Annotated in this window: 51 protein-coding genes (1 of these 51 cut by a window edge); 18 read left to right on the top strand and 33 right to left on the bottom strand. The window is 68.5% G+C overall.

Going from position 1 to position 56,743, the window contains the following annotated elements:
- From secB to BKK80_RS03415, 3 genes are all read right to left on the bottom strand, one after another.
- Positions 1–424, bottom strand: the 5' portion of a protein-coding gene (gene secB, locus BKK80_RS03425; RefSeq protein WP_071010882.1) for a protein-export chaperone SecB. Its footprint begins 95 nt before the window's first position; the window shows 424 of its 519 coding nt (coding positions 1–424); its start codon is at positions 422–424; its stop codon lies beyond the left edge, outside the window.
- Positions 425–565: 141 nt separating this feature from the next.
- Complete coding sequence (gene grxC / locus BKK80_RS03420; protein ID WP_071010881.1) at positions 566–823, bottom strand: glutaredoxin 3; 258 nt, start codon at positions 821–823, stop codon at positions 566–568.
- A gap of 129 nt (positions 824–952) precedes the next feature.
- On the bottom strand, positions 953–1,366 hold the full coding sequence (locus BKK80_RS03415; RefSeq protein WP_071010880.1) for a rhodanese-like domain-containing protein: 414 nt from the start codon (positions 1,364–1,366) through the stop codon (positions 953–955).
- Between the two features lie 153 nt (positions 1,367–1,519).
- Between BKK80_RS03415 and gpmA the strand changes: the two genes are divergently transcribed.
- The 3 genes from gpmA (at position 1,520) to BKK80_RS03400 (ending at position 4,866) form a co-directional block, all read left to right on the top strand.
- Positions 1,520–2,266, top strand: coding sequence for a 2,3-diphosphoglycerate-dependent phosphoglycerate mutase (gene gpmA / locus BKK80_RS03410; protein ID WP_071010879.1), 747 nt, complete (start codon positions 1,520–1,522; stop codon positions 2,264–2,266).
- A 157-nt stretch (positions 2,267–2,423) separates the two neighbouring features.
- The gene (locus tag BKK80_RS03405) at positions 2,424–4,019 is read left to right on the top strand and encodes a S41 family peptidase (RefSeq protein WP_071010878.1); all 1,596 of its coding nucleotides are present in this window, start codon (positions 2,424–2,426) and stop codon (positions 4,017–4,019) included.
- A gap of 97 nt (positions 4,020–4,116) precedes the next feature.
- Positions 4,117–4,866, top strand: a complete 750-nt coding sequence (locus tag BKK80_RS03400; protein ID WP_071070648.1) for a HesA/MoeB/ThiF family protein — start codon at positions 4,117–4,119, stop codon at positions 4,864–4,866.
- A gap of 44 nt (positions 4,867–4,910) precedes the next feature.
- On the opposite strand, the gene mnmH is transcribed toward BKK80_RS03400, so the two are convergent.
- The 12 genes from mnmH to BKK80_RS03340 all read right to left on the bottom strand — a co-directional run bounded on the left by mnmH (position 4,911) and on the right by BKK80_RS03340 (position 16,623).
- On the bottom strand, positions 4,911–6,014 hold the full coding sequence (mnmH, locus tag BKK80_RS03395) for a tRNA 2-selenouridine(34) synthase MnmH (protein ID WP_071010877.1): 1,104 nt from the start codon (positions 6,012–6,014) through the stop codon (positions 4,911–4,913).
- Positions 6,014–7,057, bottom strand: a complete 1,044-nt coding sequence (selD, locus tag BKK80_RS03390) for a selenide, water dikinase SelD (RefSeq protein ID WP_071068592.1) — start codon at positions 7,055–7,057, stop codon at positions 6,014–6,016. Before selD ends, mnmH begins: the two co-directional genes overlap by 1 nt.
- 186 nt (positions 7,058–7,243) lie before the next feature.
- On the bottom strand, positions 7,244–7,723 hold the full coding sequence (bfr, locus tag BKK80_RS03385) for a bacterioferritin (RefSeq protein WP_071010875.1): 480 nt from the start codon (positions 7,721–7,723) through the stop codon (positions 7,244–7,246).
- A gap of 149 nt (positions 7,724–7,872) precedes the next feature.
- Positions 7,873–8,178, bottom strand: coding sequence for a (2Fe-2S)-binding protein (locus BKK80_RS03380; RefSeq protein ID WP_071010874.1), 306 nt, complete (start codon positions 8,176–8,178; stop codon positions 7,873–7,875).
- A gap of 237 nt (positions 8,179–8,415) precedes the next feature.
- On the bottom strand, positions 8,416–10,179 hold the full coding sequence (gene ptsP / locus BKK80_RS03375; RefSeq protein ID WP_071010873.1) for a phosphoenolpyruvate--protein phosphotransferase: 1,764 nt from the start codon (positions 10,177–10,179) through the stop codon (positions 8,416–8,418).
- 67 nt (positions 10,180–10,246) lie between these two features.
- Positions 10,247–10,516, bottom strand: coding sequence for an HPr family phosphocarrier protein (locus tag BKK80_RS03370; protein ID WP_071010872.1), 270 nt, complete (start codon positions 10,514–10,516; stop codon positions 10,247–10,249).
- A complete protein-coding gene (locus BKK80_RS03365; protein ID WP_071010871.1) occupies positions 10,485–10,940 on the bottom strand; it encodes a PTS sugar transporter subunit IIA in 456 nt (151 codons plus the stop codon). Before BKK80_RS03365 ends, BKK80_RS03370 begins: the two co-directional genes overlap by 32 nt.
- A 58-nt stretch (positions 10,941–10,998) precedes the next feature.
- Positions 10,999–11,952, bottom strand: coding sequence for a glutathione synthase (gshB, locus tag BKK80_RS03360; RefSeq protein WP_071010870.1), 954 nt, complete (start codon positions 11,950–11,952; stop codon positions 10,999–11,001).
- Between the two features lie 69 nt (positions 11,953–12,021).
- The gene (gene gshA / locus BKK80_RS03355) at positions 12,022–13,317 is read right to left on the bottom strand and encodes a glutamate--cysteine ligase (protein ID WP_071016019.1); all 1,296 of its coding nucleotides are present in this window, start codon (positions 13,315–13,317) and stop codon (positions 12,022–12,024) included.
- 516 nt (positions 13,318–13,833) lie between these two features.
- Entirely contained in the window at positions 13,834–15,378 is a 1,545-nt protein-coding gene (locus tag BKK80_RS03350) for an ammonium transporter (RefSeq protein ID WP_071010869.1), read from the bottom strand.
- Positions 15,379–15,412: 34 nt separating this feature from the next.
- Entirely contained in the window at positions 15,413–15,751 is a 339-nt protein-coding gene (locus tag BKK80_RS03345) for a P-II family nitrogen regulator (protein WP_071010868.1), read from the bottom strand.
- Between the two features lie 53 nt (positions 15,752–15,804).
- Positions 15,805–16,623, bottom strand: a complete 819-nt coding sequence (locus tag BKK80_RS03340) for a TorF family putative porin (RefSeq protein ID WP_071010867.1) — start codon at positions 16,621–16,623, stop codon at positions 15,805–15,807.
- Between the two features lie 402 nt (positions 16,624–17,025).
- Between BKK80_RS03340 and BKK80_RS03335 the strand changes: the two genes are divergently transcribed.
- Together BKK80_RS03335 and BKK80_RS03330 are read left to right on the top strand one after the other, a co-directional pair.
- Positions 17,026–17,277, top strand: a complete 252-nt coding sequence (locus tag BKK80_RS03335; protein WP_071010866.1) for an accessory factor UbiK family protein — start codon at positions 17,026–17,028, stop codon at positions 17,275–17,277.
- Positions 17,278–17,376: 99 nt separating this feature from the next.
- Complete coding sequence (locus tag BKK80_RS03330; protein ID WP_071010865.1) at positions 17,377–18,915, top strand: YifB family Mg chelatase-like AAA ATPase; 1,539 nt, start codon at positions 17,377–17,379, stop codon at positions 18,913–18,915.
- A 307-nt stretch (positions 18,916–19,222) separates the two neighbouring features.
- Here BKK80_RS03330 and BKK80_RS03325 read toward each other — a convergent pair whose 3' ends face one another.
- Positions 19,223–19,867, bottom strand: a complete 645-nt coding sequence (locus BKK80_RS03325) for a LysE family transporter (RefSeq protein ID WP_071010864.1) — start codon at positions 19,865–19,867, stop codon at positions 19,223–19,225.
- Positions 19,868–19,958: 91 nt separating this feature from the next.
- Positions 19,959–20,531 carry a hypothetical protein gene (locus BKK80_RS03320; RefSeq protein ID WP_071010863.1) on the bottom strand — a complete coding sequence of 191 codons (573 nt, stop codon included), beginning with the start codon at positions 20,529–20,531 and terminating at the stop codon, positions 19,959–19,961.
- A 102-nt stretch (positions 20,532–20,633) separates the two neighbouring features.
- Between BKK80_RS03320 and BKK80_RS03315 the strand changes: the two genes are divergently transcribed.
- The 3 genes from BKK80_RS03315 to BKK80_RS03305 all read left to right on the top strand — a co-directional run bounded on the left by BKK80_RS03315 (position 20,634) and on the right by BKK80_RS03305 (position 24,230).
- A complete protein-coding gene (locus tag BKK80_RS03315; RefSeq protein WP_231907971.1) occupies positions 20,634–21,176 on the top strand; it encodes a thioredoxin domain-containing protein in 543 nt (180 codons plus the stop codon).
- A 192-nt stretch (positions 21,177–21,368) separates the two neighbouring features.
- Positions 21,369–21,899 carry a TlpA disulfide reductase family protein gene (locus tag BKK80_RS03310; RefSeq protein WP_071010862.1) on the top strand — a complete coding sequence of 177 codons (531 nt, stop codon included), beginning with the start codon at positions 21,369–21,371 and terminating at the stop codon, positions 21,897–21,899.
- 198 nt (positions 21,900–22,097) lie between these two features.
- Positions 22,098–24,230, top strand: coding sequence for an ATP-dependent helicase (locus BKK80_RS03305; protein ID WP_071010861.1), 2,133 nt, complete (start codon positions 22,098–22,100; stop codon positions 24,228–24,230).
- Positions 24,231–24,397: 167 nt separating this feature from the next.
- On the opposite strand, the gene BKK80_RS03300 is transcribed toward BKK80_RS03305, so the two are convergent.
- The 3 genes from BKK80_RS03300 to BKK80_RS03290 all read right to left on the bottom strand — a co-directional run bounded on the left by BKK80_RS03300 (position 24,398) and on the right by BKK80_RS03290 (position 29,116).
- Positions 24,398–25,714: a sigma-54-dependent transcriptional regulator gene (locus tag BKK80_RS03300; RefSeq protein WP_071010860.1), complete on the bottom strand. Its 1,317-nt coding sequence runs from the start codon at positions 25,712–25,714 to the stop codon at positions 24,398–24,400.
- A gap of 8 nt (positions 25,715–25,722) precedes the next feature.
- The gene (locus BKK80_RS03295; RefSeq protein WP_071068591.1) at positions 25,723–27,744 is read right to left on the bottom strand and encodes a sensor histidine kinase; all 2,022 of its coding nucleotides are present in this window, start codon (positions 27,742–27,744) and stop codon (positions 25,723–25,725) included.
- A gap of 73 nt (positions 27,745–27,817) precedes the next feature.
- Positions 27,818–29,116: a dicarboxylate/amino acid:cation symporter gene (locus tag BKK80_RS03290; protein WP_071010858.1), complete on the bottom strand. Its 1,299-nt coding sequence runs from the start codon at positions 29,114–29,116 to the stop codon at positions 27,818–27,820.
- 452 nt (positions 29,117–29,568) lie between these two features.
- On the opposite strand from BKK80_RS03290, the gene BKK80_RS03285 reads away from it, so the two are divergent.
- The 7 genes from BKK80_RS03285 (at position 29,569) to BKK80_RS03255 (ending at position 35,506) form a co-directional block, all read left to right on the top strand.
- Positions 29,569–29,889 (top strand): (2Fe-2S) ferredoxin domain-containing protein, encoded by a 321-nt coding sequence (locus BKK80_RS03285; protein WP_071010857.1) that lies wholly within the window; start codon positions 29,569–29,571, stop codon positions 29,887–29,889.
- 104 nt (positions 29,890–29,993) lie between these two features.
- Complete coding sequence (locus BKK80_RS03280) at positions 29,994–30,638, top strand: alpha/beta hydrolase (RefSeq protein ID WP_071068590.1); 645 nt, start codon at positions 29,994–29,996, stop codon at positions 30,636–30,638.
- 67 nt (positions 30,639–30,705) lie between these two features.
- Positions 30,706–31,905 carry a D-alanyl-D-alanine carboxypeptidase family protein gene (locus BKK80_RS03275; RefSeq protein WP_071010855.1) on the top strand — a complete coding sequence of 400 codons (1,200 nt, stop codon included), beginning with the start codon at positions 30,706–30,708 and terminating at the stop codon, positions 31,903–31,905.
- Positions 31,906–31,942: 37 nt separating this feature from the next.
- The gene (locus BKK80_RS03270; protein ID WP_071010854.1) at positions 31,943–32,248 is read left to right on the top strand and encodes an HP0495 family protein; all 306 of its coding nucleotides are present in this window, start codon (positions 31,943–31,945) and stop codon (positions 32,246–32,248) included.
- A gap of 138 nt (positions 32,249–32,386) precedes the next feature.
- A complete protein-coding gene (locus BKK80_RS03265) occupies positions 32,387–33,580 on the top strand; it encodes a class I SAM-dependent rRNA methyltransferase (protein WP_071010853.1) in 1,194 nt (397 codons plus the stop codon).
- 426 nt (positions 33,581–34,006) lie between these two features.
- On the top strand, positions 34,007–34,984 hold the full coding sequence (locus BKK80_RS03260; RefSeq protein WP_071010852.1) for an NAD(P)H-dependent flavin oxidoreductase: 978 nt from the start codon (positions 34,007–34,009) through the stop codon (positions 34,982–34,984).
- 54 nt (positions 34,985–35,038) lie between these two features.
- Positions 35,039–35,506, top strand: coding sequence for a YbaN family protein (locus BKK80_RS03255; protein ID WP_084545465.1), 468 nt, complete (start codon positions 35,039–35,041; stop codon positions 35,504–35,506).
- Here BKK80_RS03255 and BKK80_RS03250 read toward each other — a convergent pair.
- From BKK80_RS03250 to BKK80_RS03220, 7 genes are all read right to left on the bottom strand, one after another.
- Positions 35,497–36,744, bottom strand: a complete 1,248-nt coding sequence (locus BKK80_RS03250; protein WP_071010851.1) for a phenylacetate--CoA ligase family protein — start codon at positions 36,742–36,744, stop codon at positions 35,497–35,499. The two genes, BKK80_RS03255 and BKK80_RS03250, sit on opposite strands and share 10 nt — an antisense overlap.
- Positions 36,745–36,943: 199 nt before the next feature.
- A complete protein-coding gene (locus tag BKK80_RS03245; protein WP_071010850.1) occupies positions 36,944–37,759 on the bottom strand; it encodes an ABC transporter ATP-binding protein in 816 nt (271 codons plus the stop codon).
- Positions 37,760–37,860: 101 nt separating this feature from the next.
- Positions 37,861–39,210, bottom strand: a complete 1,350-nt coding sequence (locus tag BKK80_RS03240) for an ABC transporter substrate-binding protein (RefSeq protein WP_071010849.1) — start codon at positions 39,208–39,210, stop codon at positions 37,861–37,863.
- A gap of 83 nt (positions 39,211–39,293) precedes the next feature.
- The gene (locus BKK80_RS03235; RefSeq protein ID WP_071010848.1) at positions 39,294–40,370 is read right to left on the bottom strand and encodes a branched-chain amino acid ABC transporter permease; all 1,077 of its coding nucleotides are present in this window, start codon (positions 40,368–40,370) and stop codon (positions 39,294–39,296) included.
- Between the two features lie 57 nt (positions 40,371–40,427).
- Positions 40,428–41,342, bottom strand: coding sequence for a branched-chain amino acid ABC transporter permease (locus BKK80_RS03230; RefSeq protein WP_071010847.1), 915 nt, complete (start codon positions 41,340–41,342; stop codon positions 40,428–40,430).
- 89 nt (positions 41,343–41,431) lie between these two features.
- Positions 41,432–42,406, bottom strand: coding sequence for an ABC transporter ATP-binding protein (locus BKK80_RS03225; protein ID WP_071070644.1), 975 nt, complete (start codon positions 42,404–42,406; stop codon positions 41,432–41,434).
- A gap of 59 nt (positions 42,407–42,465) precedes the next feature.
- Complete coding sequence (locus BKK80_RS03220) at positions 42,466–44,439, bottom strand: AMP-dependent synthetase/ligase (protein ID WP_071037553.1); 1,974 nt, start codon at positions 44,437–44,439, stop codon at positions 42,466–42,468.
- 250 nt (positions 44,440–44,689) lie between these two features.
- Here BKK80_RS03220 and BKK80_RS03215 point away from each other — a divergent pair, with 250 nt between their 5' ends.
- Positions 44,690–45,358 (top strand): Crp/Fnr family transcriptional regulator, encoded by a 669-nt coding sequence (locus BKK80_RS03215; RefSeq protein ID WP_071010845.1) that lies wholly within the window; start codon positions 44,690–44,692, stop codon positions 45,356–45,358.
- Positions 45,359–45,489: 131 nt separating this feature from the next.
- Positions 45,490–46,041: a serine protease inhibitor ecotin gene (gene eco, locus BKK80_RS03210; RefSeq protein ID WP_071068589.1), complete on the top strand. Its 552-nt coding sequence runs from the start codon at positions 45,490–45,492 to the stop codon at positions 46,039–46,041.
- Between the two features lie 120 nt (positions 46,042–46,161).
- Here the strand turns inward: eco and BKK80_RS03205 are convergent, their stop codons facing one another.
- The 4 genes from BKK80_RS03205 to BKK80_RS03190 all read right to left on the bottom strand — a co-directional run bounded on the left by BKK80_RS03205 (position 46,162) and on the right by BKK80_RS03190 (position 51,491).
- Positions 46,162–47,052 (bottom strand): 3-hydroxybutyryl-CoA dehydrogenase, encoded by an 891-nt coding sequence (locus BKK80_RS03205; protein WP_335582957.1) that lies wholly within the window; start codon positions 47,050–47,052, stop codon positions 46,162–46,164.
- A gap of 60 nt (positions 47,053–47,112) precedes the next feature.
- Entirely contained in the window at positions 47,113–47,538 is a 426-nt protein-coding gene (locus BKK80_RS03200) for an HIT family protein (RefSeq protein ID WP_071010842.1), read from the bottom strand.
- 144 nt (positions 47,539–47,682) lie between these two features.
- Entirely contained in the window at positions 47,683–50,946 is a 3,264-nt protein-coding gene (icmF, locus tag BKK80_RS03195; RefSeq protein WP_071068588.1) for a fused isobutyryl-CoA mutase/GTPase IcmF, read from the bottom strand.
- Between the two features lie 206 nt (positions 50,947–51,152).
- Positions 51,153–51,491, bottom strand: coding sequence for a DUF2917 domain-containing protein (locus tag BKK80_RS03190; protein WP_071010840.1), 339 nt, complete (start codon positions 51,489–51,491; stop codon positions 51,153–51,155).
- A 173-nt stretch (positions 51,492–51,664) separates the two neighbouring features.
- On the opposite strand from BKK80_RS03190, the gene BKK80_RS03185 reads away from it, so the two are divergent.
- The gene (locus BKK80_RS03185; protein WP_071016015.1) at positions 51,665–53,068 is read left to right on the top strand and encodes an aminotransferase-like domain-containing protein; all 1,404 of its coding nucleotides are present in this window, start codon (positions 51,665–51,667) and stop codon (positions 53,066–53,068) included.
- An 18-nt stretch (positions 53,069–53,086) separates the two neighbouring features.
- Here the strand turns inward: BKK80_RS03185 and BKK80_RS03180 are convergent, their stop codons facing one another.
- Both BKK80_RS03180 and aptA read right to left on the bottom strand, forming a co-directional pair.
- Positions 53,087–54,499: an amino acid permease gene (locus BKK80_RS03180; protein WP_071010839.1), complete on the bottom strand. Its 1,413-nt coding sequence runs from the start codon at positions 54,497–54,499 to the stop codon at positions 53,087–53,089.
- Between the two features lie 591 nt (positions 54,500–55,090).
- Positions 55,091–56,422 carry an omega-aminotransferase AptA gene (gene aptA / locus BKK80_RS03175; protein WP_071010838.1) on the bottom strand — a complete coding sequence of 444 codons (1,332 nt, stop codon included), beginning with the start codon at positions 56,420–56,422 and terminating at the stop codon, positions 55,091–55,093.
- Positions 56,423–56,743: the final 321 nt, after the last annotated feature.

The raw sequence follows: 56,743 nt of genomic DNA, 5'->3' as shown, positions 1-56,743 counted from the left end.
CGTAGAGCGCCTGGAAGTTGATTTCCGACAGGTGGATGGCCTGGAAGCCGGCGCGCGTGATCACGTCAGCGATATTGCCGCGCAGGTACGGATAGAGGATGGTCGGGCAGGCGATGCCCAGCAGCGGGTCGAGCTGCTCCATCGGCACGTTGCGGATGTCGAAGATGCCGGCCTGGTGAGCTTCCACCAGGAATGCCACCTTGTCCTGCACCTTGGTCGTCACGGTGCCGGTCACGACCACTTCGAAGATGCCTTCCTGCAGTTGCGCGGCGCCGACGTTCACCTGGACTTCGACCGAAGGCGCCTCGGTTTCCAGGAAGATGGCGGGCGAGTTCGGCTGCTCGAGCGACATGTCCTTCAGGTACACGCGCTGGATGTTGAAGAACGGCTGGTCGTCTTGCTGCTGGTTTTGCTGATCGCTCATGAAAGGCTTCCGGGATTGGCGTGGAGCGCCAGGGCCGGCCGCCGGCACGCCTTCGGGCGGCCGGCCGGGCCGGGCCTGCGCCCGGTTGGAAAAGGCATATGGTACATGACGCGGGTGGCGATTTCACCCGCTCGGCGGCGCTCAGGCAGCCAGCAGCGGTACCAGGCCGCCCTGGCGGTCGAGCGCGGACAGGTCGTCGAAGCCGCCGACGTGGGTGTCGTCGATGTAGATCTGCGGCACGGTACGACGGCCGGTGCGCGCCATCATTTCCTCGCGTTTGCCCGGTTCGCGGTCGATCAGGATCTTTTCGATCGACTCGACACCCTTGGACTTGAGCAGGCGCTCAGCCATCTGGCAATAGGGACACACCACGGTGCTGTACATGACGACTCGTGCCATGCGGCATTCTCCTATACGACTTTACGAGTTTTCAGCTTGCGATTTGTGACTCGGGATCCTCGATCCACAACAAATCCTGACCCGGACGCGGACGCCTGAGCGGCTGGGGGCATCCGCGCCCCGGGGTGATTACTTCACCACCGGAAGACCGGCCTGCTGCCAGGCGGCCAGGCCGCCGTCCAGCGAATAGACCTCACTGTAACCGGCTTCCTTCAGGGCTGCATGCGCCTTGCCCGAGCTCTGCCCGGTCTGGCACACCACGATGATGGGTACGGACTTGTCCTTTGCAAGGCCGGCGGCACGAGCCGCCAGGTCGCTCAGCGGCGCGCTCTTGGCCTGCGGCAGGTGACCCTTGGCGAACTCCGCGGCTTCGCGGATGTCCACCACCACCGCATTGCGCTTGTTGATCATCTGCGTGGCAATGGTCGTGTTGACGCGCTTGCCACCCGCGCCCCGGGAGATCGTCGGCCAGGCCAGCAGGCCGCCCGACACCACGGCGACGGCGATCAGGGCGAGGTTGTTGTAGTCGGCAAAGAAATTCACGTTGGCATTCCGGTGGGTTGGGTCGGCGGCATTATAAAATACGCAGTTTCGCGCCCGCGGCGAACGGGCCTGCCGCCATTGTCTCTTATTTGACACATGGGGCCCTGCCGCCGCGGCCGCCGCGCCAGATCACCCACTCTCTCGGAAAGCAGCATGTACAAGCTCGTCCTCATCCGCCACGGCGAATCGACGTGGAACCTCGAAAACCGCTTCACCGGCTGGGTCGACGTCGACCTGACCGAAACCGGCGCCGCCCAGGCCCGCCAGGCCGGCAAGCTGCTGAAGGAAGCCGGTTTTGCCTTCGACATCGCCTACACCTCGGTGCTCAAGCGGGCCATCCGCACCCTGTGGCACGTGCAGGACGAGATGGACGAGATGTGGATCCCGGTGCGCAACGAATGGCGCCTGAACGAGCGCCACTATGGCGCCCTGGCCGGCCTGAACAAGTCCGAGACCGCCGCCAAGTTCGGCGACGAACAGGTGCTGGTCTGGCGCCGCAGCTACGACACCCCGCCGCCCGCGCTGGAGCCGGCAGACCCGCGCGCCTCGTACGCCGACCCGCGCTACGCCGGCGTGCCGCGCGAACAGATTCCGCTGACCGAATGCCTGAAGGACACCGTGGCGCGCGTGCTGCCTCTGTGGAACGAATCCATCGCTCCGGATATCAAAGCGGGCAAGCGCGTGGTGATCGCCGCCCATGGCAACAGCATCCGCGCCCTGGTGAAATACCTCGACCAGATCTCGGATGACGACATCGTTGGCCTCAACATCCCCAATGGCACGCCCCTGGTGTATGAGCTCGACGCCGACCTGCGGCCGCTGCGCCACTACTATCTCGGCGACCAGGAAGCGATCGCCGCTTCGCTGGCCGCCGTCGCCAGCCAGGGCAAGTCGCGCTGAACCCCTGACGGCGTGCGTGCGCCGGCCCACCGGCCGGCGGGCGCGCGCCGACCGTTTCCCCGCCACCCTCTTATACTGTCGGACATTGCGGCGCCCGGCCAGCCACTGAGGCCGGCCCGATCCGCAACCCCACTCCTTACTCGTTCAGGCAGCCCTCATGCGTAAGACGCTAAAGAACATCAGTCTGGTTTCTGTCGGCCTCGTCGCCGGCGTACTGGCGACGCTGCAGATCTCCGCCACCGCGCAGAACGCGTCCGGGCCGCTGCCGCTCGACCAGCTGCGGCTGATGGCCGACATCTTCGGCCAGATCAAGCGCGAGTACGTGGAACCGGTCGATGACAAGCAGTTGCTGACTGCCGCCATCAAGGGCATGGTATCCAGCCTCGACCCGCACTCCGCCTACCTGGACGAAAAGGACTTCAAGGAACTCCAGGAGGGCACGCGCGGCCGCTTTGCCGGGCTCGGCATCGAGATCTCGCAGGAAGACGGCCTGGTCAAGGTGATCAATCCGATCGAGGACACGCCCGCCTTCCGCGCCGGCATCCAGCCGGGCGACCTGATCACCCGCATCGACGACAAGCCGGTGCGTGGCCTGCCGCTCGAGCAGGCCGTCAAGCGCATGCGCGGCGAGCCGGGCACCAAGGTCACGCTGACGATCTACCGCAAGAGCGACGAGCGCACCTTCCCGGTGACGATCACCCGCGCGGAAATCCAGGTGCAATCGGTCAAGACCAAGCTGCTCGACCATGACATCGCCTGGGTGCGCCTGACCAGCTTCCAGGAACGCACCGTGGCCGACCTGGGCCGCAAGCTGAGCGAGCTGGCGCAGAAGGACCCGAACCTCAAGGGCGTGATCCTCGATCTGCGCAACAACGGCGGCGGCGTGCTGCAGGGTGCGGTCGGCGTGGCCGCGGCCTTCCTGGGCAACGATGCGGTGGTGGTCTCGACCAACGGCCAGGTACCGGATGCCAAGCGCGTCTACAAGGCCTCCTTCAGCAACTACCGCCTGTCCTCGCTGGACGACGATCCGCTCAAGGACCTGCCGGCCCTGTACAAGACGGTGCCGATGGTGGTGCTGACCAACGCCTATTCGGCCTCCGCATCGGAAATCGTCGCCGGTGCGCTCAAGGACCATCACCGCGCCCTGATCATGGGCAAGACCACGTTCGGCAAGGGCTCGGTGCAGACCGTGCGCCCGCTGCCCAACGATACCGGCATCAAGCTGACCATCGCGTACTACTACACGCCGAGCGGCAAGTCGATCCAGGCCTGGGGCATCCGTCCGGACATCCCGGTCGACCAGAACCCGGATGGCGACCCGGACGACGCGCTGGTCACGCGCGAGATCGACACCGAGCACCACCTGCACAACAAGCAGGAGTCCGAGCTGCCGGAAATGCAGGGACGCGAGCAGCGCCGTGTCGAGGAACTGCGCCGCCTGGAAGAAGAGAACGCGAAGAAGACGCCGGAAGAACGCGAGAAGGAACGCAAGAAGAAGCCGATCGAGTTCGGTTCGGCCGACGACTTCATGCTGCAGCAGGCCATCAACCAGCTCACCGGCAAGCCGGTCCTGCGCTCCAAGTCGCGCCTGGAACTGGCTGACGAGAAGGCGGCCAAGCCGGTGGACAAGAAGCCCGGGAAATCTCCCGCGGCCAAGCCGGCCCCGGCGCCGGCCGCCCCCGCCAACGGCGCGCCGCCGGCCAGCTCCCCGCTCGGCGAGCCGCTGGGCACGCCGACCGGCAAGGCGCCCTGAGGTGCACCGAGCGAGCGGCCCTGCGGGGCCGCTTTTTCTTTGGCTCCCGGCCCGGCCGGGAGCCTCAGCGAACCTTGGGGAAATCATGTCCGCCGCCATGAACGACGACCAACTGCTGCGCTACTCGCGCCATATCCTGCTGGACGAACTCGGCATCGAGGGCCAGGAGCGCCTGCTGGGCGGGCATGCACTGGTGATCGGCGCCGGCGGCCTTGGTACGGCCGCCCTGCCCTACCTGGCCTCGGCCGGCGTCGGCACCATCACGGTGGTGGACGACGACGCGGTCGACCTGACCAACCTGCAGCGGCAGATCCTGCATACGACGGCCAGCATCGGCCGCGCCAAGGTGGAATCGGCGCGCGAGGGCATGCTGCGCATCAACCCCGGCATCGCGGTCCGCACCGTCGCGGCACGCGTGGGAGAGGCCGAACTGGCGGCGCTGGCCGCCGAGGCCGACGTGGTGCTCGACTGTTGCGACAACTTCACCACGCGGCAGGCGGTCAACCGCGCCTGCGTGCGCCACCGCGTCCCGCTGGTGTCCGGTGCCGCCCTGCGCTTCGATGGCCAGATCAGTGTGTTCGACCGCCGCCTCGACGATGCGCCCTGCTACGCCTGCCTGTTCCCGCCGTCGGAACCTGCACCGGAGGTGGCATGCGCCACCATGGGCGTGTTCGCGCCGCTGGTCGGCATGGTGGGAACGGTACAGGCGGCTGAAGCGCTGAAGCTGCTGGCCGGTATCGGCGACAGCCTGGCCGGCCGCCTGCTGATGGTCGATGCGTTGCGCATGGAATGGACCACGATGAAACTGATGCGCGTGCCGGGCTGCGAGGTATGCGGCGGCGCCTGAGGCCCGGCTGAGGCCCGACTGAGGCCCGACTGAGGCCCGACTGCTCAGGCTGCCGGCGCGCTGCGCGCCCGCAGGTAGTCGGTCACCGCGGCGCGATCGCCGCGGAAGATGATACGGGCCTCGCGCGACTCGCGCTGGTAGGCATACATGGGATCGTAGTAGTGCTGCAGCAGCACCATGATCCAGCCATGGTGCAGCTCCACGTCCCCCGTGCTGGCCTGGTGCGCCAGCGCCTGTTCGAGCAGCGCCGACAGCCGCCCGTAGCGCGCCCCGCCCAGCCTGCGCGCGATGCCGGCCATGGCCTCGCGCAAGCGCTCCGCGTATGCCGCAAAGCCGGCCTCCGGCCCGCGCGCGGCGATGAAATCAGCGCACAGGCCCTGCACATAGTCGCGCAGCACGCGCTGCACGCGCTCCTCGAAAGAAACTTCCACCCAGACCAGCGGGCTCTGCTGCATGCGATCGTAGAGCCCGAGCGGCAACACCCGGCTGCCGACGAAGCGCCCCTCATCCTCCAGCACGATGGCCCGCCAGCCGTCCTCGCGGCGCCGGAGCAGGTCGATGGCCAGGGCATTCTCGAAATCGATCTGGCTGGGCTGCGCCTGCGCGCGCCGCCCGAAGCTCGACCCACGGTGCCGGGCCAGCCCTTCCAGGTCGACCGCGGCACCGAGGTCGCTCAGGATCTCGGTCTTGCCGCTGCCGGTCAGCCCGCCCAGCACCAGCAGGTTCCCACGCGCGGCCTGGTCGGTCACACCGATCAGGTAGCCGCGCATGGCCTTGTAGCCGCCGGTGATGCGCGGGTAGTCGATGCCGGCTTCCGCGCGCAGCCACTGCTGCACGATCTGCGACCGCATGCCGCCGCGGAAGCAGTAGAGGAAACCGTCCGGATGGGCATTGGCGAAGCCGGCCCACGCGGCCATGCGCGCGGCCTTGCGCTCGCCCGATACCAGGTGATGGCCCAGCGCCACGGCCGCCGCCGGCCCGTGCAGGTGGTAGGACAAGCCGACCTGGTGGCGCTCCTCGTCGTCCATCAGCGGCAGGTTCACCGTGCCGGGAAACGCGCCACGCGCGAATTCGGCCGGGGCACGGACGTCGAGCAGCGGCACGCCGGCCAGCAAGACCCCGCGATAATCGGTGCTATCCGCCCGCATCAAACCACCTCGACCGCATGCTCGCCGCGTGCCACCAGCTCGCCGATCGGTGCCAGCGACAGGCCGAACTCCGCGCACGCCGCCAGGAAGGCCGGCTCGCCCTCCGGCTCCACCGCCACCAGCAGGCCGCCGCTGGTCTGCGGATCGCACAGCACGGCGCGGCGCGCGGCATCGAGCGCGCCGATGCGATGACCGTAGCTGTCGAAATTGCGCTGGGTGCCGCCGGGCACGCAGCCTGCCGCGACATAGCGCGCCACCTCGGGCAGCACCGGCACGGCAGCGTAGTCCAGGCGTGCGCTCAGCCCGCTGCCATCGGCCATCTCGACCAGGTGCCCGAGCAGGCCGAAGCCGGTCACGTCGGTCATCGCACGCACGCCGGACAGCCGGCCGAAGCGGCTGCCGGCGCGGTTGAGCACGCACATCCAGTCACGCGCGAGGTGGATATCCTCGGGCCGCAGCGTGCCCTTCTTCTCGGCGGTGGTCAGCACGCCGATGCCCAGCGGCTTGGTCAGGTACAGCCGACAGCCGGCCACCGCAGTGTCGTTGCGCTTCAGGTGGGCGCGCTCGACCACGCCGGTCACGGCGAGGCCGAAGATCGGCTCCGGTGCGTCGATCGAGTGTCCGCCCGCGAGCGGTATGCCGGCCTCGTCGCAGGCCTTGCGTCCACCGGCGACCACTTCGCGCGCCACCTCCGGCGGCAGCACGTTGACCGGCCAGCCGAGGATGGCGATGGCCATCAGCGGATCCGCGCCCATCGCGTAGATATCGCTGATCGCGTTGGTGGCGGCGATACGGCCGAAGTCGAACGGGTCGTCGACGATGGGCATGAAGAAGTCGGTGGTCGAAACCACGCCGCGTTCGCTGTCGGGGGCGCCCAGGGCGTAGACCGCGGCATCATCGCGCGAGGCATTGCCCACCCACAGGCGCGGATCGGCATGCTGCGCCCCGCTGCCCGAGAGAATGACATCGAGCACTTTCGGGGAAATCTTGCAGCCACAGCCGGCGCCGTGGCTGTACTGCGTCAGACGGATGGCATCGGCCATGGACGGACTCCTGTCGGCGATACGGAATTCTGGCGTGGGAATTCGGCTGTGGATGGGAATCGAAGCGGGAACGAGAACCCTTACGGCGGGAGGCCGAGCGCCCGTTCGACGGCGCGGATGCGCCGCGGCGGGCGCTGCCGCTGGCGGGCGGCGTAGCAGCGGGCCGGGCGGCCCGCCTGGGGCGGATCAGTGCTCGCCCGGCTCCATCTGCGACTGCAGATAGTTCTGCAGGCCGACCTTGTCGATCAGGTCGAGCTGCGTCTCCAGGTAATCGATATGCTCTTCGGTATCGGTCTGGATATCGACGAGGATCTCGCGGCTCACATAGTCCCCCACCGACTCGCAATAGGCGATGGCTTCCTTGACGGTGGCGTGCGCGCCTTGCTCCAGCTTCAGGTCGCACTTGAGCATCTCGGGCGTGTTCTCGCCCAGCAGCAGCTTGTGCAGGTCCTGCAGGTTGGGCAGCCCATCCAGCATCAGGATGCGGTCGATCAGCCGATCGGCGTGCTTCATCTCACCAATCGATTCCTTGTATTCCACGTCGCCGAGCTTCTTCAGGCCCCAGTGGCGATACATGCGCGCGTGGAGGAAATACTGGTTGATCGCGGTCAGCTCGTTCTTCAGCTGAGCGTTGAGATACTGGATGACCTTCTTGTCACCTTTCATTAGCGGCTCCTGTTGCATCGGGGCCCGCTGAAACGCGATGCGGCGCCGACGCGCCGCATGCAGTCATCCAAGGTGAACGTGCCGAACCGGAGGAACGTACGCCAGGGGACGTACGGACGCGCGCGATGAAGCGATGATCGCGCGCGAGTTCAGGCAACCAGCGCGGTGCGCTGGTCGTTCGCGACTGCCGGGTCCCGAGTGTCCATTATGGCACGCGACCCTGGCTGCGAACAGGAAGAAATTTCCGTAATCTGGATCACGGCGGTGGTGGTGGCCTTCATGGCGCTGGCTGCCGCCACGCCTTCGCACAGGACCTGCTGCGCGCATTCGCGGCAGCGGCCGCAGCAGGTGCCGACACCCAGCGTTTCCGCCAGTTCGTCGAGCGTGGATACGCCCAGATGGACAGCACCGTGGATCTCGCGATCCGTGACCTGGTTGCAGATGCAGACGTACACAAATCCCTCCTTGGGTCGGCGGTCACACCGGCATGTCACCGCCAATGAACGTCAGCTTAACAGAGATCGAAAATGATAACAATTCCCATTAAGCCTCATGTGACGACCCCTGCCCGACGTCTTTGAATGTCGATGACAGCCCACAAAACCACGGGCTCCCGCACGCACATCCCGAACAAAAAGCGAAGAAAAGGCCGCACACGGCGGCCTCGATTCAGCGCAATACCCGCAGAGCGATCAGGGTTGATTGAGCTGGCACAGCACGGCCGCCTGCTCCTCCGGGTCATAGGCTTCCAGCAGCTGGTCGACCTGGCCCGTCAGCCTGCCGCAGTCGGCGTGCAGCACTTCCTGCTTGACGCGCAGCAGCTGGGTGGGATGCATGGAGAACTCGCGCAGTCCCATGCCCAGCAGCAAGCGGGTCATGGCCGGGTCGCCGGCCATCTCGCCGCACACGGCCACCGGCACGCCAGCCTCGTTGGCCTCGCAGATGGTACGGGCGATCAGCTGCAGCACCGCCGGATGCAGCGGATCGTAGAGATGGGCCACGGCGTTGTCGGCACGGTCGATGGCCAGGGTGTACTGGATCAGGTCGTTGGTGCCGATCGACAGGAAGTCCATGCGCTTGAGGAACAGCGGCAGCATCAGCACCGCCGCCGGGATCTCGATCATCGCCCCGACCTTGAGGTTGGCATCGAAGGGCTGGCCGCGCTCGTCCAGCTGGCGCTTGGCCTGCGCCAGCAGCTCCAGGGTCTGGTCGATCTCGCGCGCGTGCGACAGCATCGGGATCAGGATCCGCACCGGGCCGAAGGCGGAGGCGCGCAGCAGGGCGCGCAACTGTGTCAGGAACATGGCCGGCTCGGACAGCGACCAGCGGATGGCGCGCAGGCCAAGCGCAGGATTGAGCGCGGTCTCGAACTCCTCGCGCCCTTCCAGCGGCTTGTCGGCGCCGATATCGATGGTGCGGATGGTGACAGGCAGGCCGTGCATGGCCTCCACTGCGGCACGGTAGGCCTCGAACTGCTCATCCTCGCCGGGCAGTTCGCCACGCCGGTTCATGAACAGGAACTCGGATCGGAACAAGCCGACGCCGACCGCGCCGGCGGACAGCGCAGCGCCCGCGTCCTCGGCCATCTCGATATTGGCCAGCAGGTCGACTTCCTGCCCGTCCAGGGTCACCGCCGGCGTGTGGCGCAGGCGCTGCAGGCGCTTCTTCTCGAGCATGCGCTCGCTCTGCCGATGCCGGTACTCCTCCAGGATGATGGCGGACGGATCGACGATCACCAGCCCCGCATCGCCGTCGATGATGATCCAGTCTTCCTGCCGGATCAGCTCGCTGGCGCTGGCCACGCCGACAGCTGCGGGGATGTCCAGGCTGCGTGCCACGATGGCGGTATGCGAGGTGCGCCCGCCCAGGTCGGTGACGAAGCCATGGAAAGCCGTATTGCGGAACTGCAGCATGTCGGCCGGCGAGATATCGTGCGCCACCACGATGACACCGGGTGTCGCCACGCCGTCCGCGCCGAGCGCCGGGGCCGGAGCCGGGGCCGGCGTCAGAATCGGCGCACCCGCCAGCACCTTGAGGATGCGCTCGACCACCTGCTGCAGGTCGGCCTTGCGCTCACGCAGGTATTCGTCCTCGATCTCGTCGAACTGGCGCAGCAGTTCCTCGAGCCGTGTGGTCAGCGCCCACTCCGCGTTGTAGCGGCGCGTGCGGATCAGGGTCTCGGGCTCCTGCGCCAGCATCGCGTCGTCGAGGATCATCGCGTGCACATCGAGGAAGGCGCCCATCTCCTCGGGCGCGTCGCGCGGCAGGTCGCGCTTGAGCGCCGCCAGTTCGTTGCGCACCGCGGCGCGTGCCGCGCGCAGGCGCTCGACCTCGGCCTCGAGCTTGTCTTCGTCGATCAGGTAGTGCGACACGTCGAGCGCCGCCGGCGCAAGCAGGTGCGCGCGGCCGATGGCGATTCCGCGCGATACCGGGATGCCGTGCAGGGCAAAGGACATGTGCCGCTCCGTCGTGGAACGTTGAAGTGGATACCGTGGAACCGGGGTCCCGGCTGCCTGGCCTGCCTTATTCGCCTTCGCCGAAGCGGTTGCCGATCAGGGCCACCAGCGCTTCCATGGCGTCCTGCTCGTCGGGTCCCTCGATCTCGATGGTGACCGTGGAGCCGATGCCGGCGGCCAGCATCATCACGCCCATGATGCTCTTGGCGTCGACCTGGCGGCCATTTCGCGACATCTTGATCTGGCTGACGTAGCTGCCGGCCAGTTGCGTCAGCTTGGCGGAGGCGCGGGCATGCAGCCCGAGCTTATTGATGATGGTGACGTCCCTCTGCAGCATATTTGTCGGGATGATTGGCGGTTTGGTTCTGGACGGAGGTGCTGCCGACCTGCAGCACGCCTTGCGAGCCGCCGGCCAGCGCCTTGGCGGCGAGCTGGTCCAGCTTTTCGCTGCGGTAGCAGATGGCGCGCACCAGCATGGGAAGATTGACGCCGGCCAGCACCTTGACGCGGCCCGGGTCGGCCAGGCGGGCGGCGATATTGGCAGGGGTGGCGCCGAAGATATCGGTCAGCACCAGTGCGCCGTTGTCTTCGCAGATCGCCGCCAGGCGCCGCCGTGCGTCGGCCAGCACCGTGGCAGGGTCGGCGTCCGGCAGGACGTCGATCGCCTCGAGCCGTTGCGGCGTGCCGCAATAGACGTGGGCCGCGCAATCGCGCAGCGCGGATGCGAGCGGCGCGTGCGCGATGATCAGAATGCCTGCCATGATGGTGGATCCGTTGGACTGCCTAAGATTGTATCAGGCACCCCGGGACCGCCAGTGCTCAGCGCGGCATCGACGCCACGGCACGCTCGAGCGCGTCGACGAACATGGACGCCACGTGGAAGCCGGTCTGCTGGGTGATTTCCTGGAAGCAGGTCGGACTCGTCACATTGATCTCGGTAAGGTAATCACCGATCACATCCAGACCGACCAGCAACAATCCACGCTCCCACAGCCGCGGCGCCAGTGCCTCGGCGATGGCGCGGTCGCGCGCCGACAGGGGTTGGGCACGGCCCATGCCGCCGACCGCCAGGTTGCCGCGCACTTCGCCGGCCATCGGCACGCGCGCCAGCGCGTAGGGGACCGGTTCGCCGCCGATCAGCAGGATGCGCTTGTCGCCGTCCTTGATCTCGGGGATGTAGCGTTGCGCCATCAGCGTGCGCGCGCCGTTGTCGCCCAAGGTCTCGACGATGGCACCCAGGTTCATGCCGTCGGCGCCGACGCGGAACACGCCCATGCCGCCCATGCCGTCCAGCGGCTTGATGACGATGTCACGGTGCTCTGCGTGGAAGGCGCGGATGCGGCCCATGTCGCGCGACACCAGTGTGGGCGCGGTGAACTGCGGGAATTCGCCGATCGACACCTTCTCGGAGTGGTCGCGGATCGCGCGCGGCTTGTTGAACACCCGCGCGCCCTGCGCCTCGGCCAGCTCCAGCAGCCAGGTGCTGGTCACGTACTCCATGTCGAAGGGCGGATCCTTGCGCATCAGCACGGCGTCGAAGGCGGCCAGCGCCTGCGCCGCCGGCTCGCCCACCTCGTACCAGTCGTGGCCGTCGCCGCGCAGCGACAGCGGGCGCACCAGCGCCTCGACCCGCTGGTTCACCAGCGACAACTGCGACTGCAGGCAGAAGAACAGTTCGTGCCCGCGCGCCGCCGCCTCGGTCATCATGGCGTAGGTGGAGTCCTTGTACGTCTTGAACGTCTCGAGCGGATCGGTGATGAAGAGAATACGCATGGTGCTGCCCGGTTGCTGGGTTGAGGTGCCGTCCGCCGCGCCGGGTCGGCGCTGCGGAAGCGGCGGATGTCAGAGGATCGGGTTCGGATCGGTCTTTTCCAGTTCCACCGACGCAGCCAGCAGGGCCAGCCGGGCCACCACGCCATACATATAGAAGCGGTTCGGCACGGCGGCGCCCGGCTTGGCGTGCGTGTCCGGGATACCGTTGGCGGCAAAGGCGAGCGGCACGAAATGCATGCCGGGCGCGTTCAGGTTCTCGTCATTGCCGCGGCCCGTGTGCACGCGGTAGAAGCCGCCCACCACATAGCGGTCGATCATGTAGACGACCGGCTCCGCCACCGCCTCGTTGATCTTCTCGAAGGTGTGCACCCCCTCCTGCACGATGACGTCGTTGACCTCGAGGCCTTCCTTGACGACGCTCATCTTGTTGCGTTCCTTGCGGTTCAGGCCCTTGACCTCGGACGGGTCGCGCACCGTCATGATGCCCATGCCATAGGTGCCGGCATCGGCCTTGACCACCACGTAGGGCGTCTCCTTGATGCCGTACTCGCGATACTTCTTGGCGATCTTCTTCAGCACGGCCTCGACGGTGTCGGCCAGTTCTTCCTCGCCGACGCGCTCGTGGAAATTGATGCCGGAGCAGCGCGCGAAGTAGGGATTCACCATCCACTGGTCGACATCGATCAGCTTGGCGAACTTCTTGGCCACTTCATCGTAGGCGGCGAAGTGGCTGGTCTTGCGCCGCGTCGACCAGCCTGCATGCAGCGGCGGCAGCAGGTACTGCTCGTTGATGTTCTCCAGGATCGGCGGAATGCCGGCGGACAGGTCGTTGTTGAGCAGGATCGAACACGGATCGAAGTCCTTCAGCCCCAGCCGGCGGCCCTTGGCACCCAGGCGCGCCAGCGGCTCCACCACCAGGGTCTGGCCGTCCGGCAGTTCGATCGGGGTCGGCTCGGTGATTTCCTCGGAAAGGGAGCCCAGGCGCACGTTCAGGCCTGCCTGGCGCATGATCAGCGACAGCCGCGCGACGTTCTGCAGATAGAACATGTTGCGGGTGTGGCGTTCCGGGATCAACAGCAGGTTCTTGGCGTCCGGGCAGATCTTCTCGATCGCCGCCATCGCCGCCTGCACCGCCAGGGGCAGCATTTCCGGCGCGAGGTTGTTGAAACCACCGGGGAACAGGTTGGTGTCCACTGGCGCCAGCTTGAAGCCGGCATTGCGCAGGTCCACCGAACAGTAGAACGGCGGCGTATGCTCCTGCCACTCCAGCCTGAACCAGCGCTCGATGGACGGCGTGGCGTCCAGGATCTTCTTCTCCAGTTCGAGCAGCGGACCGTTCAGCGCGGTAATGAGATGCGGGACCATATCCATCCTATTGATCATCTTTATCGTTCGCCCCGATTGTAGAGGAACGGCCAATAGCCTGCAGGAGCGCTCCTAATAAGGATATGCATCGGCGGGCATCAGGGGAACCCAGATGGGGACGGTCCGGCAGAAGTAAAGGCCTTCGTTTCGAAGGCCTTCCTTGGCACGCGCCGGGGCGGCCCGGCGTGGAGCGCGGGCGGGCTGCGGTCCGCGACTGCCGGATGACGGCCGGATGACGGCCGGAACGAAAAAAAAAGCGCGGCAACTGCCGCGCTTCGAATAGCCTGACAGATACGGGGAGCGTTCTGCAGGTGGAGGAAACTGCCTCAATGGCAATGTAATTGTATGCACCTCTAAATACAATTGAAGCTTTTTAAGATCGGAATTAAGCGGCTTGCGAGTACCGTCCGCACCAGGACGGGACGATCCCCCTGGAAGCAAAAAAGCCCGGCCGAAGCCGGGCGAAACTCCTGAGAGACGATTCCCAATCAGCTCTCCAGCACAACACCTTTCGGATCAGGCCTCATATGCGGTTTCGCCGTGCGAGGTGATGTCCAGACCCTCGCGCTCCTCTTCTTCCGGCACCCGCAGGCCGATCAGCATATCCACCAGCTTGTAGGCGATGAAGGCCACCACGCCGGACCAGATGATGGTGGTCAGCACGCCTTGCAGCTGGATCCAGACCTGGCCGGCGATCGAGTAGTCGTCGGCGACCTTGTTGGCCACGTAGTCGTAGACGCCGGTGCCGCCCAGGCTCGGCGCGGCGAACACGCCGGTCAGCAGGGCACCCAGGATGCCGCCTACGCCGTGCACGCCGAACACGTCCAGCGAGTCGTCCATGCCCAGCATGCGCTTCAGGCCGGTCACGCCCCACAGGCACAACAGGCCGGCGATCAGGCCGAGCGCGATCGAGCCCATCGGACCGACGAAGCCGGCGGCCGGGGTGATGGCGACCAGGCCTGCCACGGCACCCGAAGCACCGCCCAGCATCGAGGGCTTGCCCTTGCCGATCCACTCGCCGAAGGTCCACGACAGCACGGCGGCAGCGGTGGCCAGCAGCGTGTTGACGAAGGCCAGGCCGGCGGCGCCGTTGGCTTCCAGGCCGGAGCCGGCGTTGAAGCCGAACCAGCCGAACCACAGCAGCGAGGCACCGACCATGGTGAAGGTCAGGCTGTGCGGGCGGATCGCCTCACGGCCAAAGCCGATACGCTTGCCGAACAGGAAGGCACCGACCAGGCCCGCGACCGCGGCGTTGATGTGCACCACCGTGCCGCCGGCGTAGTCGAGCGCACCCTTCTGGAACAGCCAGCCGCCCTTGGCCGTGGCCGCCGCGCCGGCCGCCGCGTCGGTGTACGCGTCAGGACCGGGCCAGAACCAGACCATGTGCGCGATCGGCAGGTAGGAGAAGGTGAACCACAGCACGACGAAGAGCAGCACTGCCGAGAACTTCGCACGCTCGGCGAAGGCACCGATGATCAGCGCGCAGGTGATCGCCGCGAACGCCAGCTGGAAGGCGAAGTAGGCCAGTTCCGGCACGACCACGCCCTTGCTGAAGGTCGCCGCCACCGCGTCGACGGTCAGGCCCTTCATGAACAGCCGGTCCGTGCCGCCGAAGAAGGCGTTTCCTTCGGTGAAGGCGAAGCTGTAGCCGTAGATTGCCCACAGCAGCGACACCAGCGAGAAGATCACCAGGCACTGCATCAGCACCGACAGCATGTTCTTCGAGCGCACCAGGCCACCGTAGAACAGGGCCAGGCCGGGCAGCGTCATCAGGATGACGAAGGCGGTGCAGACCAGCAGCCAGGCGGTGTCACCCTTGTTGGGCGTCGGCGCGGCGGGTGCCGCGGCGGCCGGTGCGGCCGCAGGCGCTGCCGCGGCGGCCGGCGCAGCGGCAGGCGCTGCAGCCGCGGCCGGAGCCGGGGCCGTGGCGGCGGCCGGAGCGGAGGCTTCCGCCGCCGGCTTGTCCTGCGCCACCGCGTGGGTCGATAGGCTGAAACTTGCCGCGCCAACGGCGAGCGACAAGGCGCCGGCCGTCAGGATTCGCTTGAACCAGGATTTCATTGACGTATCCTCTAGTCTCTTGTCTGTTGGTTCATCACAGGGCATCGCTGCCGGTCTCGCCGGTGCGGATGCGGATCACCTGCTCGATGGGTGCGACGAAGATCTTGCCGTCGCCGATCTTGCCGGTGCGCGCGGCCTTCTCGATGGCCTCGATGGCGCGCTCGACGACGTCGTCCGGTACGGCCACCTCGATCTTCACCTTGGGCAGGAAGTCGACAATGTACTCCGCACCCCGGTACAGCTCGGTGTGTCCCTTCTGGCGGCCGAAGCCCTTGACCTCGGTGACGGTGATGCCGGACACGCCCACGTCCGAGAGCGCCTCGCGTACCTCGTCGAGCTTGAACGGCTTGATGACGGCTATGATGAGTTTCATTGGTTTTCTCCTTGGAGCGTCCCCGCAAGGCGCTCCGGCCAGCAGGCGGTGGATCAGAAAGTCTTGGTGAGCGAGGCCCAGGCGGTGGCACGGCCCACGTAGCGCCCGCTGGTATTGGTGTACACCGAGCGGTTCGCGTTGGTGTCGATGTACGCCACCGCCAGCGAGAAGCCCTTGCCCAGGTCCTTGGTCAGCCCCACCTTCCAGTCCGTATACGACGCGTCCGTCACGTGCTGCACCTTCTGGTAGCCCACGTGCGCGTTGAACGTCAGGTCCCAGAAATTCAGCGGCACGTTCGCCGACAGGTCGATGTAGAAACTGTTCTTGCTGTCGTTGAAACCGAACAGGTTGGTCAGCGCGTGCGAGTACTTCAGGAACACCGGGCCGCTGCCGATCCCGCCGTACAGCTCCGTCGTGTGCGGCCGCGTGAAGCCCGTCGGGTAGTCGCCCGGGTAGTAGTACTGCAGCACCCCCACGTCATAGTTCCAGTCCAGCCCCGCCAGCGCGAAGGTGTTCTTGAAGCCGCCGTAGAAGTCCATCTCGATCGGCGCCGACACCTGCGAGCTGCTGTCCGAGAGCCAGCTGATGTTCGAGTTCCAGTTGCCCACGTAGAAACCGCTCTCGTGCGCGTAGTCGAAGCCCCCCTGGATCGCCGGATGGCGGTTGGTCTGCATCAGCCCGCGGTAGCGGTACTCGGTGGCCAGCGTCACATTGGCCGTGAACGTGTGCGGCGACGCCGGCGCCGCGTCCGCTGCCGGCGCGGCCGCCGCCGGTGCGGGCGTGGCTGCCGCGTCGCCGCTGCTCTGCGCAAAAGCGCCCGTGGCACAACCGCAAAGAATGGCTGCGCTAACTGCAAAGGCCAACTTCTTCATCGATTTCTTCTCCTTTGGCTCAGACTCGTGGATGGGTGTCTTTTCTTTATTGCGCGATACCTGCGCCAGTACCACTGCAACAGCCGTGCCAGGAGAGGAACCAAGCGATCGCGACCGGGGCCGCGGGAGGGTGCCGATGGTGCAATGCACACCGCCGGCGGCCTCTGGTGGGCCTCCGAGGGCCGAAAACGGGTGAAAAGGTGTGTCCGCCACCACGCCGGCGCTTTCACAGCGACCTCGCAGGCGTCATAATCCGGGCAGGCCGGCTTCCGGCGCCATGTGTTCGTCCTAGCCGCATCCGCCCCAGGGCGGTGCAAAGGTGTAAAGGACAGCATAGGCACCCGATGCACCACCGGTAAGCGCGCACCACCGCGGTGCGCATGTGCGAAAAGGAGTACCACCATGAAACCGACCGATCTCTTCTCCGACCTGCAGAGCAAGGTCAGTGAGGCGCTGCGCAATTCCCCCGCCAGGGACATCGAGAAAAACGTGCGCAGCATGATGACCCAGGGCTTCGCCAAGCTTGACCTGGTCACACGCGAGGAATTCGACGTGCAGTCGCAGGTGCTGGCGCGCACGCGTGCCCGGCTGGAAGAACTGGAAGCGCGCGTGGCCGAGCTGGAGCGCCGCGCCGGCAACGCCAGCGGGACCTGATCGATGCGCGCGAGCGAAAGGCCACGGCCTTTGCGCCGCCCCCGGCCCTCGCAAAGGCCGCCGCTAGCCGGCGGCCTTTTTCGTTAACGAATCCGCAATATGGGACTGGCACTGCTGCACAGCCGGGCGCTGACCGGCATCGAAGCCCGCTCGGTATCGGTCGAGACCCACCTGGCCAACGGCCTGCCGGCCTTCAATATCGTGGGGCTGGCCGAGACCGAGGTGCGTGAAAGCCGCGAGCGCGTGCGCGCCGCCATCCTCAACAGCGGCTTCGAATTCCCCAACCGGCGCATCACGGTCAACCTGGCCCCGGCCGACCTGCCCAAGGAGTCCGGCCGCTTCGACCTGCCGATCGCCCTGGGCATCCTGGCCGCCAGCGGGCAACTGCCGCTCAATGGCCTGGACGGGCTGGAGTTCGCCGGCGAACTGTCGCTGTCGGGCGAACTGCGTCCGGTGCGCGGTGCGCTGGCCATGGCGATGGGGCTGGCGCGCGACAACCAGGCGCGCGCAGCGCAGGGCGCCGCACCGCGCGCCTTCGTGGTCGCTGCGGGGAACGGGCCGGAAGCGGCCCTGATCGCCGGGCTGGCTGTGCTGCCGGCACCGACGCTGCTCGCCGTCTGCGCCCACCTGCGGCCCGGCGGCGGCGAGCGGCTGGTGCCGGCCATGCCGCTCGCCCTGCCTGCGCAGCCGGCCGTCCAGGCCGACCTGGCCGAAGTGCGCGGCCAGGTGCAGGCCCGCCGCGCGCTGGAGGTGGCGGCGGCCGGCCAACACTCCGCGCTGCTGGTCGGCCCGCCGGGCACAGGCAAGTCGATGCTGGCGCAGCGCTTCCCCGCGCTGCTGCCACCGATGACGCTGGACGAAGCGCTCGAATCGGCCGCCGTGCTGAGCCTCACCGCGGGTGGCTTCCAGGCCGCGCGCTGGGGCCGGCGGCCGTTCCGCGCACCGCACCACACCGCCTCGGCCGCGGCGCTGGTCGGCGGCGGCACCGCACCGCGCCCCGGAGAGATCTCGCTGGCCCACCATGGCGTGCTGTTCCTCGACGAGCTGCCGGAGTTCGAGCGCAGGGTGCTGGAAGTCCTGCGTGAACCCCTGGAATCCGGCCACATCACCATCTCGCGTGCCGCCCACCAGGCCGATTTTCCCGCCCGCTTTCACTTCATCGCCGCCATGAACCCCTGTCCCTGCGGCTACCTGGGCCACCCCACGCGGCCGTGCCGCTGCACGCCGGACCAGGTGCTGCGCTACCAGTCGCGCCTGTCCGGCCCGCTGCTGGACCGCATCGACCTGCAGGTGGAGGTGCCGGCACAGAGCCAGCAGGAGGTGTTGGACGGGCCGCCGGGCGAGGCCAGCGAAGCCGTGCGCGCTCGCGTGCTGCAGGCGCGCGCGCGCCAGCTGGCGCGCCAGGGCAAGCCCAACGCCGATCTCGCGCCGGGTGAGACCGAGGCACATTGCCCGCTGACGCCCGCGGCGCAATCCCTGTTGCGTGAGGCGATGGCCGGCTTCGGCTGGTCGGCGCGCGCCTACTTCCGGGCGCTGAAGATCGCCCGCACCATCGCCGACCTCGCCGATGCCGGCCAGGTGGACGCGCCGCACGCGGCGGAAGCCATCCAATACCGCCGCGTACTGCGCACGCCATGAGCCGTCGCCGGCGCCGCCACCGCTAGCGGGCGGCCGCCGGCCCGGCGACGGGCGGTTCGACTGGAGGCGGCGGCGGTTCCTCGATCGGAGGCAGGTCGGGCGGAATGCCCGGTGGCGTCGGCTCCTCGATCGGCGGTGCGGAATGAGCCGGCCTGGAGCGCGGCAGCGTGAAGCGAGGCATCGGGCTTCTCCGGTTGGACCCTATGCCATTCATTGAAGCAAACCCGGCCACGCCCCGCCAGAGAAGACCATACAGGAAATACTCGGCCGCGCCGCGCGCGCGCCCCGGTGCCCGCGCGGCAGGCCGTCAGCCGGCCGGATGGCGACGCACGAAGAACAGCGCGGCGCCCACCGCCATCAGCACGCTGCCGAAGACGCGGTTCTGCCAGCGTACGGCGCGGGCATTGCGGAACAAGCCCTGCATGCGCGACGCCAGCAAGGCATAGCCGTGCATCACGATCAGGTCGACACCGCACATGGTGACGGCCAGCAGCGCCAACTGCGGCGCCAGCGCATGGGTCGGGTCGATGAACTGCGGCAGCACCGCGACCATGAAGATGATGCCCTTCGGGTTGGTGACATTGGTCAGCAACCCGGTGGCGAAGCGTCGGCGCGGGCTCATCACGGTGGTGCGCACCGCCCCGCCTTCGGCCTGCGGGGCGGCGTCCACCTTGGCGCGCCATTGCTGGATGCCCAGGTAGATCAGGTAAAGCGCCCCGACCGTCTTGACCACCGCGAAGGCGTGCTCGGAGGCGATCAGCAGCGCGCCCAGGCCGCCGCCCGCCACCAGCAGGATGATCACCAGCCCGGCCTGCAGGCCGAAGATGGTGGTGCTGGCCTTCCTCAGGCCATAGGACAGGCCATGACTCATCGACAGCACGGCACCCGATCCGGGTGACAGGGCGATCAGCCAACAGGCGGCGAAATAGGCCAGCCAGACTTCCCAACGCATTGCTTTGCTCCTGGTTTATGCCATTCAAGATTCGATCGCTGCGCGCCTCCGCCCGGCAATGCCGGCACGGCCGCGGCAGCAACGGCTCCCGTCAGAAGGGATGGAAGCCGTCGAGAAACTGCCCTACCTGCTCGGACTGGCGGCGGTCGCGCGCCGCCTCGCCCGCCTCCAGCACCACGGCCTGGTAGACGTGCCTGCCGGAGCCCACCAGGCGCGCCGTCAGGCGGCGCGGCGACTGGTCCTGCGGCGAGACTGCCACCACCTCCAGCTCCAACCCATCGAGCGCCACCGGCGGTTGTGCCGCCGACATCACCTTGATTGCCCGCGTGTGCGGCGGCTCGACGGGATGCGCGCCCAGGTTGGCCAGCAGGCCGGACTGCATGGCCGCCAGGGCCTCGCCACGGCGGACGGCATCGTCATCGGGCAGCGTCACCACACCCACGGCGAACAGCGTCTCGTCGACGCGCGCCGCCTCCATCGTCATCGGCAGGTGGCGGCCGCCGATGGCCACTTCGCGTGCCGCGCTGGACGGCTTGCCCGGATAGAGGGCCGCATAGGCGCCCTCATTGGACAATACCGTGCGCCAGTCGTAGCGCGGCGAGCAGGCCGCGGCAGCGAGCGCCAGCGCGGCCAGCAGGTAGACGGTTCGGCGGGAACGGGACATGGCGGCGGACGGGGACATCCTGGTCGGTCGGGAGCCCCGCGGCACGAGGCCGGAGGGCACGAAGGGCTATTATCCGGGATCGTGCGCTTCTCCGCCCAGATCATGCCGCCCCTCATCTTGTCCACCGCCTTGCCCACCACCCTGTCTACCACCCCGCCCCCTGTCCGCCCCGCCGCGCCGGCAGGCCGCGCGCGGCGCTGGCTGGCCGGGCTGGCCCTGGCCGGTGCCGCGCTGCCGGCCTTGGCGGCGAGCACGCTGCCGGGCGCGACCGATCTCGGCGCCCAGGGGCGCGAGGCCACGCGCCGCGGCGGGCCGCTGGTGCTGCTGCTGTCCCTGCCCGGCTGCGGCTACTGCGAAACCGTGCGGCGCAACTATCTGGGCCCGATGGCTGCCGCCGGCGAGATCACGGCGCGCGAACTGGACATCGGCACCGATGCGCCGCTGCGCGACGCTGACGGCACCATGACCGGCGCACGTGCCTGGGCCCGCGCGCGCGGGCTGGCGTTCGCACCTACCGTGCTCTTCCTCGACGCCCACGGCCGCGAGGCGGCGCCCCCGCTACGCGGCCTGCAGCCGGACTTCTACGGCGCCTACCTCGAACAGCGCCTGGAAGCCGCGCGCGCCGCCCTCGCCGGGCCGCGCTGAGGCAACACTTAGGCAACGCTTAGGCAACACGGAAGCAGCGCGTCCGCGGCGCATCGCTGCGGCAGATTGCCGCAGGATCGCCACCCCCCGGATGCGCGCCGGCAGGCCTGCGCGCGAGGCATTAGAATGTCCGCTGAACCGGCGCTGCCACAGCCCGCGCCTGCCCGCCACCGACGCCTTGCACGACGGAATATGACGACCCCTGCTTCCCCCGCCACGCGCAAGCGCTGGCCGCTGATCGCCACCCTGTTCGTGGTGGCCCTGTTCGGCTGGTTCGGCTATCGCGCCATCACGCCCGCCGCAACCGTGCCGGCGGCCGAGTTCACCCTGCTTTCCGGCCAGAAGATCAGCACCGCCGACCTGAAGGGCAAGGTCTACCTGGTCAACTTCTGGGCCACCAGCTGCGCCACCTGCGTCAAGGAGATGCCCGAGATGGTGCGCACCTATCAGCAGTACAAGGACAAGGGACTGGAATTCGTCGCGGTGGCGATGAACTATGACCCGCCGATGTATGTGATGAATTACGCCCAGACGCGCCAGCTGCCCTTCAAGGTGGCGATGGACGCCGGCGGCACGGCCGCCAAGGCCTTCGGCGACGTGCAGCTGACGCCGACCACCTTCGTGGTCGACAAGGATGGCCGCATCTTGAAGCGCTACGTGGGCGAGCCCGAGTGGGATGCGCTGCACAAGCTGCTGGACGGGGCCCTGGCCAAGTCGGCCTGAGCGGTTCCCGGCGGCCCGGACCGCCAGGCGCATACCAGCCGCCCCTCCCGGGCGGCTTTATTTTTGGCACGCGCCCGCCGGTGAGACGCCGGCGCCATGCGAAGGCCGGCCGCGGGCGGCCGCCACGCCGCACCGGACGCTGCCGGCTTGCGTAGAACCGCTGTATGGATATACAGTTGGCGCCAGCCCGCCGCCGCCATGCCAGCCTCTCCCGACCTCGACCTCGATCTACTTCCTGCCGACGCCGGCACGGACGCCGCCACCGCGACCGTGCTCCCTGAGCCCGCGCCGGCCGCGCACCTTGCCGGCCTCAATCCGGAGCAGCGCGCCGCCGCCGAACACGATGGCGAGCGCCCGCTGCTGATCATCGCGGGCGCCGGCTCCGGCAAGACCAACACGCTCGCGCACCGTGTCGCCCACCTGGTGCTGTCGGGAACCGACCCGCGCCGCATCCTGCTGCTGACCTTCTCGCGCCGCGCCGCCGCCGAGATGGGCCGGCGCGTCGAACGCATCGTCGACCGTGCCGTCGGCGGCAGCGGCGCCGGACGGGCGGCACTGCAATGGTCGGGCACCTTCCACGCGATCGGCGCCCGCCTGCTGCGCGAATACGCGGAGACGATCGGACTGTCGCCCGCCTTCACCATCAGCGACCGCGGCGACGCCGCCGACCTGATGCACATGGTGCGCCACGATCTCGGCCTGTCCGAGCAGACCGCGCGCTTTCCACGCAAGGAAACCTGCCTGGCCATCTATTCGCGCGCGGTGAATACCCAGGCGCCGCTGGACGAGGTGCTGCGGCGCCATTTCCCGCGCTATGCGATGTGGGAAGAGGCGCTGCGCACCCTGTTCGCCGCCTACGTCGAGGCCAAGCAGGACCAGCAGGTGCTCGACTACGACGACCTGTTGCTCTACTGGGCGCAGGCGCTGGGCGAGCCCGCGCTGGCGGCGGACATGGGCGCACGCTTCGACCATGTGCTGGTCGACGAGTACCAGGACACCAACGCGCTGCAGGCCTCCATCCTGCTCGCGCTCAAGCCCGACGGGCGCGGCCTGACCGTGGTCGGCGACGACGCTCAGTCGATCTACGCCTTCCGCGGTGCCACGGTGCGCAACATCCTCGACTTCCCCGAGCACTTCTCGCCCCCCGCGGCGCGCGTCACGCTGGAGCGCAACTACCGTTCCACCCAGCCCATCCTCGCCGCCGCCAACGCCGTCATCGCCCAGGCCGCGGAACGCTACAGCAAGGAGCTGTGGAGCGAGCGCGCCTCGGCCGAGAAGCCCGGCGTGGTGGTGGTGGCCGACGAGGCCGAGCAGGCACGCTATGTGGTCGAGCGCATCCTGGAGCGGCGCGAGGCCGGGCTGGCGCTGCTGTCGCAGGCGGTGCTGTTCCGTGCGGCCGACCACAGCGCCCAGCTCGAGATCGAACTGACCCGGCGCAACATCCCCTTCGTGAAGTTCGGCGGGCTCAAGTTCCTCGAGTCCGGCCACGTCAAGGATGTGCTGGCCATGCTGCGCTGGCTGCAGAACCCGCGCGACCGCATCGCCGGCTTCCGCGCGCTGCAGCTGCTGCCGGGCTTCGGCCCCAAGACCGCCGGGCGCATGCTCGACGCCATCGCCGTGGCCACCCAACCGCTGTTCGCGCTGGAATCCTTCACGCCCCCCGCGGCCGCGGAACCGGCCTGGGCCGACCTGCTGGCGCTGGCACGCGCGCTGCTGGCACCAGCCTCGTCCTGGCCTGCCGGGTTCGAGCAGGTGGTGGCCTGGTACCTGCCGCACCTGGAACGCATGCACGACGATGCCGCGGCGCGCCAGGCCGACCTGCAGCAACTCGAACGCATCGCCGCGACCTACGCCTCGCGCGAACGCTTCCTCACCGAACTGACGCTCGATCCGCCCGACGCCTCCAGCGATGAATCCGGCGTGCCGCTGCGCGACGAGGACTACCTGATCCTGTCCACCATCCACTCGGCCAAGGGACAGGAATGGAAGGCGGTCTACCTGCTCAATGCCGTGGACGGCTGCCTGCCCTCGGACCTGGCCACCGGCACCACCGAGGAAATCGAGGAAGAGCGCCGCCTGCTCTACGTGGCGATGACGCGCGCGCGCGACCACCTCGACGTGGTGGTACCGCAGCGCTTCTACGTGCACCAGCAGCCAGGCTACGGCGACCGCCACGTCTACGCCTCGCGTACGCGCTTCCTGCCCAATCGCGTGATGGGCAACTTCCACAGCCGCGCCTGGCCACCGCCCCCCCCGGTGGATGCCGCACCGGCACGCAGCGCGCTGCCGGCGGTGGACCTGGCGGCGAAGATGCGCAAGATGTGGCGCTAGCGCTCGTGTGCTGGATCACACCGTTGGCTTCGCTGGGTGTGGCGCCTTGCTAGACCACCCCTCTCCCCCGCCCTCTCTCCATGCGGGGAGAGGGAGCCAGGACAGTGTGCTTGGCGATTGGTGTTGGTGCACCCTCACCCGCACCTCACCCGCACACACCCTCACCGCTACAACCCGTAGCGCTTGATCTTCTCGTACAGCGTCGCCTTGCCCACCTGCAGCAGGTCGGCGGCCTGGCTGACGGCGCCGCCGGTGCGGGCCAGCGTGTCGGCGATCAGCGCGCGCTCGTAGCGCTCCATGCGCTCCTTGAGCGGCATGCCGTCGTCGGCGGCGGCGGCCGCTGCGCCGCCTTCGGGCACGCCCAGCACCAGGCGGTCGGCGGCATTGCGCAGTTCACGCACGTTGCCGGGCCAGGGACGCTGCATCAGCGCCTGGCGCTGCGCTTCGGCCAGCAGCGGCACCGGGCGCTGGTAGCGCACCGCGGCGACCAGCATGAAATGCTCGAACAGGGACACGATGTCCTCGCGCCGCTCGCGCAGCGGCGGCAGCGGGATGGTGACCACGTTGAGCCGGTAGTAAAGGTCCTGGCGGAAGGCGCCCTGCGCCACCAGGGCTTCCATATCGCCCTTGGCCGCGGCGACGATGCGCACGTCGATGGGAATCGAGGTATTGGAGCCGAGCCGTTCCAGCATGCCTTCCTGCAGCACCCGCAGCAGCTTGACCTGCAGTGCCAGTGGCATGCTTTCGATCTCGTCGAGGAAGAGCGTGCCGCCCGAGGCATGTTCGAGCTTGCCGATGCGGCGCTTGCCGGCACCGGTGAAGGCTCCGGCCTCGTGGCCGAACATCTCGCTCTCGAAGATGGCCTCCGGCACCGCGCCGCAGTTCAGGGCGATGAAAGGCCCGTCGTGCCGTGTCGAGAGCGCGTGCAGGCTGCGTGCCACCAGTTCCTTGCCGGTGCCGGTCTCGCCGTTGATCATCACCGGCACGTCGGTGGGCGCGACGTTGGCCACCAGCGCACGTACCTGTTCGATGGCGGGCGAGCGGCCGATGATGCGGGTGCTCCCGGCCGGCCCTGCCAGCTCGCGCCGCAACGCACGGTTCTCCAGCTCCAGCGCGCGCCGTTCCAGCGCGCGCCGCACGGTGTCGGTCAGGCGGTCGGCGCCGAAGGGCTTCTCGATGAAATCGTAGGCGCCTTCGCGCATGGCCTGCACCGCCATGGTGATATCGCCGTGGCCGGTGACCAGGATCACCGGCACGCCGGGCGCCGCGTTGCGGCAGTGATGCAGCAGGTCGAGGCCGCTGGCGCCCGACAGGCGCACGTCCGTCACCAGCACGCCGGGAAAGTCCGCCGCCAGGTGCGGCATGGCGGCTTCCGCCGAGGGCAGCGCCAGCACGGAGAAGCCGGCCAGTTCCAGGCTCTGGGCCGTGGCCTGGCGCACCAGGGGCTCGTCTTCGACAAACAGGACTCGCAGACCTTCTTGCATGGCAGTTCTCATGGATGGACCCCGGCATCGCGGCCAACGGCGGCGACCTGCTGGCCGGGCGCTCGGCGCAGCACCAGCAGGAATTCGGCACCGCCGCCCTCGGCGCCGGCCGCGCTGAGCTGGCCGCCGAACTCACGCACGATGGACGAGGAGATGGCCAGGCCGAGGCCCAGCCCCTGGCCGATCTCCTTGGTGGTGAAGAAGGGCTCGAACAGATGGGGCAGCGCCTCGGGCGCGATGCCAGTGCCATTGTCGCGCACCGCCACCGTCACCGTCTCCGCGCCGGCGCTGACCGTCAGCGCGATGCGCGGCTGGTCCGGCGCCGCGGCCGCCACTGCGTCGAGCGCATTGGCGACCAGGTTGAGCAGCACCTGCTCGAGCTTGAGTTCATCGGCCCAGACGGCCAGGCCGGGCTCCGCCTCCAGCCCGCTGCAGCTCAGGCGCACACCCGCCAGGCGCGGTGCCAGCAGCGCCAGCACGTGGTCCAGCGCGCCTTGCAGCGCGACCGCGTGGCGGCGCTGCCGCGCCTTGCCGGCGAACAGCTTGAGCTGGCCGGTGATCTTCCCCATGCGCTCGGTAAGGTCGGCGATGGCGACCAGGTTGCCGGCCGCGGCATCGAGCTGGCCGCGTTCGAGCAGCACGCGCGTGTTGTCGGAGAAGGTGCGCAGCGCGGCCAGCGGCTGGTTCAGTTCATGGGTGATACCAGCCGCCATCTGGCCGAGCGCGGCCAGCTTGCTGGCCTGCACCAGCTCGTCCTGGGTCGCGCGCAACTCGTTTTCGGCACGCGTGCGCTCGACCACCTCGCCCTCGAGCTGCTCGTTGATGGCCATCAGGTCGGCCGTCCGCGCCTCGACGCGGCGCTCCAGCTCGTCGTAGGCGGCCTCCAGCAGCCGCCGGCTGTATTGCATGTCGCGCGCGCGCTGGCGGCGCTGGCGCCAGTTGACCAGCAGCAGGCAGGCGCAGGCGTAGGCCAGCGCGGCGCCGATGGTGGCATTGCGCGCACCGGCCAGCACCGGGTCGACCGAGGCCATCACGTGCATGGTCCAGTCGGCCGGCCCCACCTTGCGGCTGACCTCCAGGTAGCGGTCGGCGCGCTCGCTGCCGACGCGCACCGCATCGGCGGTGCTGCCTGCCGCATGCCCCGGGGCCGCCTGGCGCGCCACGCCGACCAGCCGCGAGCCCGGCCCCAGCACGGTGCTGTTGAGCCAGCGGGTCACGGGCGAACTGAGCGCATGCAGCGCCAGCGGCGAGACCTCGCGGTCGTGGTACTGGCGCGTGGCCGCCAGTTCGGCCTCCAGTCCCTGCGACAGCGGCTGCAGCGTACGGTACTGCCAGGCCGGCACCGAGGACAGGAAGACCACGCCGTGCTCGTCGCTGACCATCAGCGGCTCGGCGCGGTCGCCGCCGGCGCGCTGGAACCATTCGAGGTTGAGCTTGACCACCGTCACGCCGATCACGCGCCCGCCGGACTCTACCGGCTGGGCGATGTAGTAGCCTGGCTCGTCGCTGGTCACGCCGATGGCGTAGTAGCGCGCGACCCGGCCGCGCGAGGCGATCTGGAAATAGGGGCGGAAGCGGTAGTCGGTGCCGACGAAGCTGCCCGGGTCGGCATAGTTGCTGGCGGCCAGCGCCCGGCCGTTGGCGGCGATCACATAGGTGGCCGAGGCATGGGCATTGCGGTTGACGTCGTCCAGGTAGCGGTTGGCCGCCGCCACGCGCGCGGGGTCGTCGGGCGCGGCCAGCAGCTGGTGGACGAAGGGATGGAAGGAAACCAGCGCCGGCAGGAACTCGTAGCGGTCCAGCGTGGCCTCCAGGGTCGCTGCGTAGCGGTCCGCGCGGGTGGCGGTGTCGCGCTCCAGCGCGCCGATGCCGCGCTGCACGGAGAGCAGCCAGGTGGCGCAGCACAGCAGCAGCAGGCCGCCGGCGAGCGCGGCGATAAACCCCCACCAGCGCCCGTCGCCGCCGGGCGCCGAAGCCTGGCGTGCGGCAGCGGGGTCATGCACGGCGAGGAAATCGTCGGAATGCGGCATCGGCGCGGGCGAAGGATCTCGCGCCGATGATACCCGCTGGCCGCGCCCGTCGGCGCGGCCGCCCTGCGCCCTCTCAGCGGGCGCTCTGTCCTGCGTCGCCAAGATCGTCGGCCAGTTCGCCGCCGTGGCGCAGCGCGCGGGCCAGTTGGGTGCGGTCGAGCTCGCGCTCCCAGGCCGACACCACCACCGTCGCCACGCCGTTGCCGATGATATTGGTCAGCGCGCGGCATTCGCTCATGAAGCGGTCGATGCCCAGGATCAGCACCATGCCGGCCACCGGGATGTCGGGCACCACGGCCAGCGTTGCCGCCAGCGTGATGAAGCCGGAACCGGTCACGCCGCTGGCGCCCTTGGAGGTGATCATGGCCACGGCCAGGATGGTGAGCTGCTGCATCAGCGTCAGCTCGATGCCGGTGGCCTGCGCGATGAACAGCACCGCCATCGTCATGTAGATATTGGTGCCGTCCAGGTTGAACGAATAGCCGGTGGGCACCACCAGGCCGACCACCGACTTGGAGCAGCCGAGCCGTTCCAGCTTTTCCATCAGGTGGGGCAGCGCCGCTTCCGACGAGCTGGTGCCCAGCACGATCAGCAGTTCTTCCTTGATGTAGGCGACGAAGCGGATGATGGAGAAGCCGGTCAGGCGCGCCACCGTGCCGAGCACCACCAGCACGAACACGATCGCCGTGAAGTAGAAGGTGCCGATCAGCTTGAGCAGCGGCACCAGCGAGCCGAGACCGTACTTGCCGATGGTGAAGGCCATCGCGCCGAAGGCGCCCAGCGGGGCGACCTTGGTGATCACGTGGACGATGTGGAAGAAGACCTTGGAGACCTGCTCGACCAGGTCGAAGACGATGCGCGAGCGGTCGCCCATGGCGGCCAGCGCGGAGCCGAAGAACAGCGAGACCAGCAGGATCTGCAGGATGTCGCCGTTGGAGAAGGCGCTGAAGATCGTGTCCGGGATGATGTGCATCAGGAACTCGACCGTGCTCTGGCCATGCGCCTTGGACACGTACTGCGAAATCGACTTGGTATCCAGCGTGGCCGGATCGATGTTGAAACCCGCGCCCGGCTGCAGCAGGTGGGCCGCGCCCAGGCCGATCAGCAGCGCGAAGGTGGAGATGACCTCGAAGTACAGCAGCGCCTTGCCGCCGACCCGGCCGACCTTCTTCATGTCGCGCATGCCGGCGATGCCCGACACCACGGTACAGAAGATGATCGGCCCGATGATCATCTTGATCAGCTTGATGAAGCCATCCCCGAGCGGCTTCATCGAGATGCCGGTATCCGGCCAGAAGTGTCCCAGCACGATGCCGACCAGGATGGCGAACAGCACCTGTACGTACAGGATCTTGTAGAAGGGTTTCCTCATGATGTCGTCCTCGGTTCTTTAGGCCCGGCGGGAGAGCCGCCGCGGCCGCGCGCCGTTCCGGTCGCGGCGCTGCCACAGGACTCTTTGCAACGTGCATGCCAGCGCCAGGAGCCGCATCAAGCCTTTGATTTGCAAGGAAATGTTACTCAGACGAGGTGCCGCCGGCTCCGGCTTTCCGGAAATCCGGAAAGCGCCAATCCGGGTTTTCGGAGAGACGGCACCGATCCGGGCGTCCGATCATCCACTTATGGCGGCGGGGAGCCCGGCGGATGCGCGCTGGATACATCACAGCGGCCCGCCGCGGGTCCGACACGGGACCGGACGGCGTGCCTGACGCGGCCGCGAGTGGCAGGTTCCGCGTCCGCCAAGCCGTATAATTCCGACCTTCCACACTCACCACCGTCCCGCGCGGCACGGGCGGCCCGCGTGCCGCCGCACGCGCCACAGCACGCATGAGCAGCTACTACCAACACCACGTCTTCTTCTGCCTGAACGAACGCGCGCCGGGCGAAGCCTGCTGCGCCACGCACAATGCCAAGGCCATGCAGGAATACGCCAAGAAGCGCTGCAAGGAACTCGGCATCGCCGGTGGCGAAGGACGCGTGCGCATCAACAAGGCCGGCTGCCTGAACCGCTGTGAACTCGGACCGGTGCTGGTGGTCTACCCCGAGGCCGTCTGGTACACCTTCGTCGACGAGCAGGACATCGACGAAATCATCGACAGCCATCTGGTGCACGGCAAGCCGGTCGAGCGCCTGATGGTCGATCGCTGAGCCCGGCGGCCGGGCAGCCCGCCGCCGCGCCGCGCGCCGGACCGCAGCCCCGCCCGGCGCCGGCCTCCTTCCACCTTGCCTTCGCATCGCCAGATCCTGCCTCTATGAACGCGCACACCCAGGTTCTCTCCATTGCCGGTCCCGTCGGCGCCATCGACCTGTCGGTCGACCTGCCGCAGGGCGCAGCGCCGCGCGGACTCGCGCTGGTGGCCCATCCGCATCCCTTGTTCGGCGGCACCAAGGACAACAAGGTGGCGCAGACGCTGGCACGCAGCTTCGTGCAGCTCGGCTACGCCACCGTGCGCCCGAACTTCCGCGGCGTCGGCGGCAGCGCCGGCGAGCATGACAACGGCGTCGGCGAGCAGGACGACCTGCTGGCCGTGATCGCGTGGATGCGCACGCAGGCCGCCTGGTCGCCGCAGGCGGCCACGCTGCCGCTGGCGCTGGGCGGCTTCTCCTTCGGCAGCTACGTGGCCAGCCACGTCGCCCGCCGCCTGGCCGAAGCCGGCACGGCCGCGCAGCGGCTGGTGATGGTGGGCACGGCGGCCAGCCGCTGGCAGGTCGCCGCGGTGCCCGCCGACACCATCGTCATCCACGGCGAACAGGACGACACGGTGCCGCTGGGCAGCGTGTTCGACTGGGCCCGCCCGCAGGAGCTGCCCGTCATCGTGATCCCCGGCGCGGATCACTTCTTTCACCGCAAGCTGCACCTGATCAAGCAGCTCGTCGTCAACGCATGGGAGCGGTGACGCCACGGCGGCAGCCAGCCCCGCGGATCGTTCTCCCCTGCGACCTTTCTCTGTCGGAAACTCAACTATGCTGAATCGAGCCACGCCGCTTTTCGCGTCCGCCATCGCCCCCGCCGCCCTCGTGGCCGGCGCCGTCCTTGCCGCCGCGCCGGTCGCGGTGCGCGCCCAGGGCGTGCCCGTGCCGCAGGTGGCCGCCAAGGCATGGATGCTGTACGACGCCACCAGCGGCCAGCCCCTGGCCTCGCAGAACGCCGACGCGCGCATCGAGCCGGCCTCGCTGACCAAGCTGATGACGGCCTACCTGGTGTTCGAGGCACTGCACGAAAAGCGCCTCACCCTGGACCAGACCGTGGTGCCGACCAATATCGTGCTCAAGGTCAAGAGCGACGAATCGCGCATGTTCATCGAGCCGAACAAGCCGGTCAGCGTGCGCGACCTGCTGCTCGGCCTGATCGTGCAATCGGGCAACGACGCCTCGCTGGCGCTGGCCGAGGCCACCGGCGGCTCCGAAGAGGGCTTCGTGGCGATGATGAACCGCGAGGCCCAGCGGCTGGGCATGAAGAACACCCACTTCGCCAACACCGACGGCATCCCCGACCCGAACCACTACACCACCGCGGCCGACCTGGCCACGCTGACCGCGCGCCTGATCAAGGACTTCCCCGAGTACTACACCATGTACTCGCAGAAGGAGTTCACCTATAACAAGATCAGGCAGCCGAACCGGAACCGCCTGCTGTACATCGATCCGACCGTCGACGGCGTCAAGACCGGCCACACCAAATCCGCCGGCTACTGCCTGATCTCGTCGGCCAAGCGGCCGCTGGCCAATGTGCCCAACGGATCGCGCCGCCTGATCTCGATCGTGATCGGCACCGCGACCGACCAGATCCGCACGCAGGAAAGCCTGAAGGTCCTGAACTACGGCTTCCAGTTCTTCGACACGCTGCGGCTGTACGACAAGGGGCAGGTGCTGGCCACGCCCGAGATCTACAAGGGCAAGAGCGGCACGGTCAAGATCGGCGTGCAGAACGAGACCTTCGTGACCGTGCCCAAGGGCATCGGCGGCCGCCTCAAGCCGGTGCTGGAACGCCAGGAGCTGCTGGTGGCGCCGATCGCCGCCGGCCAGCAGGTCGGCACGGTCAAGCTGATGGACGGCGCCAACAAGGTGGCGGAATTCCCCGTGGTGGCACTGGAAGACGTGCCCGAGGCCGGCTTCTTCGGCCGCCTGTGGGACACCATCCGCCTGTGGTTCAAGCGCAAGTAAGAGCGCAAGTAAGCGCAAGCAAGCTGGAGATATAGCCATGACGTCCGACCAAACCGGTGGCGGCAAGCCGGGAGCCCCGGCGCAGCAGGAATCGCTGATCGAATACCCCTGCCACTTCCCGATCAAGATCATGGGCACGATGCAGGAGGATTTCGCCGAGACCATCGTGGCCGTGGTGCAGGGGTTCGATCCCGACTTCCATGCCGGCAAGATGGAAATGCGGCCCTCGCGCAACGGCAACTACCTCGGCCTGACCGCCACCGTCTGGGTGACCAGCCGCGAACAGCTCGACGACCTGTACCGCGCGCTGACCTCGCACCCGATGGTGAAGATCGTGCTGTAAGGCGCCGGGCCGGCCGCCGCGCGGCCGGCCTGACGGCACCGCGGGGCGCGCCCGGCCACCGGCCCGCCCCCCTCTGATAATCACCAACCCTCGCGCTGGGCCCGCATCCGCCGCGGCGCCAGCCCCCTTCCCGTTCCGATGAACATCGTCACCCTCAAGCCAGGCAAGGAAAAGTCCCTGCTGCGACGCCATCCGTGGGTCTACGCCACCGGCATCGCCTCCACCGAAGGCCGCTGCGAAGCTGGCACCACCGTCATCATCCGCGCGGCCGACGGCCGCTTCCTGGCCAAGGGTGCCTACAGCCCCTCGTCGCAGATCCGCGTGCGTGTCTGGACCTTCGACGAGAACGAGCCGGTCGACCACGCCATGTTCAAGCGCCGCATCGCCGCCGCCGTCGCCCATCGCCGGCAGTGGGTCAGCGATACCGACGCCGTGCGCCTGGTGTTCGGCGAGGCCGACCGCCTGCCGGGACTGATCGTCGACTACTACGGCAGCGGCGAGCGCGGCCAGCTCGTCTGCCAGTTCAACGCCGCCGGCGTCGAACAATGGAAGGACGCGCTGGTGCAGGCGCTGGTCAAGGAGACCGGCTGCCCCAACGTCTACGAGCGCTCCGACGCCGCCGTGCGCGAGCGCGAAGGACTGCCGCTGGTGACCGGCGTACTGGCCGGCGCCGAGCCCGATCCCGAGCTCGCCGTCACCGAGCACGGCGTGCGCTACTACGTCGACGTGCGCAATGGCCACAAGACCGGCTTCTACGTCGACCAGCGCGACAACCGCCGCCTGGTCGGCGACCTCGCGCAGGGCCGTGAAGTGCTGAACTGCTTCTGCTACACCGGCGGCTTCTCGCTGGCCGCGCTGCGCGGCGGCGCGACCGCCGTGACCTCGATCGACTCCTCGGGCGACGCGCTCAAGATCGCCGCGGGCAATGTCGCGCTGAACGGCTTCGACCCGGCGCGCGCCACCTGGATGGATGCCGACGTCTTCAAGTCCCTGCGCCAGTTCCGTGCCGAGGGCCGCCAGTTCGACCTGATCGTGCTGGACCCGCCCAAGTTCGCCCCGTCGTCCCAGCACATCGACCGCGCCGCGCGCGCCTACAAGGAAATCAACCTGGTCGGCATGCAGCTGCTGCGCCCGGGCGGCCTGCTGTTCACCTACTCCTGCTCCGGCGCGATCAGCATGGAGCTGTTCCAGAAGATCGTGGCCGGCGCCGCCACCGATGCGCGCGCCGACGCCCGCATCCTGCGCCGCCTGTCCGCCGGCACCGACCATCCGATGCTGGCCGCCTTCCCGGAAGGCGAATACCTGAAGGGACTGCTGCTGGAGAAGATGTAGGCGGCAATGCGCACGGCCCGCACCAGGGCCGTGCCGCGCCTGCCGGGTGCCGCGCCCATCCTGTCGCCTGGATGTCACATTGCGCCGCTATATTGCGCATCGGGGAGTGCGGCATTGGCAGGTGTCCCTCCTTCTCTTCCTATCAGTCTTCGTGGTCATTGCCCCGCGGTATCGCGGGGCATTTTTTTTGTCCTTCTTCCGGTGCGGCAAGGTCCGCGCCGCGCCGGTTGTCTCCCCTCTCCCGCTTGCGGGAGAGGGGCCGGGGAAGAGGAAGCCAAGACACTATGCTTGGCCGATGGGGTTGGCGTCTCCTGGTGGCTTCATCCAGCGCGGCGGGGGTTCGCGCCGCGCGGCCAAAACTCCCTATAATCGAACGACCGTTCATCTGCGTACGCGATGCGTGCGCCACGTAGTCCAGGAGACCCCATGCCCGCCGCCAAGCAAATCCCGCCGGCCCTGCAGAACCTTGCCTTGCCGGTCATCGCTTCGCCGATGTTCATCGTCAGCTATCCCGAGCTGGTGCTGGCGCAGTGCAAGGCCGGCATCGTCGGCTCCTTTCCCGCGCTGAATGCGCGTCCGGCCGAGTTGCTCGACGAGTGGCTGACGCAGATGCAGGAGGACCTTTCCGCCTTCCGCGCCGCCAACCCCGGCGCGCCGGTGGGCCCGATCGCGGTCAACCAGATCGTGCATGCTTCCAACGCGCGCCTGGAGCAGGATGTGCGCGTCTGCGTGGAGCACAAGGTACCCATCTTCATCACCTCGCTGCGCGCGCCGGTCAAGGAAATGATCGACGCCGTGCACAGCTACGGCGGCATCGTGCTGCACGACGTCATCAGCCTGCGCCACGCCGAGAAGGCCATCGAGGCCGGCGTGGACGGCCTGATCCTGGTGGCGGCGGGTGCCGGCGGCCATGCCGGCACGCTGTCGCCGTTCGCGCTGGTCGGCGAGGTGCGCCGCATCTTCGATGGCGTGATCGCACTGTCCGGCTCCATCGCCAGCGGGGACGCGGTGCTGGCCGCGCAGGCCATGGGTGCCGACTTCGCCTACGTGGGCACGCGCTTCATCGCTTCGCAGGAGGCGCATGCGAGCGAGCAGTACAAGCGCTCGATCACCGAGTCGGCCGCCGCCGACATCGTCTACACCAACCTCTTCACCGGCGTGCACGGCAACTACATCCGCGAGAGCATCGAGAACGCCGGGCTGGACCCGGAGGACCTGCCGGTGGCCGACAAGTCGAAGATGGATTTCTCCAGCGGCAGCTCGAAGGCGAAGGCGTGGAAGCACATCTGGGGCGCCGGCCAGGGCGTGGGACAGATCGCCGACATCCCCGCCGTCGGCGAGATCGTGGCACGCATGAAGCGCGAATACGATGCGGCCAAGGCGCGCCTGGGCATCGTGCGCTGACAGCGGGCGCGCCAGGAGCACCAGGAGCACACCACGGGGGCACACGAGGAGCACATGACGGACGGCGATCGCAGCCTGGACGGCGCCGCGGGCCTGCCCGCGGCGGCCGGACATCCATCGGAGGCGTCCCGCGCCGTGCGCGCGCTATGGGTGACGCTCGGCCTGCTCAGCCTCGCGCTCGGCGTGATCGGTATCTTCCTGCCGCTGCTGCCGACCACACCTTTCGTGCTGCTGGCCGCCGGCTGCTTCGCGCGCGGTTCGGCGCGCTTCCACCGCTGGCTGCTGGCGCACCCGCGCTTCGGCCCGCTGGTGTACGACTGGCAGGTCCACCGCAGCATCCCGCGCCGCGCCAAGTGCCTGGCGCTGAGCATGATGTGGCTGTCGATGGGCACCACCGCCTGGCTGATGCGGGCGCGCCCTGCCGCCTCGCTGACCCTGATCGCCTGCGCCGCCGCGGTCAGCGTATGGATGCTGCGGCTGCCGACCCGGCCGGCCGGCGGCAGCCGCGCCGATCAGTCGTAGCGGCGCGCATCCTCGATCAGCTTGCCGTCCTGCGGCAGGCTGCCGGCGGCAACGAAACGGACTTCGCCACGCAGGCGCGTGATGTCCCGCAGCGAAGCCGCGACCGCCTCGGCCAGCGCCGCGCCGGCCTCGCCTTCGCAGTGCAGCGTCATGGCGTCGTCGCCGACCGCGCCCGTCACCACCAGCCGCGCGGCACGCACCTCCGGATGGCGCCGCACGATCTCGGCCACCTGGCCGGGATGCACAAACATGCCCTTGACCTTGGCCGCCTGGTCGGCCCGTCCGAGCCAGCCCTTGAGGCGGATGTTGGTACGGCCGCAGGCACTCGGCCGCCGCGCTGAATCGGGCACCACCGCCGACAGGTCGCCGGTGCCGAAGCGCACCAGCGGATAGTCGCCGTTGGCCAGCACCGTCACCACCACCTCGCCGGTCTCGCCCTCGGCCATCGGCCGCGTGCCGCCCGGCTCGACGATCTCCACCAGCACGCCCTCGTCGACCACCCAGCCGTCGGCACCTTCGCTCTCGTAGGCGATCAGGCCGACGTCGGCGGTGCCGTACATCTGCCGCACCTGGATGCCGCGCGCCGTGAACCAGCCGCGCAGCGACGGCGGCAGCGCCTCGCCCGAGACCAGCGCCTTGCGCAGGCCGGCGCACGGCTGCCCCAGTTCGTCGGCGCGCTCCAGCAGGATCTTCAGGAAGGACGGCGTGCCGGCGTAGGCCTGCGGCTGCAGCTCCGCCAGTGCCTGCACCTGCGACTCGGTCTGGCCCACGCCGGCCGGGAACACGCAGCAGCCGAGCCGGTGCGCGCCCGACTCCATCATCATGCCGGCCGGCGTGAAGTGATAGGAGAAGGTGTTGTAGACCAGGTCACCCGCGCGGAAGCCGGCGGCGAACATGGCCCGGCCCACGCGCCACCAGTCCTCGCCATGGCCGTCCGGCTCATGAATCGGTCCCGGCGAGCGGTAGACATGGCGCAGCCGGCCCAGCGGCGTCGCGTTGAGGCCGCCAAGCGGTGACAGCGCCGCCTGGCGCGCGGCCAGGTCCGCCTTGCGTGTCACCGGCAATGCCGCCAGCGCTTCGCGCGACACCAGCGCACGCGCATCCACGCCGCGCAGCGCCTCGGCGAAATACGGCGCATGCGCCTGCGCATGCGCCACCTGGCGCGCCAAGGCCGCCAGCAGCTCCCGCTCGCGCAGCTCGGGAGCGCGCGTCTCCAGCGAATCGAAATGTTCAGCCATGATCGATAGGTCGGTGCAGAAAGAAAGCCCGTCCGCCGGCGCAGCCGGGCGGCATTGGGAAAACCGGATAGCGCTCGCGAGACGGGGGCGGGGATCGTAGCGAGCGGGTCGTGGCGGGTCCGAGAAGCGCAGCCGTACATCGGTACGGCAAGCATCGCAGGACCCGCCACGGCCCGCGCAGCAGATCCATGCCCCCGTCTCAGGCGAGCCAGCGTTTGCGGCGGCGGTAACTCTTCACATCCCGGAACGACGTCCGCTGCCCGCCGTCGGCGTCGTTGGCCGCCACGCCCAGGTAGAACTCCTTGACGTCCTCGTTGTCGCGCAACGCCTCGGCCGCGCCGTCCATCACCACGCGGCCGTTCTCCAGGATGTAGCCGTAGTCTGCGTGGCGCAGCGCCACCATGGTGTTCTGCTCGGCCAGCAGGAAGCTCACGCCCTCGCGCGTGTTGAGGTCGCGCACGATCTCGAAGATCTCCTCGACGATCTGCGGCGCCAGCCCCATCGACGGTTCGTCGAGCAGGATCATGTTGGGATTGGCCATCATGGCCCGCCCGATCGCGCACATCTGCTGCTCGCCGCCCGAGGTATAGCCCGCCTGCGACTTGCGCCGGGTCTTCAGGCGCGGGAAGTAGGCATAGATGCGTTCCAGCGCCTCGCGCGTCTGCGCGCGCGACAGCCCGCGCGTATAGGCGCCGGTGAGCAGGTTCTCCTCGATGCTCAGGTGGGCGAAGCAGTGGCGCCCCTCCATCACCTGGATCACGCCGCGCCGCACCAGTTCGTTGGGCGTGAGCTGGTCGACGCGCTGGCCGCGGAACTCGATCGTGCCCTTGGTGACGTCGCCGCGCTCGGCGCGCAACAGGTTGGAGATGGCCTTGAGCGTGGTGGTCTTGCCGGCGCCGTTGGCACCCAGCAAGGCGACGATCTTGCCCTCCGGCACCGCGAGCGAGACGCCCTTGAGCACCAGGATCACGTGGTCGTAGATGACTTCGATATTGTTGACGGACAGCAGGCTCATGATGCGGCTCGGAAGGTGCGGAAAGAAGCGACCAGGACAATGCCAAGCCGGGGCGCGACGGCGATGCGACGCCGCAGCGGCGCCACGCCCCGGGGCCCGGCTCAGGACTTGAGACAGGCCGGCTTCATGCCCTTCTCCTTGGCGTACTGCGCCGCGGTGGCCTTGAACAGCGGGTGGATCAGGTTCTTGTTGCCCTCGACCCAGTCGGACACGACTACCCACTTGCTGCCGTCCCACTGCTGGATCTTCACCTTGCCCGAGCCCTCGTGGTTCTCGCAGCTGGTCTTCAGCTCCGGCAGCAGGCCGGTGGCACCGAGCTGCTGCAGCCGGGCATTGCTCAGGTCGAGGTTCTCGAAGGCCCAGCGCATGTCCTCGCCGCTCATCACCTTGCCCTTGCCGAACTTGCCCTGCGCCACGCGGATCGCTTCCACGGTCACCACCGCGGCGGACACACCGCGGTTATAGAGCACGGACCCCACCTTGGCCTTGTCCTGCATATTGCCCTTGCCCGCACCGTACAGCACCTTCTCGATGTCGGCGATCAGCGGCACGTGCTTGCCGGCGACGTTCCAGGTCGCGCTCATATAGCCCTTGGCGGCCTCGCCCGCGGGCACCGTGTCCTCCTCGGAGCCGGCCCACCACGAGCCGATCATCTTGTCGCGCGGGAAGCCGACCTTCTGCGCCGCCTTCAGCGCGGTCTGGTTCATCACGCCCCAGCCCCAGAAGATCACGTAATCGGGATTCTCCTGGCGGATCTTCAGCCACTGCGCGCCCTGCTCGTTGCCCGGATGCGCGACCGGGATCTCCACCAGGTTGAACTTGCCCAGCTTGGCCTCCGCCTGCAGCGCCACGATCGGCTCCTTGCCGTAGGCAGAATCGTGGTACAGGTAGACGATCTTCTTGCCGGCCAGCGAGCCGCCGTTCTTGGCGGTCAGGAACTTGACGATGGCCGATACCTGCATCTGGTACGTGGTCACCAGCGGGAAGGCATAGGGGAACACCGAGCCGTCCACCGCATCGGTGCGGCCGTAGCCCATCATCACCAGCGGCACCTTGTCGGCGGCGGTCTTGTCCACCAGCGCGTAGGAGATGCCGGTCGACATGGTGTGGTAGGCGGTGCCGCGGCTGACCGTGCTCTTGGACTTCAGGCGCTCGTAGCACTCGACGCCCTTGGCGTTGTTGTACTCGGTCTCGCACTCTTCCCAGCTCAGCTTGACGCCGTTGACGCCGCCCTCCTTCAGGTTGACATAGTTGAGATAGTCGATGAAGCCGCCATACCAGGACTGGCCGTTGGCGCCATAGGGGCCCACGCGGTAGCTCGGCAGCGCGACGAACTGCTCGCTGCCCTGCGCGGCGGCCGGCATGGCCGGCAGCAGCAGGGCGGCGGCGGCGCCGAGCGCCAGCGCCAGGGACCGCGCCTGGGACCGCGCATTGAGGATCGGTGATGTCATGACTGTCTCCTTGACCTTGTAGGCACTGCTAGTTGTTGTCTCGAGCGCGCCGCCGTCCGCCCGCGCGGCGGCGGCGCCCGGTTTCAATGCGGGAACGGCCACAGCCTCAGCTTCTCCTTGCCGATCTGCCACAGGCGCGCCAGCCCGTGCGGCTCGACGATCAGGAAGAAGATGATCAGTCCGCCGAACACCATCAGCTGCACGTGCGACACCGCGGCATTGGTGAAGGGCAGGTGCAGCAGCGCGGCCAGCGCCGGCAGCACGTTGTCGAGCAGGATCGGCAGCAGCAGGATGAAGGCGGCGCCGAGGAAGGAACCTAGGATGCTGCCCACGCCGCCGATGATGATCATGAACAGGATGCGGAAGGACAGGTCCAGCGAAAAGCCGTCGGGCTCGACCGAGCCGAGGTAGCAGAAGGCATAGAGCGCCCCCGCCACGCCGCAGTAAAAGGAGCTGACGGCGAAGGCCAGCAGCTTGGTGCGCATCAGCGGGATGCCGATCACCTCGGCCGCCACGTCCATGTCGCGCACCGACATCCAGGCCCGCCCGGTGGCCGAGCGCACCAGGTTCTTGGCGGCCAGCGCCAGCACCGCGACGATGCCCAGCACGAACAGGTACTTGCGCACCGGCGTGTCGATCGGCAGGCCGAACAGGTCGAGGCGCTGGGCGGTGATCACGCCCGAGGAGCTGTTGTTGGAGAACCAGGGGAACTTGGTCAGCGCCCACACCACGAAGAACTGCGCGGCCAGCGTCGCCACCGCCAGGTAGAAGCCCTTGATGCGCAGCGAGGGCAGGCCGAACAGCACGCCCACCATGGCGGCCGAGAGGCCGGCCATCAGGAAGGTCAGCAGCACCGGCATGCCTTCCACGCGCAGCTGGAAGTTGTAGGCGGCGTAGGCCCCGACTGCCATGAAGGCGGCCGTGCCGAGCGACAGCTGGCCGGCATAGCCGGTCAGGATATTGAGGCCGAGCGCGGCCAGGCCGAAGATCAGGAAAGGGATCAGGATGGCCGAGAGCCAGTACTCGGTGGCCGTCAGCGGCACCGCCACGCACGCCAGCGCCATCAGCAGCGCGAAGCCGATGCGGTCCTGGCGGATGGGGAAGATCTGGCTGTCGGCGATATAGCTGGTCTTGAACTGGCCGGCTTCACGGTAGAACATGGATGTCTCCTCGACTGCGATGCGGTGCGTGGTAAGGCCTGGCGGTGAACGCCGGCGTCACACGCGGTCGATATGCTTTTCGCCGAACAGCCCCTCGGGCCGCACCAGCAGGAACAGCAGCGCGAACACATAGGGAAACCATCCCTCGATGCCGCCGAAGTTGCCGCCGAACACCGACTGGAACAGCGGCGGGATGTAGATCTCCGCCAGCTTCTCCGAGGCGCCGATGATCAGCCCGCCGACGATGGCGCCCGGCACCGAGGTGAAGCCACCGAGGATCAGCACCGGCAGGGCCTTGAGCGCGGTCAGCGTCAGCGCGAACTGCACGCCGTTGCGCGAGCCCCACAGCATGCCCGCCACCAGGGCGACAAAGCCGGCCACGCCCCACACCACGGCCCAGATATGCTGCAGCGGGATGCCCAGCGACAAGGCCGCCTGGTGGTCGTCCGCCACCGCGCGCAGCGCACGGCCGACCTTGGTGACCTGGAAGAACAGCGCCAGCGCCCCGACCAGCACGCCGGCGATGGCCGCCGCCGCCAGGTCGAACTTGGAGACGACGATATTGAAGCGGGTCAGGATGGCCTCGATGGGCTCGTCGACGATGCCCAGGTTGATCGGGCGCACCTCGTTGCCGAACAGCAGCGGCCCCAGTCCCTCGAGGAAGAAGGACAGGCCGATGGTGGCCATGAACAGCGTGATGGGCGGCTGGTTGACCAGCTTGCGCAGCACCAGGCGTTCGGTGCTGATGCCCACCACGATCATCACCGCGAAGGCGCCGATCACGGCCGCCCACATCGGCAGCCCCTTGTCCATCAGTCCGACCACCGCCAGCGCGGCGAAGTAGACCATCGCGCCCTGGGCGAAATTGAACACGCCAGACGCCTTGTAGATCAGCACGAAGCCCAGCGCCACCAGCGAGTACATCAGGCCGGACAGCAGGCCGCCGATCAGGATCTCGAAAAAGAAGTTCATGGGTTCCCTGTGCTTCCTGAATTCCCTGCATTCCCTGTATTGCCTGCATCCCCACGCCTGCGGCGCACGGCGCCGCGGGAAGCCGGCTCCTAGTGCGCCGCGCCCAGGTAGGCGCGGATCACCTCGGGGCTGGACTTGACCTCGCCGGGCGTGCCGTCGCCGATCTTCTTGCCGTAGTCGAGCACCACCACGCGGTCGGAGATGTCCATCACCACACCCATGTCGTGCTCGATCAGCACGATGGTGGTGCCGAACTGCCGGTTCACGTCGAGAATGAAGCGGCACATGTCCTGCTTCTCCTCCACGTTCATGCCCGCCATCGGCTCGTCGAGCAGCAGCAGCGAAGGCTCGGCCGCCAGCGCGCGTGCCAGTTCCACGCGCTTCTGCAGGCCGTAGGGCAGCCGCCCCACCGGCGTCTTGCGGATGGCCTGGATCTCGAGGAAGTCGATCACCTCCTCGACCTTGCGCCGGTGCTCCATCTCCTCGCGCCGCGCCGGCCCCCACCACAGCGCATTGGCCAGCAGGCCGCTGCGCACGCGCGTGTTGCGCCCGGTCATGATGTTGTCCAGCACCGTCATGCCCTTGAACAGCGCGATGTTCTGGAAGGTGCGCGCGATGCCCTGGCGCGCCGCCGCGGTCGGGTGCATGCGGCGGCGCTCTTCGCCGCGGAACACGATGCGGCCCTGCTGCGGGTGGTAGACACCGTTGATGACGTTGAGCATCGAACTCTTGCCGGCACCGTTGGGGCCGATGATGGCGCGGATCTCGTGCTCGCGTACATCGAAGGAAATGTCGGTCAGCGCCTTGACGCCGCCGAACGACAGCGAGATGTGCTGCAGGTCCAGCAGCACCTGTGCCGCGCCGTGCGGGCGTGCCTCGCCGTGTCCGGCCGCACCGCCTGCCAGCCCCGCGGCGGCGTCCGCGGCCGGCGCGTCGCCGGCGGCATCCGCGCCACCGGCCGCACCGCCGCCGGCGCCGAGCGCGCCGCGCGCCGCACCGCGCCATTCGGGCGGGCCGTCGGCCTGCCGTGTCATCCCTTGGCCCTGCCAAGCCATCCGGTCCATGCTCGCGCTCCCGCTCGTGCCGTCCATGCCATTGATGCGATTGATGCCATTCATGGCGTTCATGCCGCCCGTGCCGCCGCCCGCCCGGCACCGGCCGGGAAGCGCTGCACATCCACCAGCTTCAGCGTGGCCGACACGCTGCCCTCGCGCCCGTCCTCGAACTTGACGCGCGTCTCGATGAACTGCTCGCCGTGCCCTGCGTACAGCGCCTCGATCAGCACCGCGTATTTCTCGGCGATGAAGCCGCGCCGTACCTTGCGCGTGCGCGTCAGCTCGTCATCGTCCGGATCCAGTTCCTTGTGCAGGACCAGGAAGCGCGCGATCTGCGAGCCGGCCAGCATGGGATCGCCGGCCAGGTCTGCGTTCACCTGCGCCACGCACTCGGCGAGCATGGCGATCACCTCCGGCTGGCCCGCCAGGTCGATGTAGCCGGCATACGGCAGGTGGCGGCGCTCGGCCCAGTTGCCGACCGCTTCGAAGTCGATGTTGAGGAAGGCGCAGACGCGGTCGCGCCCGCCGCCGAAGGCCACCGCTTCCTTGATGTAGGGGAAGAACTTCAGCTTGTTCTCGATGTACTTGGGCGCGAACATGGCGCCGTCCGCCAGCTTGCCGACGTCCTTGGCGCGGTCGATGATCTTCAGGTGGCCGTCGGCGTCGATCACGCCCGCATCGCCGGTGAGGAAGTAGCCCTCGTCGTTGATGGCCTCGCGCGTGGCCTCGGGGCGCTTGTAGTACTCCTTGAGCAGCCCCACGCCGCGCACCAGCACCTCGCCGTTGTCGGCAATGCGGATCTCCATGCCGGGCGCGGCGCGGCCTACCGAATCGAACTTGACCTCGCCGTCCGGCTGCAGGCAGACGTAGGCGCAGGTCTCGGTCTGGCCGTAGAACTGCTTCAGGTTGACGCCGATCGAGCGGTAGAAGCGGAACAGGTCGGGACCGATCGCCTCGCCCGCGGTATAGCCGACGCGGATGCGGCTCATGCCGAGCACATTGCGCAGCGGTCCGTAGATCAGCAGTTCGCCCAGCGCATAGCGCGCGCGCTCGGCCAGCGGCACGGGCCGTCCGTCGAGGATATCGGTGCCGCAGCGGCGCGCCACCCCCATCGCCCAGTGGAAGAGCTTGCGCTTGATCCAGCCGGCGTCCTCCATGCGGATCATCACCTGGGTCAGCAACCCCTCGTAGATACGCGGCGGCGCGAAGTAGTAGGTCGGGCCGATCTCGCGCAGGTCGGTCATCACCGTCTCGCGCGACTCCGGGCAGTTGACCGTGAAGCCGGCCACCAGGGCCTGCGCGTAGGAGAACAGGTTGTCGCCGACCCAGGCCATGGGCAGGTAGGACAGCACGTCGTCGGCGGCGCTCAGGCCGTCGAAGCCGCAGCCGTTGCGCGCCGCGCCGATCAGGCCCCGGTGCGCATGGCAGACGCCCTTGGGCTTGCCGGTGGTACCGGACGTATAGAGGATGATCGCCGTATCCTCAGGCGAGCCGGCCTGCACGGCGCCCTCGAAGAAGCCCGGATGGGCGCGGTCGTAGTCGCGGCCGATCTCCAGCAGCCGCTCATAGGACAGCAGCGAGGGATGGTCGTAGTCACGCAGGCCGCGCGGGTCCTCGTAGATCACGTGGCGCACCGTTCCGCCCTTCTGCGCGAGCTGTTCCTCGAGCTCCAGCAGCTTGTCGACCTGCTCCTGGTCCTCCACCACGGCGAAGGTGATTTCGGCATCCTCGAGCACGTAGGCCATCTCGGCGGCCACGGCGTCCTGGTAGAGCGGCACCGGCACGCCGCCGAGCGCCTGCGCGGCGGTCATGGCCCAGTACAGGCGCGGGCGGTTGTCGCCCACCACCGCGAGATTCATGCCGCGCGCAAAGCCGAGCGCGGCCAGCCCGCAGGCCAGCGCGCGCACCTGCTGCGCCGCCTGCTCCCAGCTGAAGGTCTGCCAGATGCCGAGGTCCTTTTCGCGGTAAGCCGGGTGTGCCGGCCGCTGCTGGGCGTGCGCCAGCAGCAGGCGCGGAAAGGTCGTCGCCGACGATTCCTGCATCGCTGTCTCCTGTCCCTCCGGGGCGGGATGCCGCCACGGCTGTCATGTCCCTGACCGATCGTTATACTTGGGCGGTTTGGCTGCGGCGCTGTGTTGCCGCAGCGCATCACGCCCCGCTTGCCCTGCCGCGCCTTGTGCTGGCGGCGGCCTGTGCGGTTCCGTTGTGGTCGTAAGATAGTCGATGCCGATTCGACCGGTTGTCACGCCGGTGACAATTCCGGGTTAATCCCTACGGGAGTGCTTGCAGGCCATGCTCAACGATTTCGTAGACCGCTGCGTGTGGGCAGCCGGACTCAGCGATGCGCAGCGCGAACGCGTGCGGCGCGCCGTCTTCGTCAATGAATACAGCCAGGGCGACTACGTCTGCCATAAGGGCGACGTCGCCGAGCACTGGCTCGGCGTGCTGGACGGCATCGTCAAGATCACCACCGTGTCGCCCTCGGGCAAGTCCGTCACCTTCACCGGCGTGCCCACCGGCGGCTGGTTCGGCGAAGGCGCGGTGCTCAAGTCGGAGATCCGCAAGTACGACGTGATGGCACTGCGCGCGTCGCGCATCGCCTTCATGCCGCAGGAGACCTTCCAGTGGCTGCTCGACACCAGCCTGCCCTTCTCGCGTTTCCTGCTGACCCAGCTCAATGAGCGGCTGGGGCAGTTCATTGCCGCGGTGGAGTACGAGCGCCTGCTCGACATCGACTCGCGCGTGGCGCGTGCCGTGTCCTCGCTGTTGAACGAGCAGCTTTATCCGGGCATCGGCACGCGCATCGAGATTTCGCAGGAGGAGATCGGCCTGCTGGCAGGCATCTCGCGCCAGCGCGCCAACCAGGCCCTGAAGGTGCTGGAACAGCAGGGCCTGGTGCGCGTGGATTACGGCATGGTGGAGGTCATCGATCTGGACGGCCTGCGGCAGTACGGCGAATAAATAGCGGGCGTCGCGGGCGTCGGCACCGACGGCGCGGACGCGCCTGCGCCGAATCGTCAACGATCGCAACGGCATCGGAACCGGAAGCCGCCCGCCACATCGAACCCATAGACCATGAATGGAGCCAAGGCATGAAATCGAACCACGCTATCCGACTCCCGCGCTGGCAGGCATGGACCGCCTGCGCCGTGCTGGCCATGGCGAGCGGCGCCGCTGCCGCCGCGGATGCCGCCTCGCAGCCGGCCGCCCCGCCGGCGCCCGCGCATCAGGTGACGGCCGACAGCATCAAGATGTTCCCGGCCGCGCAGGCAGGGCAGAAGCGCTTCGTGATCGCTCTGCCGGCCGACCCGTCCGAGGCGGACCTGCGCGTCGAGCTGATGATCGGCAAGACGCTGCGCGTGGACTGCAACCAGCACTGGTTCGGCGGCAGCCTGCGCGAGGAAACCGTGCAGGGCTGGGGCTACACCTACTACCGGCTGGACGAGGCCAAGGGGCCGGCGGCCACCATGCGTGCCTGCCCCGGCCAGGAAGACCGCGACGCCTTCGTACAGGTGCGCGGCGACACCCAGCTGCTGCGCTACAACAGCCGCCTGCCGCTGGTGGTCTATGTGCCGGACGGCTTCGAGGTGCGCTACCGCCTGTGGCACGCGTCGAACGAAGTGGCCTGGGCCGCGGCGCAATAGCAATCGCGTGGCCGCGGGCGCGCCGCGCACGACAGCAGTCCATCCGAAAGACAAACGGCCGCGGGATCGCTCCCGCGGCCGTTCTGCATGGTGCGGCGGGCCCATGGCCCGCGCTGAGGCTTACTTGCTGTAGACGTAGACACCGCGGCCGGTCTTGCGGCCCAGGTAGCCGGCCGCCACCATCTCGCGCATCAGCATGGCGGGACGGTACTTCGGATCGGCGAACTCGGTGTACAGCACTTCCATCACGGCCAGCATGGTGTCCAGGCCGATCATGTCGGCCAGTGCCAGGGGCCCGATCGGGTGGTTGCAGCCCAGCTTCATGCCTTCGTCGATCTCCTCCGGCGAGGCCAGGCCTTCGCCCAGCACGCAGAAGGCCTCGTTGATCATCGGGCACAGGATGCGGTTGACGACGAAGCCCGGGCTGTTCTTCACGGTGATCGGATACTTGCCCAGTTCCTTGGCCAGCGCCTCCACCTTGGCGTGGGTCTCGTCGCTGGTCGCCAGGCCGCGGATCAGCTCGACCAGGGCCATCACCGGCACCGGGTTGAAGAAGTGCATGCCGATGAAGCGGTCGGCGCGGCTGGTGGCGGCGGCCAGCTTGGTGATCGAGATCGACGAGGTGTTGGAAGCGATGATCACCTCCGGGCCGACCAGCGCATCGATCTGCTTGAGGATCTTGAGCTTGAGCTCGTAGTTCTCGGTGGCGGCCTCGATCACGATGTCGGTGGCCTTCAGGTCGTCATAAGCGGTCGAGCCCTTGATGCGCGCCAGCGCGGCGGCCTTGTCGGCCTCGCTGATCTTGTCCTTCTTGATCAGACGGTCGAGGCTGCCGGCCACGGTGGCCACACCCTTCTGCACCGCGGCTTCGCTGATGTCGACCATCACCACGTCGAGGCCCGCCACCGCGCATGCCTGGGCGATGCCGTTGCCCATGGTGCCCGCGCCGACGATGCCTACTGTCCTGATACCCATGTTGTCTTCCTTCTCTTCTGGTTGGTCCTGCTGGATTCTGCTGGATTCTGCTTGCGATGCGATCGCGCCGATGGCGCGGCGCGCGCGGGCGCTATGTCAGGCCAGTTCGGCCAGTGCCGCGATGACGCGCTCGGCGTGCGCCTTGAGCACGGCCGGGTCCTGCTTTTCATTGGCGTGGCGGCGCAGCGGCTGGCCCTCGGCGCGCGGGATCACGTGGAAATGTACGTGCGGCACGGTCTGGCCGGCGGCTGGACCGTTGAACTGGCCGATGAACAGGCCGTCCGGCTGGAAGGCGGCACGCACCGCGCGCGCCAGGCGCTGGGTGGTGCGCATGGCGGCCTGCGCCGCCGGCTCGGACAGCTCGAAGATCTCGGCGGCGGCTTCCTTTGGCAGCACCAGCAGGTGACCGTCGGCCTGCGGCATGATGTCCATGAAGGCGAACGTCTGGTCGTCCTCGTACACCTTGAAGCAGGGCAGTTCTCCGCGCAGGATTTTGGCGAAGACATTGTTCGGATCGTACACGGCACTCCTGGATGCGTTGGGTTCTCGATGCGCCCGCTGGCGGGCCGGCGCGCGGACAGGCAGGCAAGCAGGCAGGAGACCCGTGCCGGCGCCACGCGCAAACTCTGAGTTTAACGCAGTGCAGCACGGGCGCGGCGGCGCAAGCTACATATTGCGGCGGTACTGTCCGCCCACCTCGAACAGGGCATGGGTGATCTGCCCGAGCGAGCACACACGTACCGCGTCCATCAGGACGGTAAAGACATTGCGGTCGGCCACCACGGCCTCGCGCAGCCGTTCCAGCATGGCCGGCGCCGCTTCGGCATGGGCGGCATGGAAGGCCGCCAGGCGCGCCAGCTGGCTCTGCTTCTCGTCTTCGCTGGAGCGCGCCAGCTCCAGTTTTTGCGGGATGGGATCACCTTCCGGATTGCGGAATGTGTTGACGCCGATCAGGGGCAGCGTGCCATCGTGCTTCTTCTGCTCGTAGTAGAGCGACTCTTCCTGGATCTTGCCGCGCTGGTAGCCGGTCTCCATCGCGCCCAGCACGCCGCCGCGCTCGGCGATGCGCTCGAATTCCTGCAGCACGGCTTCCTCGACCAGGTCGGTCAGCTCCTCGATGAGGAAGCTGCCTTGGTTGGGATTCTCGCACTTCGCCACGCCCCATTCGCGGTTGATGATGAGCTGGATGGCCAGCGCGCGCCGCACCGACTCCGCCGTGGGCGTGGTGATGGCTTCGTCGAAGGCATTGGTGTGCAGCGAGTTGCAGTGGTCGTAGATGGCGATCAGCGCCTGCAGCGTGGTGCGGATGTCGTTGAAATCGACTTCCTGCGCGTGCAGCGAGCGGCCCGAGGTCTGGATGTGGTACTTGAGCTTCTGGCTGCGCTCGTTGGCGCCGTACTTGTCGCGCATCGTCACCGCCCAGATGCGCCGCGCCACGCGGCCGAGCACGCTGTACTCGGGATCCATGCCGTTGGAGAAGAAGAAGGACAGGTTGGGCGCGAAGTCGTCGACCTGCATGCCGCGCGCCAGGTAGGCCTCGACATAGGTGAAGCCGTTGGCGAGCGTGAAGGCGAGCTGGGAGATCGGGTTCGCGCCGGCTTCGGCGATGTGGTAGCCGGAGATCGACACCGAGTAGAAATTGCGCACCTGGTGGTGCACGAAGTACTCCTGGATGTCGCCCATGACCTTGAGCGAGAACTCGGTGGAGAAGATGCAGGTGTTCTGGCCCTGGTCTTCCTTGAGGATGTCGGCCTGCACCGTGCCGCGCACGTTCTGCAGCACCCAGTCGCGGATCTTGGCCGCTTCCTCGGCGGCCGGCACGCGGCCGTTGTCGGCGCGGAACTTGTCGAGCTGCTGCTCGATGGCGGTATTCATGAACATCGCCAGCAGGCTCGGTGCCGGGCCGTTGATGGTCATCGACACCGAGGTCGACGGGCTGCACAGGTCGAAGCCGTCGTACAGCGCCCGCATGTCGTCGAGCGTGGCGATGGACACGCCGGAATTGCCGATCTTGCCGTAGATGTCCGGCCGCAGTCCGGGATCCTCGCCATACAGGGTGACCGAGTCGAAGGCGGTCGACAGGCGCTTGGCCTCCATGCCCGCGGACACCAGCTTGAAGCGGCGGTTGGTACGGAAGGCATCGCCCTCGCCGGCGAACATGCGGGTGGGATCCTCGTTCTCGCGCTTGAAGGCGAACACGCCGGCGGTATAGGGGAAGCTGCCGGGCACGTTCTCGCGCATCAGCCAGCGCAGCACCTCGCCCTCGTCCTCGAAGCGCGGCAGCACCACCTTGCGCACCTTGGTGCCCGACAGTGTGGTGCTCACCAGGCCGGTACGGATCTCGCGCCCGCGGATACGCACCACGTATTCGTCACCGGCATAGGCCTGCCGCAGCGCCGGCCACTGCGCCAGCAGCGCACGCTCGGCGTCGCCAGCCACGCCGCCCTCACCGCCCTCACCGCCCTCACCGCCCTCACCCAGCATGCGGCGCGCCTCGCGCAGCTGCTGGCGCTCGCGCGCCAGCACGCTCTGCGCGGCCACGCGGCGATGGTAGGCGCGCACGGTGTCGGCCAGTTCGGCCAGGTAGCGGCTGCGCGCCGGCGGCACGATCACATTGCGCCCGCTGGAGATGCGGCCTGCCACCTGCGGCAGCGCACCGGGCGCAAAGCGCACGCCGCGCGCGGCCAGCGCCTCACGCAGGCCCTGGTAGAGCATGGTCACGCCATCGTCGTTGAAACGCGAGGCCTGCGTGCCGTAGACCGGCATCTCTTCCGGCCTGGCATGCCACTGCGCGCGGTTGCGCTGAACCTGCTTGGCGACGTCGCGCCAGGCGTCCTGCGCGCCCTTGCGGTCGAACTTGTTGATGGCGACGAAATCGGCGAAGTCCAGCATGTCGATCTTTTCGAGCTGGCTGGCGGCGCCGAACTCGGGCGTCATCACATAGAGCGTCAGGTCGGCATGCGGCACGATGGCCGCATCGCCCTGGCCGATGCCGGAAGTCTCGACCAGGATCAGGTCGAAGCCGGCCACCTTGCAGGCCGCGATCACCTCCGGCAGGGCCGGCGAGATCTCGCCGCCGGCGGCGCGCGTGGCCAGCGAGCGCATGAAGATGCGCGGATGGTGGATCGCGTTCATGCGGATGCGGTCGCCCAGCAGGGCGCCGCCCGACTTGCGGCGCGACGGATCGATCGAGATCAGCGCGATCGACAGCGCGTCGCGCTGGTCCAGGCGGATGCGGCGCACCAGCTCGTCGGTCAGCGAGGACTTGCCGGCACCGCCGGTACCGGTGATGCCGAGCACGGGCGTGGCCACGGTGGCCGCCTGCGCGCGCAGGGACTGCACCAAGGCGGCATCGGCGGCACCGTTCTCGAGCGCGGTGATGAGCTGCGCCAGCGCGCGCCGGTCGCCGCCGCGCACACCGTCCAGCGTGGCCGGCGCGTAGCGCGCCAGGTCGATGTCGCAGCGCTGCACCATGTCGGCGATCATGCCGTCCAGCCCCATGCGCTGGCCATCTTCGGGACTGTAGATGCGGGCCACGCCATAGGACTGCAGCGCGCGGATCTCCTCCGGCACGATGACGCCGCCGCCGCCGCCGAACACCTGGATGTGCTCACCGCCATGCTGGCGCAGCAGGTCGATCATGTAGCGGAAGTACTCGACGTGGCCGCCCTGGTAGCTGGAGATGGCGATGCCCTGCACATCTTCCTGCAGGGCGGCGGCGACCACCTCGTCGACGGCACGGTTGTGGCCGAGGTGGATGACCTCGCAACCATGCGCCTGCAGGATGCGCCGCATGATGTTGATCGAGGCGTCGTGGCCGTCGAACAGGGCGGCCGCGGTGACGAAGCGGACCTTGTTGGCGGGCGCGGCGGGCGCGCCGGATGCCTGTGATCCACGGCCCGCCGGGCGGGCGTTGGAAAGATCGGTCATGTCTCCACCCCTGTGCGGTGTGCCGGTCCGCGCGCACGGCGGGCGCATCCGCGCGGGATGCGCCGCTCTGCGGCGGCTCGGGGCTCGTCGTGGTGGGACTGTGCGGTCGATTATATGACGCTGGCGCCAGCGTCACAGGGGGCCGGGAGCGGGCCGGTACGCGCTGCCGTTCGCGCCTCGCTTCCGTTCGCGCCTCGTTTCGCCCTTCAGCGCCCGCTTTGCGGGCAGTCGCCGAAAGCGGCCGTGCGCGGCGCGCGCAGCCGGCGCGCGAGCAGCAGCGCCGCGAACAGCAGGCGGCGCCACGACAGCGCGGCCGGCGTATAGGCCAGCTCGAAGCGGGCGCCGCCGCGCTCGGCCGACAGCCACACGCGGTCGCCCTCGGGCGGGTCGAAGCTTTCGCCAGGGCGCAGCCAGATGTCGGCGCTGCCCCCCTCCAGGGTCAGCCAGAGGCGGCCGGCCAGCGCGGTGACGCGCTCGCCGTGGCGCACGCGCCAGCTCACGGGTATCCCCGCTCCGTCGAGTTCGTAGGTCCGTAGTTCGCGCATGATCGCCTCCTTGCCGTTCGCCTTGCCTGCTGATTCACCGGCCTTCCATTATTCATACGGCGCACTACAATCCCATGCACAGTTGCGAACAGTTTTCCATGAACTGTTCAGTGGTTTCTGCTGACACTTTCCGCCGCCGGCCGCTGCCGGGGCCTTGCGCACCGCCCTCCATGCTGAAACTGAGCCTCGACCCCGCCGGCGGCGTGCCGCTGACCGAGCAGATCATCCTCGCCGTCAAGAACTGGCTCGGCTCGCACGACGCCCGCCCCGGCACGCGCCTGCCTTCGATCCGGCAGATGGCGTCCGAACACGGCATCAGCCGCTTCCCGGTGATCGAGGCCTACGATCGCCTGGTCTCGCAGGGCCTGCTCGACTCGCGCCAGGGCTCCGGCTTCTTCGTCGCCGACAGCCCGCTGACGCGGCGCGCCGGGCGCGGCTGGTCGGATCCCAGCCTGGCCGAGGATCTCTCCGATCACATCATCGAGCAGTTCCACCACCCCAGCGGCACGCTCAAGCTGGCCGGCGGCTTCGTCCCCGAGAGCTGGCGCGACGTGGAAGGACTGACCCAGGCGATCCGCCAGGTGTCGCGCACCGACATCGACAGCGTGATCCACTACGCCACCCCGCTCGGCCATGCCGAACTGCGCCAGCAGGTCCTGACGCGGGTACGCCAGCTCGGCATCGGCGCAGAACTGCCGCAGGTGCTGATCACCACCGGCGCCAGCCAGGCGCTGGACCTGATCGTGCGCCACCTGCTCAAGCCTGGCGACACCGTCTTCGTCGAGGACCCCGGCTACTACAACCTGTTCGGCCTGCTGCGGCTGCACGGCGTGCGGCTGGTCGGCGTGCCGCAGACGCCGGACGGCCCCGACCCGGATGCCGCCGAGGCACTGCTGCGCGAGCACCGGCCCAAGCTGTTCTTCACCAACAGCGTGCTGCAGAACCCGACCGGCTCCACGCTGGCGCCGCCGGTCGCGTTCCGGTTGCTGGAACTGGCGCGGCGCCATGGCTTCCGCTTCGTCGAGGACGACATCTTCTCGGACTTCCAGACCCATTTCACCGACCGCCTGGCCACGCTCGACCAGCTCGAGCACGTGATCTACGTGGGCGGCTTCTCCAAGACCGTGTCAGCTTCGCTGCGGGTGGGCTACGTGGTGGCGGACAAGCGCCTGGTCAAGGACCTGGTGGACGTCAAGGTGCTGACCAGCGTGGCGGGCTCGCAGTTCGCCGAGGCGGTGACGGCGGCACTGCTGGAGCGCGGCGCCTACCGCAAGTATGTCGAACGCCTGCGCCTGCGCGTGCGCCAGACCCTGGCGGGCGCGGTACAGCGGCTGCACGGCTGCGGCTGGGAGGTGTTCTGCGAACCGGCGGGCGGCAACTTCCTGTGGGCGCGACCGCCTGGCATGGCGGACTCGCGCGAGCTGACCCGCCTGGGCGAACGCTACGATATCGCGCTGGCGCCGGGCAACTTCTTCCGCCCGGGCGGCGAGACCACGCCCTGGGTGCGCATCAACGCGGCCTATGTGGAGGAGCCGCGGGCCCAGGCCTTCCTGCGCGAGGCCGGGTCCCGCGGCTGACGCGGCGGGGCGGGCCCGTCAGCCGGCGGAGCGCGCCGGCGCCTTGCCGTGCAGGACGGCGTTACGGCGCGCGTAGAGGAAGTAGATGGCCAGGCCGAGCGCCAGCCAGACCAGGAAAGCCACCCAGGTCAGCGGCTCGAGGTGCGCCATCAGGAACACGCAGAAAGCGACCGACAGCAGCGGCACCACCGGCACGCCGGGGCAGCGGAAGGCGCGCGGCAGGTCCGGGCGCGTGCGCCGCAGCACCAGCACCGCGATCGAGATCAGCGAGAAGGCCGACAGCGTGCCGATATTGATCAGCTCGGCCAGCACCGCCAGCGGCACGAAGGCCGCGATCAGCGCGAAGACGATGCCCACGGTCCAGGTGGCGAAAAAGGGCGTGGCGTGGACCGGATGCACCGACGACAGCCTGGCCGGCAGCAGTCCGTCGCGCGACATGGCGAAGATGATGCGGGTCTGGCCATAGGTCATCACCAGGATCACCGTGGTCATGCCGACGATGGCGCCGAGGTCGACGAAGCCCGCCACCCAGTTCTCGCCGGCGACCTGCAAGGCCAGCGAGACCGGGTGGTCGATGCCGGCGAAGCGGGCATAGGGCACGATGCCGGTCATGATGGCGGCCACCACCACGTACAGCACGGTGCAGACCGCGAGCGAGCCGACGATGCCGATCGGCAGGTCGCGGCGCGGGTTGCGCACTTCCTCGGCGGCCGAGGTCACGGCGTCGAAGCCGATGAAGGCGAAGAACACCAGCGCCGCCGCATTGAAGATGCCAGTGAAGCCGAACGGCGCGAACGGATGCCAGTTGGCCGGCTTGACGTGCCACACGCCTACGGCGATGAACAGCAGCACCACGCCGATCTTGATGGCCACCATCAGGTTGTTGATGCGAGCCGACTCGCGCACGCCGTAGGACACCACCCAGGTGATGGCCAGCATGATGAGGAAGGCCGGCAGGTTGAACACCGTGTGCACGCCGGGCACCGCGCCCGGGGCCGCGGTGAGCGCCGCCGGCAGGTGCAGGCCGAAGCCGGATGCGAGCGACTGGAAGTAGCCCGACCAGCCCACCGATACCGCCGAGGTGGCCAGCCCGTACTCGAGCAGCAGGTCCCAGCCGATCATCCAGGCAATGATTTCGCCCAGGGTGGCATAGCTATAGGTGTAGATCGAGCCGGACACGGGAATCGCCGAGGCGAACTCGGCGTAGCACAGCGCGGCGAAGCCGCAGGCCATGGCGGCGATGACGAAGGACACCGTCAGCGCCGGGCCGGCGGTCAGGGCGCCGGTACCGGTCAGCACGAAGATGCCGGTGCCGACGATGGCGCCGATGCCCATCAGCACCAGGTCCAGCGGACCCAGTACTTTCTTCAGTCCACCCACGCGGCTTTCGGCCAGCATGGCGTCGATATCCTTGGTACGAAACAAACTCATGAAAAGGGTCTCCTGCATCCGCCGCCGCGTTCGCATTGGACGGCCCCGGTGAAGGCGGCACGTCCGGCGGGCGCATTGGCATCCGGGTCCGCGGCAGCCTGGTCGACCGTCCGTCGCGCCGGCACGCTGTTGGCATGCCGGCCCCGGTTATCTAATGAAATCGCCCTGGCCGGCGCAGCGGCCCGGGCGGCTGGTGCCGCATGCGCGCGGCGCGCCCGGCCGGATCGCGGCGGATGCGCTACGTGATGCGGCGGCGCCACCGGCCTGGAAACCGGGCCGGCGGCAAAAACGCGCTAGTTTACTCCTGCGCGGGACGCGCGGGCATCACATTGGCGGGGTAAGCGGGGAATGGCAACCGATCGCAGCCGTGCGGCATCGCGGCGGCAGGAGGAAGGGTGGCGGGAAGGGGGCGCGAAGGAGGAACAAAGGGAGACAAACGGTGCCGCGCTGGCGGAGGGCGGCAGGAGGAAGCGCCCCGCTGCAGGGACGATCGCCACGGCGCGGCGGACTCGCCGTGGCGGTGTCAGGCACATCGGTCGGCGGCGCGGCCCCAGCGGCGGCGCGCGCCACGGCGCGGAGGCCGCGCTGCCGTTACGCCAACTCTTGCAGGACCTTGCGCACCGTGTCGAAGATCTCGCCGATCTGGGCCTCGTCGATGATCAGCGGCGGCGAGAAGGCGAGGATGTCTCCGGTATAGCGCACCAGCACGCCGCGCTCCAGGCACTTGAGGAAGGCCTCGTAACCGCGTGCGCCGGGCTGGCCGGCGCGCGGTTCCAGCTCGATGCCGGCGACCATGCCCAGGTTGCGGATGTCCTTCACGTGCGGCGCACCGCGCACGCCATGCACTGCCGCCTCGAAGGCCGGCGCCAGCGCGGCCGCGCGGCCGAACAGGTTTTCGCGCGCATAGATGTCCAGCGCCGCGATGGCGGCCGCGCAGGCCAGCGGATGGGCCGAGTAGGTATAGCCGTGCGGCAGTTCGATGGCACCGGCGGCGGCGGCGTTGACGACGGCGTCATGCACCTCGCGCTTGACCGCCACCGCGCCCATCGGCACCGCGGCATTGTTGATGGCCTTGGCCATGGTGATCAGGTCCGGGGTCACCTGGAAGCGCTCGGCCGCGGTAGCCGCGCCCAGGCGCCCGAAGGCGGTGATGACCTCGTCGAAGATCAGCAGGATGCCGTGCTTGCTGGTGATCTCGCGCAGGCGCTCCAGGTAGCCCACCGGCGGCACCAGCACGCCGGCCGAGCCGGCCAGCGGCTCGACGATCACCGCGGCGACGTTGGACGGGTCGTGCAGCGCCAGGATGCGCTCGAGGTCATCGGCCAGGTGGGCGCCCCACTGCGGCTGCCCCTTGGAGAAGCCCGCCTCGGCGATGTTGAGGGTGGCCGGCAGGTGGTCGGTGCCGGGCATCAGGTTGGCCGAGAACATCTTGCGGTTGGGACCGATGCCGCCCACCGCCATGCCGCCGAAGCCCACGCCGTGGTAGCCGCGCTCGCGGCCGATGATGCGCGTGCGCTGGCCTTCGCCGCGCGCGCGGTGGTAGGCGAGCGCGATCTTCAGCGCCGTGTCGACCGACTCCGAACCCGAGTTGGTGAAGAAGATGCGGTCCAGGCCCGCCGGCATGATGCCGGCCACCTTGGTGGCCGCCTCGAAGGCGAGCGGGTGACCCATCTGGAAGGGCGGCGCATAGTCCAGGGTCTGCACCTGGCGGGCCACCGCCTCGGTGATCTCCGTGCGGCAGTGGCCGGCCGCCACGCACCACAGCCCGGCACAGGCGTCCAGCACCTTGCGGCCATCGTGGGTGCTGTAGTACATGCCGCTGGCCGAAGCCAGCAGGCGCGGCGCGGCCTTGTACTGGCGGTTGGCGGTAAAGGGCATCCACAGGGCGTCGAGATCGGGAATCACGGTCTTGGCAGCGTCCATACGTCCTCCTCGGAGCGATTGCATGCGCGGGCGCGCGTTGAATGGGGCAGAAAATGCCGGATGCGGCCACTGTACCGACGGGCGCCGGCCGGCAGAATATACGGTTGGCAAATCTCCACCTTACCGTACAGTTTAGGCACCACGAAGCGTACAGGCCCGACTCGCCCCAATGGCGCCGCCGGCCGCCTGCGCCGCAGCGGCCCCGGCGCCCCGGCACTGCCCGGAAAGCCCGCGGGCCGGGAGATTGCACGCTGCGCCGCATCAACACCGATGGCCATGCCGGGCCATGTGCCGGGGCTTCACGGCGACCGCCCCCTCAGC

Origin of the sequence: Cupriavidus malaysiensis (assembly GCF_001854325.1) — a bacterium.
Taxonomy (GTDB): domain Bacteria; phylum Pseudomonadota; class Gammaproteobacteria; order Burkholderiales; family Burkholderiaceae; genus Cupriavidus; species Cupriavidus malaysiensis.
The sequence above is the reverse complement of the archived record's forward strand: the minus strand, read 5'-3'. Positions and strand labels throughout refer to the sequence as shown.

Coding starts and splice junctions, on each gene's coding strand:
- BKK80_RS03405 (WP_071010878.1), top strand. CDS start 2,424: ATGCGTAAGACGCTAAAGAACATCAGTCTGGTTTCTGTCGGCCTCGTC.
- BKK80_RS03300 (WP_071010860.1), bottom strand. CDS start 25,714: ATGCAAGAAGGTCTGCGAGTCCTGTTTGTCGAAGACGAGCCCCTGGTG.
- BKK80_RS03235 (WP_071010848.1), bottom strand. CDS start 40,370: ATGTTCTACCGTGAAGCCGGCCAGTTCAAGACCAGCTATATCGCCGAC.
- BKK80_RS03320 (WP_071010863.1), bottom strand. CDS start 20,531: ATGTCCCGTTCCCGCCGAACCGTCTACCTGCTGGCCGCGCTGGCGCTC.
- BKK80_RS03230 (WP_071010847.1), bottom strand. CDS start 41,342: ATGAACTTCTTTTTCGAGATCCTGATCGGCGGCCTGCTGTCCGGCCTG.
- BKK80_RS03215 (WP_071010845.1), top strand. CDS start 44,690: ATGCTCAACGATTTCGTAGACCGCTGCGTGTGGGCAGCCGGACTCAGC.
- BKK80_RS03345 (WP_071010868.1), bottom strand. CDS start 15,751: ATGAAACTCATCATAGCCGTCATCAAGCCGTTCAAGCTCGACGAGGTA.
- eco (WP_071068589.1), top strand. CDS start 45,490: ATGAAATCGAACCACGCTATCCGACTCCCGCGCTGGCAGGCATGGACC.
- BKK80_RS03335 (WP_071010866.1), top strand. CDS start 17,026: ATGAAACCGACCGATCTCTTCTCCGACCTGCAGAGCAAGGTCAGTGAG.
- bfr (WP_071010875.1), bottom strand. CDS start 7,723: ATGAAAGGTGACAAGAAGGTCATCCAGTATCTCAACGCTCAGCTGAAG.
- BKK80_RS03225 (WP_071070644.1), bottom strand. CDS start 42,406: ATGGACCGGATGGCTTGGCAGGGCCAAGGGATGACACGGCAGGCCGAC.
- icmF (WP_071068588.1), bottom strand. CDS start 50,946: ATGACCGATCTTTCCAACGCCCGCCCGGCGGGCCGTGGATCACAGGCA.
- gshA (WP_071016019.1), bottom strand. CDS start 13,317: ATGGTCCCGCATCTCATTACCGCGCTGAACGGTCCGCTGCTCGAACTG.
- gpmA (WP_071010879.1), top strand. CDS start 1,520: ATGTACAAGCTCGTCCTCATCCGCCACGGCGAATCGACGTGGAACCTC.
- BKK80_RS03270 (WP_071010854.1), top strand. CDS start 31,943: ATGACGTCCGACCAAACCGGTGGCGGCAAGCCGGGAGCCCCGGCGCAG.
- selD (WP_071068592.1), bottom strand. CDS start 7,057: ATGGCCGATGCCATCCGTCTGACGCAGTACAGCCACGGCGCCGGCTGT.
- BKK80_RS03290 (WP_071010858.1), bottom strand. CDS start 29,116: ATGAGGAAACCCTTCTACAAGATCCTGTACGTACAGGTGCTGTTCGCC.
- aptA (WP_071010838.1), bottom strand. CDS start 56,422: ATGGACGCTGCCAAGACCGTGATTCCCGATCTCGACGCCCTGTGGATG.
- BKK80_RS03350 (WP_071010869.1), bottom strand. CDS start 15,378: ATGAAATCCTGGTTCAAGCGAATCCTGACGGCCGGCGCCTTGTCGCTC.
- BKK80_RS03310 (WP_071010862.1), top strand. CDS start 21,369: ATGACGACCCCTGCTTCCCCCGCCACGCGCAAGCGCTGGCCGCTGATC.
- BKK80_RS03370 (WP_071010872.1), bottom strand. CDS start 10,516: ATGCTGCAGAGGGACGTCACCATCATCAATAAGCTCGGGCTGCATGCC.
- BKK80_RS03315 (WP_231907971.1), top strand. CDS start 20,634: ATGCCGCCCCTCATCTTGTCCACCGCCTTGCCCACCACCCTGTCTACC.
- BKK80_RS03330 (WP_071010865.1), top strand. CDS start 17,377: ATGGGACTGGCACTGCTGCACAGCCGGGCGCTGACCGGCATCGAAGCC.
- BKK80_RS03245 (WP_071010850.1), bottom strand. CDS start 37,759: ATGAGCCTGCTGTCCGTCAACAATATCGAAGTCATCTACGACCACGTG.
- grxC (WP_071010881.1), bottom strand. CDS start 823: ATGGCACGAGTCGTCATGTACAGCACCGTGGTGTGTCCCTATTGCCAG.
- BKK80_RS03240 (WP_071010849.1), bottom strand. CDS start 39,210: ATGACATCACCGATCCTCAATGCGCGGTCCCAGGCGCGGTCCCTGGCG.
- BKK80_RS03365 (WP_071010871.1), bottom strand. CDS start 10,940: ATGGCAGGCATTCTGATCATCGCGCACGCGCCGCTCGCATCCGCGCTG.
- BKK80_RS03275 (WP_071010855.1), top strand. CDS start 30,706: ATGCTGAATCGAGCCACGCCGCTTTTCGCGTCCGCCATCGCCCCCGCC.
- BKK80_RS03180 (WP_071010839.1), bottom strand. CDS start 54,499: ATGAGTTTGTTTCGTACCAAGGATATCGACGCCATGCTGGCCGAAAGC.
- mnmH (WP_071010877.1), bottom strand. CDS start 6,014: ATGCGGGCGGATAGCACCGATTATCGCGGGGTCTTGCTGGCCGGCGTG.
- BKK80_RS03250 (WP_071010851.1), bottom strand. CDS start 36,744: ATGGCTGAACATTTCGATTCGCTGGAGACGCGCGCTCCCGAGCTGCGC.
- BKK80_RS03325 (WP_071010864.1), bottom strand. CDS start 19,867: ATGCGTTGGGAAGTCTGGCTGGCCTATTTCGCCGCCTGTTGGCTGATC.
- BKK80_RS03220 (WP_071037553.1), bottom strand. CDS start 44,439: ATGCAGGAATCGTCGGCGACGACCTTTCCGCGCCTGCTGCTGGCGCAC.
- BKK80_RS03340 (WP_071010867.1), bottom strand. CDS start 16,623: ATGAAGAAGTTGGCCTTTGCAGTTAGCGCAGCCATTCTTTGCGGTTGT.
- BKK80_RS03190 (WP_071010840.1), bottom strand. CDS start 51,491: ATGCGCGAACTACGGACCTACGAACTCGACGGAGCGGGGATACCCGTG.
- BKK80_RS03255 (WP_084545465.1), top strand. CDS start 35,039: ATGACGGACGGCGATCGCAGCCTGGACGGCGCCGCGGGCCTGCCCGCG.
- BKK80_RS03295 (WP_071068591.1), bottom strand. CDS start 27,744: ATGCCGCATTCCGACGATTTCCTCGCCGTGCATGACCCCGCTGCCGCA.
- BKK80_RS03260 (WP_071010852.1), top strand. CDS start 34,007: ATGCCCGCCGCCAAGCAAATCCCGCCGGCCCTGCAGAACCTTGCCTTG.
- gshB (WP_071010870.1), bottom strand. CDS start 11,952: ATGCGTATTCTCTTCATCACCGATCCGCTCGAGACGTTCAAGACGTAC.
- BKK80_RS03305 (WP_071010861.1), top strand. CDS start 22,098: ATGCCAGCCTCTCCCGACCTCGACCTCGATCTACTTCCTGCCGACGCC.
- ptsP (WP_071010873.1), bottom strand. CDS start 10,179: ATGTCCTTTGCCCTGCACGGCATCCCGGTATCGCGCGGAATCGCCATC.
- BKK80_RS03280 (WP_071068590.1), top strand. CDS start 29,994: ATGAACGCGCACACCCAGGTTCTCTCCATTGCCGGTCCCGTCGGCGCC.
- BKK80_RS03265 (WP_071010853.1), top strand. CDS start 32,387: ATGAACATCGTCACCCTCAAGCCAGGCAAGGAAAAGTCCCTGCTGCGA.
- BKK80_RS03400 (WP_071070648.1), top strand. CDS start 4,117: ATGAACGACGACCAACTGCTGCGCTACTCGCGCCATATCCTGCTGGAC.
- BKK80_RS03285 (WP_071010857.1), top strand. CDS start 29,569: ATGAGCAGCTACTACCAACACCACGTCTTCTTCTGCCTGAACGAACGC.